Here is a 50,659-nt window from a genome sequence, read left to right on the forward strand (position 1 = left end):
CTTGCACCGTGCAGGCTTGTTTGCTATGCCTGTTTTTATTACAAACCGCTCTAATATCATAAATTTTATAGTTCTATACAACTCAATACAAATTCAAGTTTTATTTATTAGTTTCCGTGAGTACTCTAGTAAATATATTTCGACAAAATTCTTGAAAAGCACCAGATACCAGGTTACTTAACAAGTTTCCATTTTGTACGTTTTATTAATTGTTTATTAGGTTCTGAGCTGCCAGAATTTTTAATATTATTATATACTTTTGCAAACAGATAATTACTTTCGTCATTTTGAGCATTCTTTCCAACATCCTCAAAAGCTGATTTAAATAATTCATGGTTGTTTATTGCAAAATTTTCTAAATAAGCTTTATTATAAGTTATATTTTTATCTCCAGTGCCTTCAAAAGTTATATTGCCATCACATATAATTGTCCCTGTAAAATTAACTTCTCCAGCAATTATAATATTACCTTTTGCTATTATTACTCCACTAGTTGATGTATCCTTTGATATATCAACTATTTTAGAATTTTGATTTTTATCCTTTATAGTTTTAATTTCCTCCTCTGTCATTCCTTTACCTTGTATAAGATAAGTATTTACATCTTTATCTAACAAAATCAATTGACCATTGCTTGCTTTTTCTGTAGAAGTTAATTGTTCAAATTTAACATTTGTATCTATCGTTACTACTGGCTCAGTTTCTAGGTCCAAATCATAAAATTTATCGTTAACTAAAATATTCGCACCTGTAAGTTCGTCAATACTAACACTATTTAAATCTTCATAATCTATCATTCTTCCCATATAAAATAATTGATTTTTAAGCTGTATACTTTTAGCTTTTATTTCATTATCTTTTTCACCATTCCATGAACCTTCGCTTATTGGATTGTCATTATTTCCAGTTTTAAATATGCTTCCTGAGTGAATTACTTGGGCATCTTTATTTATTGTTATTCCCTCTCCCAAGTTTAATCCGCTATCCTTTGTAAATTGATTATAATACGCTTTAAAATATTCACTTTTATCAAAAGCATTTAATTCAGTGTTAGAGATTAATGGCACCTTTTCAATTGTCGCAATTTTATTAGACGGCGATGTTGAATCATATAATAAAATTGTTATATTTTCAATATACTCTTTATTATATAGCTTTAATGTATCAATTTTTTCATTATAAATACTCTGTCCTTGTTTAGCAATATTGAGTTTTTTACTTTCTTTGCCGTTGTATAATATACTAAATTTAGTAGCATTATTATAAGCCAATTGTCCTTTTGGTGTTAAATATACAGTGATATATCTTTTATTTTCTATTGTAGCTTGAACCAAATCATCATTAGCTATATTAGACTTATTATATTTAGTAACTAATGTTAGTGGGTCTAAATAATCAAATATAACATTACCTTCTTTAAACTTTGAATTTGAACTGCTTAGTGCCTCAGTATAAGCTCTATAATTACCTTTTATAGATATAGATTCTCCTGTTTGATATTTTATATTATTTGGTAAATCAATATAAGATGTACCTGCAATAAACAAGTTTTTACCTATAGTTAAAGTAGAGTTATTAATTAATTTTTTATTATTTTCATCTACTCTATTACCTATATCTTCTGTATTAATAATTATAGAGCTGGAATTATCGGGATTATTTCTTTCTCCCTCTGATCCATCTGACACCCCATAATATGAATCTTCTATTTCTACATGAGAGTTAGGAGCGTTAATTTCCAAATCATCTAATGTATATAGAGATTTTTTAATATTTAAGTTTACTCCCTTTGCTGTTTCATTAATTAAAAGATTTCTACAAAAAACATTTTGGTCTATAACCACATTTTTACTTTTATTCTCTTCGGTATAAGACAACACTAAATTCTTATTTGTTACAATATTTTTGTTAGAATATAATTTTGAATCTTTATTAGTTAAATCTATTCCTGAAGTTTCACTGTTACCATCTTTTCCTTTAACATAAATATCTCCATCTACGATATTCACCTTTCCACCATTAATTTTCATATCTCCATTAACCATTAATGCTTTAGACCATGCAGGATTTTTAGGTATTTTTACTATTTCAGTTGGCAAACTATATTGAACATTATAATGTGGTATTATCAATTGATAAGTAGCATTAATTTTCCTTTCAATGGAATTATGTTTGTATAAAGAAGTAATACTTATCTCTAATGGTTTATCATAAGTAAAATCAGCCGCTAAAGTATTCTTAATTTCAGCAGTTAAATTAATTTCATCTAGATTTTCATTAAGTTTTTTATCTAATATTTTATATTTTTTTAATTTATTTCTCAGTCTTACTATACTACCCTTACTTATATCAACATCTTCATCGTTTGTCTCTGCTATTGGTTCTATTCCATCCAAAACAAAGGCTTTATATCCTTTAACGTATTCATTTTTATCTATGATTTCAACAGTATATATGCGATTTTTCGCTTTATAACCCTCTTTAAATACTTCCTCTCTATCTGAATTTACCCTAGTATCATTTATGCTTCCATCTTTTTTAAAATAAGGACTTGAATATTTAGGATTATCTTTAGTTTCTTCACTTTTTCTTATTTTTTCAATTTCACTTTTTATTAAATCTTCAAAATTTTCGTCATATTTCTTCAATGCAAAATTTCCTTGCTCAATACCTTTTTGAGCAAATTGCCACATACTCTCATATGCCACATCAAGTCCTGCTTCTGAAGCATATAAACTCGTTTTTCTATTTTGTTCCACCGTTCTGAACTTATAACTACTAAACGCTAAGGAAATCATTGCTGTGCCTAAAATCATCAATATAGACATTACTATCAATATTAATACCATTGATGAACCTTTTTTACTACTTTTTAATTTCATAATTGTATTAGTGCAAGATTACCTACACGATTATATTATCTGTGTAGCTTCAAGCCTTCCGCCTTTCTTATTTATTAAGTTTAATCTTATTTATAAAACTTTAGAAGTTTTTACCTCTTGTAATAATACCTTTGTATTTTTTTTGCTATCATAATTCCATATTTCAATATTAATATTACATTTGCTTAGGATAGGATTTACATATTGATTACTTGTTGATAAAATTTCATTTTCTATTATAATGTCCTTTGCATCAATCCCCTCATTTTCTATAACATTATAAGTGAAATTAGAATTTGGATTTTTTGTGAGCTTAACCCTTAAACTTTCATCTTTATTTTCATTTTCAACATAAACATCTACTTTTACTTTACTACTACTTTTAAATGTTATATCTATTTTTTTTTGTATATCATGTGAATTAGCTGTATCAATAGGTTTGTTCACTATACCTTCACATATAGTTTCTTCACCTTGTTTAACATTACATTCTATCCGAGTCATATTTTCGTCAACTTTTTTATTAATTTTAATAATTGGATTAACCCCTTCTATATTAATGGTTTTACCTTCATAAAGTATTTTTTTAATATTGTCTTTAATTAAAACCTTATTATTCTCGTCTATAACTATATTTATTTCTGGTTCCGTTTTACTATCATTTATAGAATTATTATTAGTTGTAGTAATATCATATTTTATTTTTGTAACAATATTTTTATTCTGAGGTTTTTCTGATAGTGTATACAATTTAAATGGAGTTATATCCCCATTATCATTTTTCATTAGTTTTTTTAACTCATTATCATTATTTTCTACCAAACCAATTTTTAAAAAATCCAATAATTTTATATCTTCACTTTTTATATATTCCGTACACTGTTGTGCCAAACTAGTAGCAAATACTTTATCCTCACTACTTTTACTTATTTTCACCGTAGTTAAAGTCATAGATAGTATGGGAGTAATAATAATTCCTAAAATTGCTAAGCTGATTATAACTTCTATAAGAGTTATTCCTTTATTTTTTTTAAATTTCATGAATTATCACCACCTTCTTTTAGTTGATAATTGAAAGGTGAGAGTTTTCCTTCATCAAAAGATTTGTATAGTCAAATAAGCATAACACCTAAAAGGCCTATACTTATCTTTCTTGGTTAACTTCACCTTTTTCTGGTATAACGTTAACTCTTGGTCTTTCTTTATCATCACCTAATATTTTAACAAATACCTTTTTGCTTGTTCCATTAGAAATCTTTAAATTCACTCCTGACAAATCCTCTTTTGAATTTCTTTTATTTGAGTAAATAATTAAATTTATGCTATCTCCTATAGGTGAAAATTCTTCTCCAATATTATTACTTGTAGGATAAACATTGCTTGACGTATTATATTTGAAGTAGTACTTTCCTGAATTTTCTACAAGGTTAATTTTAACCTCTTCAATTCCGTCATTATCTCCATAAACATAAGTGCTTCTATTTGTATCCTTAACCTTACCAAGAATTACCGTAGGTAAATCTGAACTACTCGGTTTTGCTGTCATCTCAAAGTCAAAGGAAGATATACTTTTTCCAGCTGCCTTTATAATTGAAGCCGTTTCACTATTTACTGCTCCAATACTTACCCCAACAAAAGGATTCCCCTTCCCACTAGGTTCTTTATAATCCCACTTAAAATTATCATTACTATTAATTTTAGGAACACCATAAAACTCTAATATAAGATTTCCTGATAGACCACTGCCCTCACCTGCCGCTAGGTTTATGTTACTTACTATTATCTTTTTTTCATATTTCTCTACTTGCTCTATAAAACTTATAAGTTCATCATAGGTGCCTTTAAAATTAAGTGTAACTTGCATTTTATATACACCAATATACTTTGAATTATCAGCTTTCGCAGTAGATTTTTCTGTATTTGTGGTACTTGCTTGCACCTTACTATCCTTTGTTTTTTCACTATTATCATCTTTTTTATTAGTACCATTAAAGTCGCTTACCAACTTATCCAATTCATTAGCAGCCTTTTTGTTTTTATCTCCAGCTTTTGTACTAGAACCTTCAATTTTGCTCGTACTTTTGGCTGTGTCCTCACTATTAACTTCTGAGAAACCTAATACATCTGCTTGAAGATTACTGTCTTTAATCATTTTATCTAAAACCATTATGATTTTTTCCTGCTCTATGGATGGAAACAGCATATCTGTTTTACTGAAGATTTTAGCATTTAAAATTTTATATTCTTCATTTTTTTTATCTTTTGATGCAATTTTTGCTTTAACCTGTTCCCATTTTTGTGAATATGTATCTCTACTAATTTTCAACTCAGTTATCTTTCCATTTTGATTTGTATAAACAAATTTATAAAAACCATAACCTAACAACATTATTAATAAAACTCCTAGTAGCATTTGCTCCCTTCTAGTTACCTTCATTATTATCAACATCCTTTAAAGTACAATTTACACTAAAAGTTAATTTTTTATTTTCCTTAGATGATGCATTTATGCTAGCAATATGAACGTCTTTTACCACATCTAAATTTCTTAAAGTACGCTCAAATACTGCTATAGTTTCTCTATCTTTTCCTTCAGCTTGAAGTTGCACTCCGCTGACATCCAAAGCCATGACTTTATAATACACCCCTTCTGGAACGCAAGAATTTATTTTATTTATTAACTTACTACCTACAAAATCACTATTATTTATGCCATCACTAATATTAGATACTATGCCATAGTACTGGTTCATTATAGCTAATTTTTTTTCTTCATTTTCTATTTCTTTTAGCTTAACAAGATTATCTTTTAACCTTAAATTTTTCTGTATATCCACTATTTCTGAATTTAGCTTGCTTATCTTAAAGTAATTAAAGGCATAAGTAAAAGTAATGAATAAGACTAAACCTATAGATAAAATAGCAACATAATAATATTCTTTTTTATAATCTCTTTTATGCCCTGTATAAGGAGCAAAAAAGTTGAAATCCTTCATAAGTTTCACCTACCTCAATCTTATTATCGCTCCCATAGCGTTTAAGTATTTGCTTAACTCCCCATCTACATTAGATGAATCTACTTTAAATGGATCTGCTTTAGATTTGTCTACTATTTTAGAACAGTTTACATTGCTTAAGCTCTTTATTTTAGTAACAGGTAAGTTCAATACATCTTTTATAAATGTTTCTACACCTTTAATATTTGAACTTCCTCCATAAATATATATTTTGTCTACTTTATTTCCTTGTTCTTTAGTTTTATAATAATTAAGCATTCTTTCTATTTCTTGAATCCAATTTCTTACTTGTGCCTTTACAATATCGTTTACAGTGGAATTTTGCATATCCCCCGAAGATTCTCTTTCTAAATTACAACCTTCAATCTTTTGCAGCTCTGCCTCTTCCTCTGAAATAGATAGTTGCTTAGCAATATCTATATCTATATGAGAACCCCCATAATTAATTATTCTAGTAAACTGCACATTTCCAGCTGAAATAATATTTACATTTATAAAATCATAACCTAAATCTATAACTGCAACAGTATCTTCTAAACTGTAATTTTCATCGTTAACTTTTATATCGTAAGTAAATAATTTATTAATGCTATTTGAACTAATATCTAATGCTACTGCATTACCCTTTAATTCCTTTACTAAATTGTAATATCCCTCTGCCATGATTTTAGGATACACAACTACTGTAATTTTTGCCTGTTTTACACCCTCGTCTTCAAATTCTTCTAATATTTTATATTGCATTATATAATCATCAAACATAATTGGTAAATATCTTTCCATCTGAAACTTAATTATAGCGTCCATATCTTCCTTTTTAGCTACTGGAATATCAATGTCTCTAGTTATAACTGTGGTACTTTTTGACGTGATAATAATGTTCTTACATTTTATATTTTCTTTTTGTAAAACATCTAAAATTTCACTTTTAAATTTAGTAATATCTAAAATATTTCCATCATTATAGCATCCTGCTGGAGTGGGCATAGTGATAGCTTTTTCTATGATAACATTTTTTTTACTTTGAGATCCTAGAACTATTTTTGTGTTTTTTGAACCTATGTCTAGAGATAAAACTTTTGAGTTGAACATTGGTGGTCACCTCTTTTTTAGTTTATTTAGTCGAAATGTTTAATATAGACTTCCAGTTCTTGTTATGTGCCCTGAGGTGGTAACAAGAACTAGAAGTTGTTATTCGTTATTTTCCACGTGGTAAATTTTTGCTCTTTCTCTGAGGTGCTAGGATATGACTGGAAGTCATATCCTAGCTACTGTGTAATCACGAAATCTTCTTTATTAGTACCAGGGAGTGTAACGACAATAACATTTGCAGCATAAACGACTGTCATACTGCCAGCATATTTAACCGATGTATTGACTGCACTAAAGGTAGCAGGTAACAAAGCTGCCATCCCAGTAGCTGCTGGTTGAATAAGTGCTGTTTTTGCTTTATCATCTAAGGTAGAATTTGCTCTTGCAATAACAGTTGCAGCTGCATTTGCTACTGTTTTCGCCTTTGCTTCATCTGCTGTTTGCCTTGCATTTTCTTGAAAACCTGTCAATCTTGGAACAGCAATCGCAGCTAAAATACCAATGATTGCAATAACAACTATAAGCTCAATCAACGTAAACCCCTTTTTCTTTTTTTTCTTCATTAAATCCATTTTCATTAATAAATCCCCCTTTAACTTATTAAAATATATAATAATGATTTAACTGTAAAATAAATCAAATCATATACTAACAAAATTTCAGTGTGGGTTTAATTACCCCTTTTGAAATCCTTAACATGAAGCACCGAAGGTTATGATTTAACTATTACTGAACAGTCTTAGTCATATCAAACATCGGCAACATCATAGCAATAACTATAAATCCAATTAAAACCCCCATAATTATTATCATAAGTGGCTCTATCATTGTAGTCATTCTTTTCAGTGCTGCTTCTAATTCTTCATCATAAAAATTTGCAGTCTTGTCCAATATGTCATCTAGTGACCCTGACTCCTCGCCTATTTTTATCATGGAGTGTAACATTACAGGAAATATTGTTGTTTCTCCTAAGGCTTCACCTAAAGATACGCCTTTAAGCACTTTTTCTTTAACTTGTCCTAAGTTTTTTTCTGCTACTTTATTTCCAACTACTTTTTGTACTACATCTAGGGCTTGTACCAAAGATACGCCACTGGCAAGTACTGTAGCTAGTGTTCTGGTAAATCTAGAAACTATTACTTTTTCTGTAGTATCTTTAATTATTGGTAATTTTAATTTCAATCCATCTAGTGATAATCTACCTACTGGGGTTTTAGCATAGGTTTTCATACCATAAATTCCTCCACCTATAACTACAAGTAAAATGTACCATTTAGTTCGTATAAATTTACTTAACCCCATAACTATCCTGGTGGGTACTGGCAGTTCTACCCCTGAACCTTCAAACATTCCTACGAAGGTGGGCATTATAAATGTTAAGAGGAAAACTACTACTACCACGGATAACCCTGCAAGCACCATTGGATAAACCATAGCGCTCTTAAGCTGATTGTTTATTTTATTCTCTTTTTCAAAATGAGATGCCATTCTGCTCATTATTATATCCAGATTACCACTGACTTCGCCTGTGTTAATCATATTTACAAGTAAATCGGGAAACACATCATTATGCTTTCCAAGTGCCTCTGAAAGAGAGATACCCTTCTGGACATCATCATATGCTTCATTTAAGCATTTCTTTAATTTTTTATTTGCAGTTTGGTTTCTTAAAACATTTAATGCATTAGAAATATTAGCACCTGCATTTATCATGGTGTGAAACTGTCTACAGAAAATGTATAAGTCCTTTGTTTTGACTTTTGAAAAAGATTCAAATAAATCCTGCTGCTCACGTTCTAATACTTCTTTGATTTCTATAGGATAGTAACTATTATCCTCTATCATGGCTAACACTTCATTTTTACTATTAGCCTTAAAGGTTCCTTCTATTTTCTCACCTTTTTGATTCATAACTTTATACTTAAATGTAATCACGTGCTCACCCCCCTATTCCTTCAAAAATGCTATCTTAACCAATTCCTCTATAGTTGTCATCCCCTTTAGCACTAAATCGATGCAGGATGTTTTTAGGGTTTTCATCCCATTTTCTATGCTTATATCTTTTATTTCATCTATACTAGCGTTACGCATAATGTACTCTCTGTGTTTACGAGTTACTTCCATTATTTCGTATACACCTATTCTTCCTGAGTATCCGCTGCTATTGCAGTGTCCACAGCCTTTGCCTTTGTAAAGCAATAATTCTTCTGCTGAGTGAATACCTAAAACTTCTTTATCAAAATCAGTGGCTACGAAATTTTCACTGCACATTGGACATATTTTTTTCACAAGTCTTTGTGATATAATTCCTGCTATAGCACTAGCTACTAGGTAAGGTTGTATATCCATATCTATAAGCCTTACAATTGCTGAAGGTGCATCGCTAGTGTGTATGGTACTAAGTACTATATGCCCTGTTATAGCTGCTCTTACAGCAATTTCTGCTGTCTCATTGTCCCTTATCTCACCTATCATAACAACATCAGGGTCTTGTCTTAAAATTGACCTTAAACCTGATGCAAAAGTTAGTCCTGCTTTTGCATTTACGTTTACTTGGTTTATACCATCTACTACGTACTCTACAGGGTCTTCTACTGTTATAATATTTTTACTGTTATCATTGAGTTCACTTAATAATGTATATAGTGTAGTGGATTTTCCACTACCCGTAGGTCCTGTAACCAAAATTATTCCGTATGGGTTTTTAAGTATTCTTTCTGCTTTTTCTAAGTCGTCTTCGTTCATACCTAGTTTTTCCTTGCCTACTAGGAAGTTTTCTCTATCTAGCACCCGGATAACAATCTTTTCACCGTTAATTGTTGGCAAAGTAGATACCCGCAGATCTACCTTCTTATTATCTACAACTGTTAAAATTCTACCGTCCTGCGGAATTCTCTTCTCTGCAATATTTAATTCTGCAAGTATTTTTATACGAGTTATAAAAGCGTTATATATATCTTTATTGTATTTAGATATCTCTTTTAAAGTTCCGTCTATTCTAAATCTTATTTTTATGTTATTTTCAAAAGGTTCTATATGAATATCACTAGCTTTTAGCTTTATTGCATCACTTATTATAGAATCAACAAGTCTAACTGCTGGAGCGCTTTTTATATCATCTAATTGCGCTTTATTTTCTTCCTTACCTTCATTTGTTCCTTGAGCTTTTGATAAATCCGCGGCAGCTTTCTTGGCATTTTGACTAGCATAATATATATCAATTGTATTTTTAATATCTTTTGTTGATGCAATATATATTTTAACGTCAAAACCTGAAGATATTTTAACATCGTCTATTGCAAATATATTTAGTGGATCAGACATGGCAATCTTTAGTTTATTGTCTTCCATGCCAAAAGCAACTAAGTTGTATTTTTTTGAAATACTTTCTGGAACACATTGAGCAATTTTTTGCTCAATGTGTTCCATATCTAGATATACTCTATTTATACATAATTGTTGTTCTAGAACTTCTAATATATCCTCTTCACTTAAAATACCATCTTCAATAAGAATTTCTCCTAGCCTTTTACCTGAGCCTTGCTGCTGCATTAACACTTTTTTAAGTTGTTCTGGAGCTATCTTTCTAGATTCTACTAATAAATCTCCCAATCTTTTTTTTGCTACAATCTTCATTAGTTATGCTCCTTTATAAAAAAATACTCTTTCTATTTAGTACATTTGAAATATTTCTATATGCCAACTATATTTATAATATTTTACCTTTTTTGCTATAATTATTATTATTGTAATACGATTAACACATTATTACAACATTTTTTTAATATAATATATACTAAAATAAACATTATTTGTATTTTACCCTTAGTTCTCAAATTTCATTTATTTTCTTTAATTTTACTCATTTTCCAATTAAACTCTCCCTTCGTAATACATGTTTTTTATGCTCTTTACTAAACTAATTTTTTAATATTAGAACATAGGTTCTGTCGTTAAATAAAAAAGACTGTAATTAGATTTATAAATCAAATCTAATTACAGTCTTTTTTATTGCATGTTCATATACTTTTGTGTATTTGAGCGTTCTTGGGATTTTTACTTTCAAGAAAAAGAAATTTAAAGTATCTTGATAAAACATAAATAACAATTAAAACAGCTAGTACCTCTTGGAATTTAACCAAATATTTCAACATATATATTGGTTGTTTAATTTTAACTAGATACCCATTAAGTTGTTTCATAGCGACTGCGCTTATCACCATTGGAAAAGTGAAAGCAGAATAACTTGGGTAAAATTTAATTTTCAGCAACTTTGGTAAATAAGAAATCACCCCTAGAAACATTATAAAGGCTAACCCTCCTAAAAAACCTACTAAAAAATTATTTTTCACTGGAAAACATGCTAAATATCCAGCTAAACATAAACTAGCTGGAGCCGTAAATATCGCAATAGTTGGTAGTGCTGGCTCTTGGATCTCCTTAATAAAGAATGTCCTGTAAATCACAATAGGTAGCAAGCATAAATATAATATAAACCCAAACCAAAAAATACCTTTTCCAAGGCTAATGAGATTATAGGTAGGTGCAGTCATACTTGCTACCACAATACCAACATAAACTACAAAATAGCTAGGGAAAACTTTTTTTATGTCAAAGTTGAAAATAAACTTTATTGTAAAATAAATTATTAGGAAACAATGCATTAATAAGCCAAAAACCCAAACGCCAAAGGATATTGAAGGAGTATAGGGCTTTATATAGGTTGCCAAAATCATTAACCCCATAGTAAAAGTAGGTATTACGCTTGCAACAACCGGGTTTTTAAAAGAGTCTACTACTGCTTTTGTATCAAAAGCTATTTTAAATATAAGTAGCAATAATATTAATGCAGATAGAATCCCAAAGATGTTCCTATATATAGCACCATAAGATAATAATAGATTGCCAGTTGCAGCTATTGCTAACATAAGCCCTGCAATTGGTACTGGTGTTTTTTTAATTAAACTTTCCATTTTCCACCACCTTACTCATCAATATTTACAAGTCCCAGTTCTCTAACTATAATTTGTGCAGCTTTTTGGGCTATTTCTCCAGTAAATGAAATGCATTGTGCTTTATGTTCTCCAGACGCCATGTCCATTCCATGAGTAAGGACTTTACAACATAAGACTTTGTGATTATTTTTAAAACTTTCTTGTAATTCATTAGCAAGTTTAAGAGTATTTTGAACTTTAGAGCCTCCACCAGTTGTTCTACCAAAGAAATAACCTAAGCACATTACTCCACCTGATACAGCACCACAGACGCACTTTGATTTTCCTATTCCAATAGGAAATCCTGAAGCCATTGCAATCATCTCATCTGGCATTGGAATTTCAAAATTGCTTTTTATTGAGCTAACAATAGCCTCCGAGCAAAAATAATCACCTTTTCTGAATGACTCTTCTGCATCTCTTCTGATCTTTTTAATACTAACTTCATTTTTCATTTAATTGCCTCCTTTTTAATAAAGTAATCCATATAACACTATATATACAATATTACAGCAAGTCCAATAGATAATTGTAATGCATTAGCACTCATTTATATTCAAAACTGTTACAAACTTATACTTCTTATAAAAATAATAAAATTTCCCCATTGACAATAAACGAATGGTCGTTTATTATATAATTATTAGAGGTGATCCAATGAGAAGAAAAGATGACGGAAAAGAAAAGAGCATAAAAGAAGCAGTAATTAAGCTAATACTTCAGCAAGGTTTTCATGGTACTTCTATTTCAAAGATTGCCAAAGAAGCAGGGGTCTCCCCAGCTACCGTTTATGTTTATTATGAAAATAAAGAGGTAATGCTTCAAGATATATATATTGAGTACTCTGAAGAAATCTTTGATTATTTACTTAGCAGGCTTAGTGATGACATGGATGGACATCAACTTATTGAAATACTTACCCGAGGGTATTATACCTATATACAAGAACATGGAGAAATATTTCACTTTGTAGATCAATTTTCAAACTGCCCAGCCCTGTCTAGTCAATGCTCATCCCTAAAAGGCATAAATAATTTCAACGTACTGCTGGAAAATATGAAAGAGAAGAGAGTAATTAAAAATTTTAAAAATGATAATTTAATAGCTATAATTTTTTATCCAATAAAATCTATTGCTATTAAACAATGTATTGGAGAAGTTGAACAGGTGCAGCTCCTTGAGGAAATGATTACAATAATTCAAGATGCCCTGCTTATATAATTATAAAAGCGAGAAAATTTTGTAAAACTATTAATTGCAGAATATCTCGCTATTAATCAATAAATAATTAAACGAACATTCACTTATAAATATTATTAAAGAAAGGATGATTATAATGATGAACATAGATGCGAAAAATAAAGATGGGATGGTAATACCTGTATCGGACATAGTTTTATTACCAGGAATGGCTTATACTTTGAAGTTAAATAAGATTAGTGAAGAGGAACTTGAAAATTTAGCTAAGAAAGAACAATTTAGTATTGCATTACCTTTAAAACAAAACTTTAACCAAAGTCAGTTAACGCAAGAGGATTTTCATAAAGTTGGAGTTTCCTTTGATGTGAATGAAGTTGAAAAAACAGAAAGTGGATACCAATTAAAAATTAAAGTGTTGGATAGGGTAGAAGTTAAAGAACTTACTATAGGAACTGGGTTTACTCGTGTAGAATTTGAACTTGCACCTGATGTTATTGATCTTACAGAAACGAGTCAAGAAGAAATGCTTACTTATGTGAAAAAGGTTACTCGTGAAGTTAGTGAAAATTTCAAGGGCTCAGACCAATTCATGAAGATAGTAGATGAGCAAAAGGATTTAAATAAACTCATAGGTCATCTTACTCAATTTATGCCACTTTCCAATGAAGAAAAGTATGCGTTACTTGAAACTCAATCTTTAAAAGAGAGAAGCCTTAAATTTATGGATTATCTTTTAAAGCAGAAAGAATCTCTAAAATTGCAATTTGAGATGGCAGAAAAATTCACGCAAAAAGCCAACAAAAATTATAGAGAGTCAGTACTAAGAGAACAATTAAAAGCTATACAAAATGAATTGAATGAAGGAAAAAGTCAAGGTTCTAAAAAAGATAAAAATTATGCAAATAGGATTGAAGAGGCTCAAATGCCAGTTGAAATAAAAAATGCGGCCTTAGATGAACTTGAAAAGTTAGAAAGTCAAAGCGAAAATAGTTCTGAATATAATATTATACGTAACTATTTGGATCTATTAGTAAAACTTCCTTGGAAAAAAACTGAGCCTAAAGCTATTAATCTAGGACAAGCAAGACGTATCTTAGATGAGCAGCATTACGGACTTGAAAAGGTTAAAGATAGAATAATTCAACATTTAGCAGTTATGAAGCTTAAAAACGATAAAAAGGGTTCCATTTTATTACTAGTTGGACCTCCTGGTACTGGTAAGACAAGTTTAGGAAAAAGTATTGCAGCGGCTCTTGATAGGAAATATATAAGGCTTAGTTTAGGTGGCATACGTGATGAAGCTGAAATTCGAGGCCATAGAAGAACTTATATAGGTGCAATGCCTGGAAGAATTCTTCAAAGTATTAAAAAATCAGGAGAAATAAACCCAGTTATGGTTTTAGATGAAGTGGACAAGCTAATGTCAGGTTATAATGGAGACCCAGCCAGTGCACTACTTGAGGTACTAGATCCAGAGCAAAACAATAGTTTTACTGACCATTATTTGGATTTACCTTATGATTTGTCTGAGGTATTCTTTATAGCAACAGCTAACTCACTAGACAATATTCCTAGGCCTCTACTGGATAGAATGGAGATAATCCCAATATCTAGTTACACTATGAATGAAAAATTTCATATAGGTAAAAATCATTTAATACCTTCAGTACTTGAAGAACATGGATTAAATAATGACCAGTTAGTTATTGAAGATGAAGCACTAGAAAAAATAATTAGTGAGTACACTTTAGAAGCTGGAGTTCGCGGACTTAAAAAGCAAATAGCTACCTTAGCTAGAGTTACTTCAGAGAAAATCGTGTCAAATACGGTAGATTTACCATTTAAAGTTACAGTAGATGCACTAGATGACTTACTTGGAAGAAAAGTTTCAAGCCATGATAAAGCTCAAATGGATAATCCACCAGGAGTTGTAACAGGTCTAGCCTTTACATCTGTAGGAGGAGAAATACTTTTCATTGAAGCTACTGACATGCTAGGGACTGGACAAGTTACCTTAACTGGGCAACTAGGAGATGTTATGAAAGAATCCGCAAAGATTTCCTTAAGTCTCCTTAAATCAAGGTTACCAATTAACACTATAAACTTTAAGGAAAGAGATCTTCATATTCATGTTCCATCAGGATCTACTCCTAAAGATGGCCCCTCAGCTGGAATTACACTATTCACTGCACTTGCATCCCTTGTTACAGGCATAAAGGTGAATCCAAAGCTTGCAATGACAGGAGAAATAACTTTAAGAGGCGCAGTACTTCCAATTGGAGGACTTAAAGAAAAATTAATAGGAGCTCAAAGAGCTGGAATAACAAATATATTAATTCCAAAGGATAATTTAATTGACCTAAAGGATGTGCCCCAAGAAATTAAAAATCAATTAACTATTAAGACAGTAGAAACTGTAGAGGATGTACTTCGAGAGACTTTAGGAATATCATTACCTAGAGTAGAACATGTATTTAATCCTAAGACATCTACGGTGGGAACTTTTAACGTAAATCAAATGTAGTTAATATATATAACAATAAAAATTAAAGGAAGCCCTAAGTGGCTTCCTTTAATTTTTTAATCTAATTTGTTTAAAGTATTATTTAATTCCGTATAACTCAGCTAATTTATCAAAAGCTGGTAGTGAATTTTGTATTTTTTCATAAGATATACAGTAAGCGAGCCTTGCATGTCCTGGGCATTCAAATGCTGACCCTGGTACTATTAATAAATTAAATTGTTTTGCCTCCTCACAGAATTTTTTATCATCTGCTATTGGTGTTTTAATAAATAAATAAAAGGCCCCTTGTGGTTTTACACATTTAAAACCTATTTTTGTAAGATGATTGTATAAAACATCTCTATTGGACTTATATATATTGACATCAACTTTAGTCTCCAGGCAATTTGCAATAACCCTCTGGAATAGCGATGGTGCATTTACAAAGCCTAAAATTCTATTGGCCACATTTAAGGATGCCATTATATCTTCAAAGGAATCCATCTTAGTATTAGCAACCACATACCCTATTCTCTCCCCTGGAAGTGATAATGATTTACTATATGAATATCCAATAAATGAATTTTTATAGTATTTTAAAATATATGGAACAAAAGCATTGTCATAAACTATTTCTCTATATGGTTCATCAGATATTAGATATATGCTTGTACCTAGTTCTTCCTCCTTTTCACAAAGTAATTTTGCTAAGTCTTGTATAACTTTTTCTGAATATACAGTACCTGTGGGGTTATTTGGAGAGTTCATAATAATTGCCTTTGTTTTGTTATTTATTTTATCTTTTAATACTTTCATATCAGGTTCAAAAGTATTAATATCCGTAGAAACTACTACAAGTTTACCATCAAAATTATTTACATAGTTTCTGTATTCACCAAAAAATGGTGCAAACACAATTACTTCATCCTCAGGGTTAAGTAATGTTTTAAGCAAAATATTTAATCCTCCAGCTGCTCCACAGGTCATAACTATATTACTGGAATTAATATCTATATTATGTTCTTTATTTATAAATTGTGCTATTTTAGATCTAACATCTTCATATCCAGAATTATTCATATAGCCATGTACAAGTTTAGATGTCGTTTCATTTAATATTTTATTAATTTCATTTTTAATACTTTCAGGTGGTTCAACATTTGGATTACCCAAGCTATAGTCGAAAACGTTTTCTTCTCCATGAATCGCAGATAATCTTTTGCCTTCCTCAAACATAGCTCTTATTATAGAACTATTAGCAACTAATTTTTTCATCTTATTAGATATCATTTCAAGTCTCCTTTTATGTTTTGGTAAACATGGTTAATTTAGTATCAAATTCTATAATTAAGTATATCATAAAAAGGTTAATTTGTTTGAAGATTCTAAAAAAAACATTAATTTTAAAGAATAATTTAACCTTGTTTTCATTATTTTGTGGTATATTATTGATATAAGTAAATGATGTAAATATAAATTAAGGTGGTTGAATATATGAATGAAACTATAAATTTATTAAAAGCTCACAAATCCATAAGAAAATGAAAAAATAAAAACCATTATAGAATGTGCACAAAGTGCCTCAACTTCTAGTTTTATTCAAGCTTATACAATCATAAGTGTTGTGGATAAGTCTAAACGGAAAAATATAGCGCATCTTTCAGGAGATCAAAGTTATGTAGAAGAGTGTCCATTATTTTTAGTTTTCTGCGCTGATTTGAATCGTACCAAAACATCCTGTGAAATCAACCATAAAACTATGGCAGAGGGATACACAGAAACTTTTATTTTAGCTACTGTGGATGCTACTCTTGCTGCTCAAAATGCTTTAATTGCTGCTGAATCACTAGGACTAGGTGGAGTTTATATAGGTGGTATAAGAAATAACCCCACAGAAATATGTAAAATTTTAAATACACCTTCTGGAGTATACCCCGTATTTGGAATGTGCCTGGGTTATCCAGATGATTCACCAGATATAAAAGCAAGGTTACCACTAGACGTTATATTTAAAACGGATGAGTATAATATAGATGGTGATGCTAAAAAAGTAGAAGAATACGATGCACAGGTTAGTGCGTATTATAAAAAAAGAACTAATGGAAAAAGATCAGACACCTGGACAAACCAAGTATCTGATCTAATGGACAAACCTCAACGACCACATATGAAAGATTTTTTAAATGGACAAGGCTTTGAAATGAAATAAGTTAAAATAATTATTTTTTAAATAATTCTACAAAATTTATATTACTAGGTGGGCATTCTCTAACGGGAATGTCTATTCTACTAATTGCATCCTTAATTTTTCACTTAATCCTATTTCAACCATTCAGGTTCTTCTCTTATAATCGGTCTTATACCATACTTTTCATCAAAGTCTTTTAAAATATTTTTCCTAGTTTCTGAGGATGATTTAATATTAGAAATTAAATCCTTTGATATACCATAGGTAAATGGGCAATTAGCTATACATATCCCACAATCTGTTCCTAAACTCCTCCATCTTCTGTAACACTCCTCAGGATTTATCTTCCACCTTAATACGCCTTGCTCTTCTGCCATTTCAGTCTTAGATATCGATTTCCCTGGGCATGTCTTTGCACATCTTCCACAATCCAAGCAAAATTCTTTAACGCCAAAATCTTCTGGTGCATCTGGTACAATAGGTATATCTGTGGTTACTACTCCCAGTCTAACACAAGCTCCATCTTCTTTAGTTATAAGTAGACCATTTCTTCCAAACTCGCCGAGGCCTGCATCTCTTGCTACAAGTTGCGCTATAACTAAATAGTTCCCATCCATATGATTTCTAGCATCATACCCTAGTTCCCTAATATAATATGAAAGTATCATTCCAATAGTGGCTGATTCCACATATCCTTTTGTAACCGCTATGGATTCTGGAAGCTTTGGTGCTCTCATAATCATTTCTTTATCCATAGCTACTGCAAAAACAATTCCATACTTATGTTTTCTATTAATTTCTTCACCATAATTTTCTTCATGTCTTCCCCTGTGAGAATAGTAATGATACTCTTTCATTTCTGTTATGCCAACTAATTTTGCATTATAAAACTTAGCTAATCCTTTGATTTTTTCTGTTATAGCAACTGGGTCAATGTCAGCTTTATTTTGTGCTATTTCGCCTTCGCTAAATTTTCTTATATCGTATAAATATTTAAAGGAGGCGTCTACCATAGGCGAATTTATTCTATTAAACATCACAGAACCTTGCCCTCCCATGGATGGTAAACTTCTCAATGAATCATCCACTTCCTTTAAATCTGGTTTTTTACTATAATAATCATTATAATTTTCGCTTCCTTCAATGTAATTCATTCTTGCAAACATTGTATCTCTTTCATCGAAACTTTTCATATATTTTTCTCCTTTGATGTTTTTTATAAGTATCTTAAACTCAAACATTAATCTATTTTTCCAGCTAAGTTATCGCTTCCAATAGGAAAAAATTTGTCCTGGCTTTATAACTATACCATTTAATTTTATTATATTTATATAATTCAATAATTATCCTTCACAAATTATTCGAAAAATAAAAAACCCTGAGATATTCTCAGAGCTTCTTAACGATTCTTATTTATACTACTTTCTCTATGCTAATATACCCTCCTCAAGCATTTCTTTTACATGCGCAGCGTCCTTATCTCCTCTTCCTGAAAGATTTATTATTATAACTTTATCTTTTGTAAGTGAGGCTGCTAGATTTATACCATATGCAATTGCATGTGCACTTTCAATAGCAGGAATTATCCCTTCAACTCTTGAAAGCTCAAGTAGTGCTGTAATTGACTCTTTATCTGTTACGGATACATATTTTGCTCGTCCTGTATCTTTATAATAACAGTGCTCTGGTCCTACACCAGGATAGTCAAGACCTGCCGCTACTGAGTAAACAGGAAGTGGCTCTCCCTTTTCATCTTGAATGTTATAGCATTTGAATCCATGAATAATACCTACACTACCTTTTGTAAGTGAAGCTGCGTGCTCCTGGGTATCAAGACCCTTACCTGCTGGTTCAACGCCAATCATTTTTACATCTTTATCATTAAAGAATGGGTGGAATAACCCAATGGCATTGCTACCTCCACCTACACATGCAACTAAATAATCTGGAAGTCTACCCTCAGCTTGTATAATTTGTCTTCTTGCTTCAATGCCTATTATACTTTGAAACTCTCTAACCATAGTAGGGTATGGATGAGGACCTACTGCAGATCCTAAAAGATAGTAAGTATCCTTTTCATTTTCTACAAAATCATTTAGGGCAACATCTACGGCATCCTTTAATGTTGCAGTACCTGTTGTTACGGTTACAACCTTTGCCCCTAAAAGCTCCATTCTAAAAACATTAAGAGCTTGCCTTTTTGTATCAACCTCTCCCATATATATGGTGCAATCCATTCCAAACAATGCACAAACTGTAGCTGTTGCAACACCGTGCTGACCTGCTCCTGTCTCTGCTATTATACGGTTTTTACCCATTTTCTTTGCTAGCAGTGCTTGACCTATAGCATTATTTATTTTATGGGACCCAGTATGATTTAAATCTTCTCTTTTAAGATATATTTTTGCTCCGCCAAGTTTTTCACTTAATTTTTCCGCATAATATAATGGATTTTCTCTTCCTACATATTGTTTTTGATAATAGGCAAGTTCTTTCAAAAACTCCTCATCAAGTATACATTTGTAAAACTCCTCTTCAACAACTTTTAAAACCACTTTTAATATTTCTGGAACAAATGCTCCTCCAAATTTCCCAAAATAGCCAGTATTCTTTTCCATAATAAATCCTCCTCTTAATTTTAAATTTGCCTTGTTTTAAACGCAAAAAAGCCCCCTATGTGCTATAAACACATAGAGGGCGAACATTCTCGCGGTACCACCTCAAATTACCTTCTCAAAAACAAAGGTATCTCTCAGATACAGGAAATAAATCCGATATCATATCCATATAACGGTGGAAGCCGTGTCCCCTACTATTATTTCGGTTCCCTCTCGTAAGTCCATTCAAAGTGTTCTAAAATATCAGGCTCACACTATCCCTGTCTCGCTGTAATTCTCAAACAAATTTACTCTTCTTACTCATCGATTTATTTACTTTATACTATTTTAGTGTGAATCTTCAAAATTGTCAATAAAATTTACGGAGTTTTTCAGATTTATATCTTTTAAACCAACGCTCAATATGCTATAATAACTCAATAATAATTGTTATTTGCCAATTCCTTAAATATTTTATTATTTTATCTAAATGAAATAGAACTGTTTTCTTACAACTTTTAGTTTTTATTTAAAAGTAAAAAAGAAAGGCGATGATTTTATGAATAACAATACAAAAATATTTGTTAACTTACCAGTTAAAAATCTTACTAAATCCATGGATTTTTTTACTAAACTTGGTTTTACATTTAATCCTCAATTCACTAATAAAAATGCCACATGCATGAATGTTGGCGATAACATATTCATAATGTTATTAATTGAAAGATTTTTTAAAACATTTACAAATAAAGAAATATCTGATGCCAAAAAAAACACAGAAGTCATTGTGGCATTATCTGTTGATAGCAAGGAGAAAGTTGATAAAATTGTAAATAAAGCTCTGGCCGCTGGTGGAAAGACTTCCAATAAACCCAATGATCAAGGTTTTATGTATGGATGGAGTTTTCAGGATCTGGATGGTCATCTTTGGGAGATAATTTATATGGACAAAAATATAGACACTTAAGATAAATATCCAGTCACTAAAAAACAATAAAGCAAGAACCTGAGTATTCATTTCACTCAGGTTCTTGCTTTTTAATGTGTCGCTCAAATGAGTGCCCTGCATATCCCCATTAGATAGATAAACCATTTATTTCGCAAAGTGTATTAACAACAGAAAAAATTAATATAGCTGCTAAGTTTGCTGTAATATCATCTTGATCAAATCTTGGTGAAACTTCTGCAATGTCAAAGCTTACCACTTTATTTGATTTTAAAATGTATTTAACAAATTTTAGTACCCGTTCTGGATCTAGTCCAAGTGGCTGAGATGCACTTACCCCTGGAGCAAAAGCTGTAGAAAATACGTCTGAACATATAGTTATATATATATAATCTTTTAATTTTATGAAATCGTCAATTTTATTTATAACTTCACAATCATCTCCATCTATAATATCCTTTGCAAGCATGTATTTAGCTCCTAGTCTATCAGCCGTTTTAAAAAGATCTATAGTGTTACTGTGCTTTTGAACACCAATACACATATAAGAGTATTTAAGCTCTCTGTAGCTACAAATATCTGCTATTTGTCTAAACATTGTTCCGGAACTTCCTCCTTGTGTATAAGGTCTCAAATCAAAATGAGCATCAAAATTTACTATACCTATATTGGGCTTTTTACTTTTTTGTGATAAATAATTTAATATACCCATATAATTTCCAAAAGCAACTTCATGTCCGCCTCCCAAAACAATAGGAAACAGATTTAAGCTTAAAACCCTTTCTATTGCTTTAGATAAAATATCTTGGCTTTCCAAAAGCGTGCAATCTTCGCAAAATATATCTCCTGCATCAAAAAGTTTTACCTCTTGTAAAAAATTACATGGAAGCTTGGCTAATTCATTTCTTATACTTTGGGGACCCTTTGCTGCACCTATTCTTCCCCTGTTAAGCCTTACCCCTTCATCACAGCAAAAACCAATAAAAGCAAACCCAAGTTTTCCTGTGTATGCAACTAAATCAAGGCTTTTTAAATCTATTATATTTACACATTGATGCCATCTAAAGGCATCATAATTGGTTTCACTATCAGTTCTTCCCTGCCAAACTGCCTCATCTGTTTTTTTATAATTTTTTTCAAACATCCTATTTTTCCTCCTAAGTTTTCATATATTTATAATTAGAATACAATAGCAATCCATTTTAAAGTTCTCTATAACTTCTACCTATCATAAGGTAATAATGTTCCTTTTGCTTTTGTATATATATTTTATTCTACAAATTATATTAATAACCTTTATATAAAACTATTTTTTGAGTATCTTCCCATTGATTCAATTTAAATATTTGCAATTTGAGGAGTTTTTGTATAACATTAGTGCTATAATTAATATTTACAATGCTATTGTAATCAAAAATAAATAATCAGATATAGACAGTCTCTGTTGACTGATCAAAAAGGAGGCAAATTGTTATGAAAAATTTCGCAAGTGTTGAAAAAATCGGATTAAGAGATAAAGGAACAAAAAAACTTATCGTTGTATACCCATTCAAACCCCAGGGTACAGATGCTGAAATCGATAAAACTGTTAAAGACTGGTATTATAAACAAAGTTGCTCCGCTGAAGATGAAATTTTAACTTCCTACGTAGATTTTTTAACTGAAAATGAAATAAAAACACATAAATAATATATAAACAAAAACAGAGCCCACAAGTTGGACTCTGTTTTTTTGTGGGAATTTATCCACATAAAATAATTTTATCCTAAAATTATAGTTGCATTGGAAACTATAATGCTATATCATTAAATTAGTAGGGAATGCAACTAATTCTGGAGGTATAAATAAATGAATGAAAATAGAAACTCTGTGGCAAGATGGATTTCTCTTTTGCACAGGCATGGCCATGAATATGTGGGAAGGCAACTTAAGAAATATAATATTAATAAAGGTCAATATATTTTTTTAAATGCATTATATAAGAAAGATGGAATAAGGCAGGAAGAATTATCGGATTACCTTAAGATTGATAAAGGTACCACAGCAAAGGCTATTAAAAAGTTAGAGGATGATGAATATATCATTAGAATAGTAGATAAAAAAGATAAGAGAGCATATAATGTTTACCTTACTGATAAAGCGTTAAAAATAAAACCTACGGTAAGAAAAGCCATGATGGCTTGGACAGATATTTTATTCTTGGGATTTAGTGAAGAGGAAAAGGAAACTGCCTTAGTACTATTAGAAAGAATGGGTAAAAATGCCACCACCACAAATGATGCAGCACATTAGGAGATGATAATAATGCATATAGTCGCTTCTACTAAGAGATTTATTAACAATAACTTTCATGCTCTTACACATAAGAATTATAGATATTTTTGGCTTGGACAATGTGTTTCCTTAATAGGTACTTGGACACAAAACATAGGGCAATCTTGGCTAGTGCTTTCCATAACAGATTCTGCATTTTTGCTTGGTCTTGTTGGAACCCTGCAGTTTTTACCCGTAACTTTTTTCTCATTATTTGCTGGGGTAATAACAGATAAGTTTCCAAAGAAAAAAATACTGATTTTCACTCAGACAATATCTATGCTACTAGCTTTTATATTGTCTGGATTAGTATTTACACATACTGTGAAGTACGAATACATACTAGTTTTAGCGCTATGTCTTGGATTTTGCAATACACTAGATATGCCAACTAGGCAGGCTTTTAATATGGAAATTGTAGGAAAAGAAGATTTAATGAATGCCATTGCTTTAAATTCTGCTACTTTTAATTTAGCAAGAATTATTGGACCAGCTATTGGAGCTATGCTTATGGGATACCTTGGCGCGGGATGGTGTTTTTTGTTAAATGGTTTTAGCTTTATGGCAGTAATCTATGGGCTAGTTCACATTGAAGCAGTGGCTTATGTAAGAATGAAAAGTTCACAAGAAGGCATATTAAGGGAAATAGTGAATGGTCTTAAATATATAAAAAAGAATCCCATTTTATTAGAAACCTTGATATTAGTTAGTATTATGGGGATATTTGTTTTTAACTATAGTGTTTTAATACCTGTATTCACGAAAAATGTACTACATATGGATGCAAAAACCTATGGGATTTTATTGTCTGCCCTTGGTGCAGGTTCGCTTATTGGAGCAGTTCTTGTTTCCTTAAAAAGTAAAGGTGGTCCAAATAGAATTCTTATGATAGGTAGCTCTATTGCAATTGGCATAATGTTAATTGCCACGGGTATGAGCAATTTATATTATCTTACTGCACTAAGTTTAGCTATAACGGGCATATTTAATATGTTTTTTTCCACCACTGCCAATTCTATGCTGCAGCTAAATTCTAAAGATGAATACAGAGGAAGAGTAATGAGTGTATATTCCCTTGTGTTTGCTGGATTCACGCCTATTGGAAGTTTATTTTCAGGATTTGTAGCTGAGAAATACGGAGCTAGAGTTTGTTTCATATTATCAGGTATTTTTACAATAGTATTGATATTGTTACTTATCTCCTGGGTTAAACTTAGAAAAAAAGACACAAATATAGGAAAATAGACTGTATTTTTTTGAAAATCACTTTAAACAATTCCAATATTAATTAGATAATAAAAGCCCCTTATTTAGTCCATTAGGTCTAAATAAGGGGCTTAATAATTGATTTAAATAAACTTTTATTTACCCATTGCCTCTTCAACTGCAACCGCAACTGCAACTGAAGCTCCAACCATAGGGTTATTTCCCATACCTATAAGTCCCATCATTTCCACGTGAGCGGGTACTGATGAAGAACCTGCGAATTGTGCATCTGAATGCATTCTTCCCATAGTATCAGTCATTCCGTATGAAGCAGGACCTGCTGCCATATTGTCTGGATGAAGAGTTCTTCCAGTACCACCACCTGATGCAACTGAGAAGAATTTCTTACCTTGTTCTTGGCATTCTTTTTTATAAGTTCCAGCAACTGGGTGTTGGAATCTTGTTGGGTTTGTTGAGTTTCCTGTAATTGAAACGTCTACTCCCTCAAAATGCATTATTGAAACACCTTCACGTACATCATCTGATCCGTAGCATCTAACCTTAGATTTTTCACCTTTTGAAAAAGCTATTTCTTTAACTATATCTAATTTGCTAGTATAGTAATCAAATTTTGTTTGAACATATGTAAACCCATTAATCCTTGAAATTATATAAGCTGCATCTTTTCCAAGACCATTAAGTATTACTTTTAGTGGTTGTTTTCTTACTTTATTGGCAGCTCTTGCAAGGCCAATTGCTCCTTCAGCAGCTGCAAAGGATTCATGTCCAGCTAAAAATGCAAAGCATTTAGTTTCTTCGCGAAGAAGCATAGCTGCTAAATTACCATGTCCAATTCCAACTTTTCTATCATCAGCAACAGAACCTGGTATACAGAAACATTGAAGTCCTTCTCCTATATATACTGCCGCATCTGCCGCTTTTGTACAACCTTTTTTAATTGCTATAGCTGCCCCTACTGTATATGCCCAGCAAGCATTATCAAAAGCTATAGGCTGAATTCCTTTTACTATATCAAAAGCATCTATACCTTTTTCTTCACAAATTGTTCTTGCTTCTTCTAGCGAATTTATACCATATTTATTTAATACAGGTAATATCTGATTTATTCTTCTTTCAAAACTTTCAAATAAAGCCATTTAATTATTCCTCCTTCTTATATTATTGTTGTCTTGGGTCGATTACTTTTGCAGCTTCATCAAATCTACCATAACTTCCAGTAGCTTTTTCCATAGCCTCATTTGCATCCATACCTTTTTTAATCATGTCCATCATTTTTCCAAGTTGAACAAATTTATAACCTATTATCTCACTATTTTCATCTAATGCAATGTTAGTAACATAACCTTCAGCCATTTCTAAATATCTTGGACCCTTAGCAAGTGTTCCATACATTGTACCAACTTGACTTCTAAGACCCTTACCTAAGTCTTCAAGTCCAGCGCCTATTGGTAGTCCACCTTCAGAAAATGCAGTTTGAGTTCTTCCGTAAACAATTTGAAGGAATAACTCTCTCATAGCTGTATTTATTGCATCGCATACTAAATCTGTGTTTAATGCTTCCAAAATAGTTTTTCCTGGAAGTATTTCTGATGCCATTGCAGCTGAGTGAGTCATACCTGAACATCCTATTACCTCAACTAATGCTTCTTGTATTATGCCTTCTTTTACATTTAAAGTAAGCTTACAGGCACCTTGCTGCGGAGCACACCAGCCAATTCCGTGTGTTAAACCTGAGATATCTTTAATTTCTTTACTTTGTACCCATTTTCCTTCTTCAGGAATTGGTGCTGATCCATGATTAGGTCCTTTTGCAACACACATCATTTCTGAAACTTCTGTTGAATAAATCATAATATTATCTCCTTCCATATGTAGATGGTAATTTACTGTGCCTTAACACCCTTGGGAACTAATTCATCCCACTGGGACAGATTTTTAAAATACCTTACCAATTCTATTTTAACAAAAAAAACCTAACTTAACAATAGCATTAATACATTACAGAGTAATATCGCTGGAATAATATATATCCAGCGATATTACTTAGGAATTTAAATATAGTTATACTATTTTTATCTTTTACGAAGGTATTTTCTTATATCCACTGCAACTGCTGATACTATAATTACACCTTTTATTATCTGTTGCCAATATGGATTAATCCCTATAAACGTTAATCCGTAATTGATTACACTAAATATAAGTACACCTACTACAATTCCTGGTACAGTACCCACACCTCCAGATACCGACCACCCACCCACAACGCAGGCTGCAATCGCATCCAATTCATAACCATTACCATAATTATTTGTTGCCCCACCAGTTCTTGCTGCTTCAAGAACACCAGCTAGACCATAAAGCAGACCTGCAATTACATATATTTTTAATAGTGAATTTCGTACATTAATACCTGAAACAGTAGCAGCTTCCCTATTTCCACCTATAGCATATACATCTTTACCAAGCTTTGTCTTATTTAAAACCACATATATTATTACAGTAACCAGGGCTGCTATAATTACTATATATGGAATTCCTAAAAATGATCCTGTTCCAAGTGTAGCAAAATCACTCCTTAAACTACCTATAGGCTGTGACCTATTAGGCGCCATATCAAAATAAATTGAGTTTGCTCCATAAACAATAACCATTGTACCCAGGGTTGCTATAAATGGTGGTACATCAAACCTTGATACTATGAAACCATTTAAAAGTCCAACTATACCGCCTGCTATAACCCCTGCTAAAATAGGAATCATTATATTTAAATGACCTAAATTCGGATAAAACTTGCTTGTATACTCAGTAGCTTGAATCATTGAAGCGGATATAACTGCTGAAAGACCTACCACACGTCCTGCAGAAAGATCAGCTCCAGCAGTTAAAATCGCAAAACAAGCTCCCAGTGCTATAATTATTCTTGTTGAACTTTGAGTCAAAACATTAGCAAAACTACCCCATGAAATAAAACGTGGATCCTTTATTGCAATACCTATTATTAATACTATAAGTACCACATAAATAGCATTTTGCTTTAAAAAAGCCTGTATGTTTTTACTTTTTAACCTTTCCATTTACCTCTCCCCCTCACTATTCCATATACTTGCTAGCAAGTAGCATTACCTCTTCCTCTGTAGCTGTTTTCCCATCAATAATACCAGAAAGATGCCCCTCACACATTACCATTATTCTGTCAGACATACCCAAAAGTTCAGGCATTTCAGAAGATATCATTATAATACTTTTACCTTGATTTGCAAGTTCCGTAATAATTGTATAAATCTCGAATTTCGCACCTACGTCGATACCACGTGTTGGCTCATCAAGAATTAGTATATCTGGCTCTGTAAGAAGCCACCTAGCTAGTAATACCTTCTGCTGATTACCACCAGACAAATTTTGTATAAGTTCTTTAAATGAAGGTGTTTTTACGTTTAACTGTTTCATACTCTTAATCGAATCATTTTTTCTCATTTTATCGTCTAAAATTCCCATTTTATTCAGATATTTTGACTGGTTTGCCACCACCATATTTTCCATAACTGATAAAACTGGAAATATGCCTGTCGCCCTACGTTCCTCTGTAATTAGTGCCATATTATATTTTTTTGCATCAATTGGTGACTTAATACTAACTTGCTTATCATTTATAAAAAGCTTCCCGGATTGCAAGCTCCTAAGACCAAAAATTGCTTCCATAATCTCTGTTCTTTGAGCACCAACAAGACCTCCTACACCAAGTATTTCTCCCTTTCTTAGATTAAAAGAAACACCTTTGAAAGATCTTGGATAGGGAGATGTAAATCCTTCGATCCTAAGGATTTCGTCCCCAGGCACATTGCATCTCTCAGGAAATCTATTAGTCAAATCACGTCCTACCATTTTTTTAATTATCATATCAGTTGTAAGTTCACTAGCGTCCCAAGTGCCCATCATCTTCCCATCTCGCATTATAGATACTTCATCGGAGATTTTGAGGATTTCCTCCATCTTATGGGATATATAAATTATTGCGACTCCTTTTTTTTGTAAATCCCGAATTATTCTAAACAAATGTTCTACTTCGGTCTCAGAAAGAGATGACGTAGGCTCATCCATAATTATTACTTTTGCATCGTAGGAAACTGCCTTTGCTATTTCCATCTGTTGTACTATAGAAACAGATAAGTTCCCAACTATTGTATCTGGCTTAACATCAATTCCAAGATTTTTAAAAAGTTCCTGGGTATCCTTATACATTTTTTTCTCATCAACTAATTTAAAAGGTCCAATACCATACATTGGCAACCGTCCAAGCCACATATTTTCCATTACATTACGAAATTTAACAGGGTGAATTTCCTGATGAATCATTGCAATTCCTAGATTTAGAGCTTCTTTTGAATTGTTTGTTACTACCTTTTCACCATTTAAAAATATTTCTCCTGAATCCTGCGAGTATATACCGAAAAGGCATTTCATAAGTGTAGATTTACCCGCACCATTTTCACCCATTAGGGCATGTACCTTACCAGCACGCACTTTAAGAGTTACATCGTCTAATGCTTTTACACCAGGAAAGGTTTTGGATATATTATTTAACTCCAGCAAATAATTATCTTCCTTCATTGTAATGCCTCCTGTATACCTTAATGATGATTATTTTTTATAAATTCATTAACAAACCAAAGTACAATAGAAACCCTATTGTACTTTAGTTAATTTTAAAACATTTAATAAACTATAAAAATAGTGATTTATTTAGCATCAGCCATATTAGCTTTAGTTATTGGCTTATAATCTATCCATACATATTTACTATCTGTAAGAGTGTATCCAACATTCTCAGTAGTTGGAACCTTACCTTCTGCAAGTAATTGTGAAAGCTTGAATGTAGCAATTCCTTGATTTTTAGCATCGTTAAGTACTGTTCCAAGTAAAGTACCATCAGCAAGGGCAGCAATACCAGGAGCTGTAGCATCAACACCAACAACAGGCATAAACTTACTATCTTTAAAGTATCCAGCAGCTTTTAATGCTGATATAGCACCAAGAGCCATGTCATCATTATTAGCAAGTACTGCTTCAATTTTATCACCTTTTGCAGCTATAATTGATTGTAGTTTATCTTGAGCTTTAACACGATCCCACATACCAGTATCACTAGCAATAACATTAACTTTTATTCCTTGCTTTACTATTTCATCGATGGAAGATTTAGTTCTAGCAATAGCATCAGGATGTCCTGGTTCACCAGTTAGCATAACGTAATCCATAATTCCATCTTTGTTTTTATCTGCTTCTGGGTGAGCTTTCCAATACTCAGCTAAAATCTTGCCTTGCATTACTCCTGACTGTTCAGGTTTTGCTCCTACATAATAAAGTTTATCCCATTTACTAAGGTCAGCAGCTGAAGGCATACGATTAAAGAATACAATCGGTATATTAGCATTCTTTGCCTTAGTTATAATTGCATCTGATGCTGCTTGATCAACAGGGTTTATTTGTAGTGCATTTACTTTCTTAGTTATAAACAAATCTATTTTGTCGTTTTGCGTTGCTGATGAGTTTTGACTATCAACAATTTCTACACTTGATTTAGCATCAGTTGCGGCTGCAGATATTGCATTACGAACGCCTGTCATGAAGGTATCATCAAATTTGTAAATTGTGCATCCTATAGATACCTTTTTGGTATCAGTAGTTGGTGTTTTAGTTTTACTTGAGCAACCTGCTAATAAGCTGGTTGCCATTGCTGTTACTAAAATCATTGTAATTGCCTTTTTCATGAATTTTCCCCCTCTGAATTTTAATGTAAACGTTAACTTGTGCTAATGATAACATCAAAAAGGTTTATTATTAATACAAAATCCTACTGTTATATATTAAAATCCTATGGTATTTTAATAATTAATCCATAATTATTTGTAAGCCTGCTCCGCTACATCTATATTATCTTTTATTATAGTCACATAAGGAATACGCACATACTTATTGTTGGTTATTTTCCAAGAAGTACTATTAAGAATATTTTTACCATTTGCTGCATTTGTAACTAAATCGATTATTGCCCTGCCCTGACTACTGGCATCATTTAATATTGTACCAACCATAGTACCTTCTTTTATCTTTTTAATAGCATTTGGAATTGCATCTATTCCAACTACAGGAATAAATTTTTTTTCAGATAAGTAGCCCGCTTTTTCTAGTGAATCTAATGCCCCAAGTGCCATAACATCATTATTAGAAATTACAAATTCTATTCTATCATTGAACTTCGATATCCATCCATCCATTTTTTCCTTTGCTTTTGCGTCGTCCCACATGGCTGTAGCCTGTGCTAACTCTTCTACGGAAATACCTGCCTTCTTAATCTCATCTAGTGCATATTTGCTACGGGCCTCCGCATCAGGATGCCCTGGCTCACCCTTAAGTAATACGTATGAAAGCTTTCCATCTTGATTTTTATCCCATTTACTTTTATTTTCATTCCAAAGATCAACTATCATTTTACCTTGCAAAATTCCAGATTCCTTTGAATCTGTACCTACGAACCAGGCTTTATCATAGCTGTTTAGTACTGATGCATCTGGTTCCTTGTTAAAAAATATAACTGGCAGGTTAGCCACTCTTGCTTTGTTAATTACAGCCTTTGCCGCTTTAGGCTGGACTAAATTTATGACGAGAGCGCGCGACCCCTTTAAAATCATTTCATCAACTTGTTGTAACTGTATATTTTGATCATTTTGAGAATCATTCATATTCAATGCTATTCTTCCATATGCATCATTTTCCATTGAATTACATATATAAGACATAAATTCATCATCATATTTGTAAATAGCTGCACCTACTTTTGGTAATTTCCCCTTATATCCAGTCTTTGAATAAGTATCTCTGCTTACACACACTTTAAAAATAGCTACTATAATAAACGCCATTGCCAAAACTATTATAATTTTTTTCATATTATTCATTATAATTCTCCCTGTAAATTTTTATATATATTCATTGTTTAAAAGGAAATAATATTTTTTGATTTTCTGGTTTATACATATTATCCCTATCTATGACAACTACGCCAGTGTCGACATACTTTGGAATTTTCTTGTTTTGCAGCTTTAGAGCTGCATATTTAACTGCTAAATATCCCATACCAAAGGGACTTTGAGTAAGGGTAGCTTGTATTACCCCACTTTCTAAGAATTCTATTTGTTCTGGAGTATTGTCAAAAGTGATGACATTCACTTTGCCTGCCAGGCCTATTTCCGCAATTGCCTCTGCTACCCCTATAGAGCTTATATAGTTTAATGCTATTATTGTATTAACTTTATCATCACCTAAGACAAGTTTTTTTGTAAGCACTGAGGCGCTCTTTGAATCTGCTGCCACATACTCCTTATATACCAACTTTAATTTGGGGTATTTTGATATTATGGACCAAAAGCCTTCTTCTCTCTCTTTATTGTTCCTTGCTCCTTCAACAAAATTAATAACAGCAATTCGTGAGTTTAAATCACATAGTGAAACAAGCTTTTGACCTGCCATTTTTCCAGCTTTAACATTATCTGTAGTTATGTAACTACTAATTTTATTAGTGTTTAATTTACTGTCTATGACGAGCACTGGTATTTTCTCACCTATAGCTTTTTCAGTTACCTTTGCAAGTTTATCATAATCACATGGTGCCAATATTAGGGCATCCACTTTTCTTTCAATAGCTGCATTTACTAAGGCTATTTGCCCATCAATATCAGTTTCATAGATAGGCGAATTAAACTCTACCTTTACATTAAATTCTTTAGCAGCCACCGTAGCGCCCATTCTAACATTTTTAAAATAGTCACCATTTTGATTTTTTAATATTAATGATATTTTTTTAGACTCTTCTTCTCCCTTAGTACTTAAATTTACGATCCCGAATAAAAATGGTGATATAAGGAGAATAATAAACAAGAAAATTATTAACATATTCTTTTTAAACATATAAATCACCCCAGCTCTATTCTTTTATAAGAGGTAGCCAAATTTTAATTGTAGTCCCCTCTTCAATTTCACTTTGTATTTCAAGTCCGAATTCCGTGCCATAGCTTAGCTGAATTCTCTCATGTACATTTTTCACTCCAACTCCGGAGCTAGTATTATCTTTTTCCCTGTACTCAAGTATGTGCTTTAATACTTCTGGTTCAATTCCCAGTCCATTGTCACATATTTCATATAATAATTTACCATTAGTAACGGAAACTGATATCTTTATAAAACCTTCGTCTACCATATACTCGATACCATGGTAAATTGAATTTTCTATAAGTGGCTGCAATATTAGCTTTAAGGTTTTATATTCTAAAACTTCCTTTTGATTTATAATTTCAAATACAAACTTATTTTTGTATCTAATCTTTTGAATTATCAAATAATTTTTTGCATGCTCCATTTCTTCCCTAACTGTAATGATATTTTTACCCCTGCTTATACTTATTCTAAATAGCTTAGCAAGAGCGGTTACCATTGTTATTACACCATCATTTTTCTCATTTTCTGCCATCCAAACTATTGAGTCTAAAGTATTGTATAGAAAGTGTGGATTGATTTGCGCTTGTAGTGCATTTAATTCACTTTTTCTTTTTGCTTCTTGCTCTATCACTATTTGTGCCATAAGATACCTAACTTTAGAAATCATCAAATTAAAGGCCGTAGATAATCTCTCCACCTCATCTTCCCCTTTAACATCAATATATATATTAAAATCTCCTGCTTCTACCATCTTCATAGACTCCTCTAACTGCTTTATTGGATGTGATATCTTAGCTGATATAAATCCGAATATAAAAATAATTAATATGATACAAACAAATAAAATCCATCCTATGAAGTTAGTACTAGTTTTTTTAAAATCCAATATTTCTGACATATATGCAACTGCTACAACCTTCCAATTAGTATAATCTACTGTTTTTATTGTAATAAGCTGCTTGCCTTCATCAGAATTTTCTAAATAGCTACCTAAATAATCCTCACTGTCTTCAGATTTTAAACCTATGTTAATAAGCTGTTGTTCTGGATGATATATAATATTATTATCAGAATCAACAATATAAATATAACCTCTTTTTCCTATAGATATATTTTGGCAAATCTGACCTATAGTGCTATAATTCATATCAACTAAAAGCACTCCCCGTACCCTTTCGTTACCCTTATAAAAATATATAACTCTACTAAGCGAAACAACCCAATCATGCTTTCCATTAAAAAGATTTTGAACATGAGGTAATGAAAACCTAAGGTTATCTGATTTATTTAGTGCTGATTTAAACCAATCTTGATTAACTACATTTACATTATCCTTTAAGACTGAAGTAGAAGATTCAATTATAAGTTCTCCCTTGTCTGAAAAAACAGCTAGACTTGCAATATCCCCTCTAATATTCTGTATTATATTCATTTGATCTTTCAGCTTACTATTTGGAATTTTTTGATTTAGATAGATATTTTTTTCTAACAAATTTGATACTTCCTTGGTGCCCTTTAAATAGTACTCAATATTAGAATTCACCTGATTCACTAATTGCTTCGTACTTAGAGTAGCATTATCTTCTAATGAAATAGAAAACTTATTATAAATCACAATTCCAACAAATAACATAGCCAAAATCGAAATAAGAGTAAAGGATATAGTAATAATAAATTGTATTCCTCTTACTTTAAAGCTACTTACTGCAACGTTATATGGGTTTTTAAAAAATTTCTTAATCTTGCTTTTCAAAATTTCATCTCCTCTTAGGTATGAAGGATGTTCAATTAATTATTTCTATACTCAGATGGTGAAATTCCAAAATGTTTTTTAAAACAGTAACTAAAATAATTGGCTTCTGAATATCCAACTTTGTAAGCGATTTCAAAAGACTTCAACTTTGAGGTCTTAATTAACTCCTTTGAAGCATCCAATCTAATTTGAGTTAAATAATTTATAAAAGTCATTTTTGTTTCTTTTTTAAAAATAAAGCTAAAATAGGTTGGACTTATATATAGATAATTACAAAGACTATTAATTGTTATACTACTGTCACTATAATATTTATTAATATAAGCCTTTGTCTTTTCAACTAAAAGCGTGCAATTATCTTGCCTATCTTTTGTAATGTAGTTCCTTATTTTAATAGATATATATTGGAACCAATTATTAACTTCATTTAAATCATTAAATTCGTATAGCTCCACGAATAAATTGTAATTTTCACCGAAAATATAGGTTAAATCCACGTCTAAACTTTCCGCTGTTTTAATTATAGTTGTAAGTATTTCTAATAAATATATTTGAAAATGCTTAAAGGTGGCCTTTGCATTTATAAGCTCATAGAACAAACCATCTATTGTTTTAATAATTTCAATCTCTGTTCCTACTTTTATAGAACTTCTCAGGTCATGCTCCATAATTTCATCAAAAACTATTTTTTTACTACTGCTTGGCTCTATATCTTCTATCCAAATGGTTCGATTGTTGCCCATGATAAATCTGTAGTCTAAGGCAAGAATAGCATTCTTATAAGAATCAGATATATGTGAAACATCACATATAATTGTTCCAAGGCCAATGGTAATGGTAAACTTTAAATATTTTTCAATATTGTGTCTTATTTCCTCAAGGGTAGATTGAAGAGTATTAAAAATAAAACCTCTCTCCTCTTCCAAATGTGGACTAATTAATACAATCAATTCATTGTGTATAAATGCTATTCCTCTATTGTTTTTGGAAAGGATTTCTTCTACTATATTAAGAGTTGCAAATTTATTCAAATCTACTTCATTACCATTATCATTTTTCTTGTCTTTATATTCAACTTTATTATCAATATTCATAGCTGCCACAGCAAAGCGATTTCCATTTAAATTAATATTATAATTTTTACATTTTTCCTCAATTTCCTCTTTACTTGCCTTACTTGTAATTAGATAAATAAGAAATTTCTCTTTTAAAATAGGCAAGCTTTTCACATAATGTTCTTTTAACGCTTCCATATCCTTTTTTTTCAACATTTCCTCATCAATTTGTGATTTTACCCTTAAAAGTACCTCAATGAATTCTTTTGAACAAACAGGTTTTAGCGCATACAACGCGATATTTAAATTTACAGCCTTTTGTGCATATTCAAATTTATCAAAACCCGTTAATATTATTATTTTAATGGCAGGAAATCGTTTTCTTAATTCTTCTGAGAGTTGAAGCCCATCCATAAAGGGCATCTTAATATCAGTTACAACTACATCTGGAGTAAATTTCTCTGCCATTTCTAAGGCTTCTCTACCATTTTCAGCTTCTGCTACTAGTTCAAACCCATATTCCTGCCACTTTATTTTTTGTATTATACCTCTTCTTACTTCTTCTTCATCATCTACTAAAATTAATTTATACATATTGTCCCCCTATGCATTCATTGATAGCATTTTCTTAAATCTTAGTATTTCTTTTACTATAGCACTGGCAAATCTCCTACTTAAATAATCTTTTTAACTAAAATACAAAAACAGACCACATACTAAAATTTATAAAGTATCTGGCCTGTTATTTTACGCAAGCTGTTTTATATATAATAAAAAACTTTACAAGGAATTTCACTCTACTTATAAAGCCGTAGTTAGATAATTAAATCATACTATTACTTAATTATGATTAGTTCTATCCTTCTGTTTTTTTCTCTATTTTTTTCTGTATCATTTGATACTATAGGTCTAAATGCTCCATATCCAGCCACTTCGAAGCTTTGTTCTTTTATTCGTTTATCTGGTGGAATTTCACTAGTTAAAAACTTTACTACACTTATTGCTCTAGCTGATGAAAGTTCCCAATTGCTTTCATATTTGCCAGTTTTTATTGGTATATTATCACTATGCCCTTCTACTCTTATATTCTTATTATATTTTTTTAATACATCTGACATTTGTGTCAAAATAGCCTTAGCTCCTGGTTTTAATTCTGCACTTGCTGTGTCAAAAATCATATCATCTTTAAATCTAATTAAAACGCCTTTTGGTTGATTTTCAACTTCAATAGAAGATTGTAAATTTTTCTTGTCTACAATTTTTTTTACTTCCTTATAAATATTATCCATTTGTTGTTCTGCTGAGCCTACAATTGCAGCATTTTTATCCAATATGCCGTTACCTACGGATGGCTTAGCACCTGATTGTTGAGAAAAAGCGCCCATATTATTCAAAGAAGCTATAGCTTGCTTTGCCTTACTTTGATCAATAACAGCCATGGAATATAATAGTACAAAAAAGCACATTAAAAGTGTAACTAAATCTCCATAAGTTGCAAGCCACTCATTATTTATACCCTCATCTTCTGTGTCAAAGTTATTTTCTTCGTCCATACTGGGCCTCCTTACATACTATTCTTGACTATTAACTTTTGCATCAATTGCTTCATTTTCTTTGTCGTTATAGAATGCCATTAACTTTGTTTTTATAGTATTAGGATTTTCACCTGCTTGAATACTCATAAGTCCTTCAATTATCATTTCCTTTTGGTATATTTCGGCTGTTGTTTTAGACTTTAGCTTTTTTGACATAGGTAGAAAAACTACATTTGCTATTAAAGAACCATAGAATGTGGTAATTAAGGCAACAGACATTTGTGGTCCAATTGTGGAAGGATCTGATAAACTTTTCAACATGTTTACAAGCCCTATAAGAGTCCCTACCATACCAAATGCTGGCGCTAGTGATGCTCCCGTGTCCATTAATCCCCTGTTACTACTATGCCTTTCAACTGTTCCTTTCAGCTTTATAGAAAGAACCCTCTTTATAGTTTCAGGCTCTGAACCATCTATAATCATCATTAAACCTGTTTTAATAAACTTGTCCTCAATTTTAGGTATTTCTTCTTCTAAAGCCAAAAGACCTCCTTTTCTAGCTTTAGTAGACCATTCAACCAAACCGTTTATAATCTCAACTTCATTTTTTCCCTTTTCTTTAAATACAATTCCAAAACATTTTACAAATTGCATTGCATTTTTCTTTCTGGCACTTAATAATAATGCCCCCGCCGTACCTCCTATAACTATAAGTATAGATGGTATGTCAACAAAAGTTAAAATAGATCCACTTGTCAATATTCCAAATAAAATAAACCCCACTGCTAAAACCATACCTATAAGTGATATAATATCCAAAGCTATTCCCTCCTAATTTATGTAAATATTATTAGTTTTTACTTATATATTCTCCTAGATAAATATTCAATTAAAATTAAGAGCATTATATGTAATTGAAAAAATAATACACATTCCCTTTATTATGCAAATTTCTCTATAAAATTCTCACCAAATCTCTTAGAAAAACAAGTTTATTGTCTAAAAAAAACATTTATGCCTTTTTATTTTTAGCAATTATTATTATATCAAAATTTACATAAAAAAACAACCAATGGAAGAAAAAAAGGTGATCATTTTATTATCAGCTTTTTATGTGAATTCTGTTAAATACTATTATAATCTATTAACTAAAGTTATAAATTTCTTAAGTTTATCTTAAATAAAAATAATCCTCCCAAATGGTAGGATTATTTAATATCTACTACATTTGATATGTTTAAGAATTTGAAAATAAGATATTCAATCAAAAAAATGGTATAACTATAGTTAAATGTGAGAAAATTGAAGGAAACAGTTTTTAACATTTCATTTTTCTGTTGATTTAATAATATATACATGGTATAGTATTAAAAATGCTGGAAAAGCTATTGTTTATAGAGAATAGCCTTAAAGTTGAAAGTTAAAATCCAGTATAATTTTTTAGGATTATTCTATCAAAATTAGAGTTATAAATTTAAATAGTATCGCGGACATCTTTTCGCGTCATAGTGAAAAGACATGTCTGTTTTTTTATATTATTTTAGACTATTGTACCAAATATAAATTTGATCCCTTCAAATAGTTTTTACCGACAACTGTTTAATTAAATATAAAAAGGAGTGATATGTAATGGAGGAGAAGAATAAAAGAGAAACATTTTCAACAGGGTTTGCAGTTTTTTTTGCAACATTGGGTTCAGCAGTAGGTCTAGGTAACATATGGAAATTCCCTTATTTAATTGGGACAAATGGCGGAGGAGCGTTTCTCTTAGTGTACCTTTTATGTGTTGTGTTAGTTGGTATTCCAATTATGTCATGTGAATTTTACATTGGTAGGAAGTCTAGAAAAAATGCAGTGGGAGCTTTTAAAAAGTTAAATGCTTCTAAAGGCTGGAAAACTATTGGATTTATGGGAGTAGCTTCAGCATTTCTAATCGCATTTTTTTACAGCTCTGTTGCTGGGTGGGTTTATTCCTATGTTTTCAAAGCAATAAAGGGTGATTTTGCTGGAGTTACTTTGGTTACAGCCAACACAAAATTCATGTCCACTTTAGTTGGACCACTATCTCCAATTGTATGGCAGTTTATAGTTCTCTGCGTGGTTTCGATAATTCTAATTGCAGGAGTTAAAAATGGAATTGAAAGAATAACAAAAACGCTTATGCCGGTATTATTTATATTAATTCTTATCTGCGATGTAAGAGCATTAACACTTCCAGGCGCATCTCAAGGCTTAAAATTTTTATTCCATGTTGATTTTACGCAGTTAACTGGACCTGTAATACTCGCTGCTCTTGGTTTAGCATTTTTCAAATTATCATTAGGAATGGGAACAATGCTTACTTATGGAAGTTATTTTACACAAAGTAATAATATGATAGCAACTTCAGCAAAAGTTGCACTATCTGACTCTTTAATTTCCATACTGGCAGGGATTGCAATATTCCCCGCTGTATTCTCCTTTGGTTTGACACCCAGTGAAGGTCCTGGCCTTCTATTTAAGACCATACCACTTGTATTTTCAAAAATACCTTTTGGTAGTGTATTATTGGTAGCATTTTTCTTTTTAACTGCTATTGCAGCTACAACAGCAATGATTTCTATGATTGAAGTTCCAGTTGCGTATTTTACGGAAGAAAAGGGTATTGGTAGAAAGAACGCAGTATTACTTACAACCAGCATAATGATGGTGGTTGGAATACTTGCAACATTATCGGCTCATCCCACAAGTGTCCTTGGTAATATTCATATACTAGGGCAAAGAGGATTTTTCGATTCCTTCGATTTTATATCTTCTAATATATTACTCCCAATAGGAGGACTTTTGATAGCAATTTACGTTGGATACTTTGTTAAAAAAGAAGATTTTAAACTAGAGCTATCAAATCAAGGAACCTTAAATAATGACCTCGTTCTAAATATTATATATATATTTATTAAATTTATATCCCCATGCCTTCTTATTATTGTTTTTTTTAATTCAATTGGAATAATTAAATTATAAATAAAAGCTATGTAAGTTAAATGAGCCTCAATAATTATTGAGGCTCATTATATCTAATTAAATGTATAAATATCCAAACTTTCTTCTAGCTTGCAATGCCCATAATACCAACTATACTCATCTAATTTAATAGCTTTTGCTATACATTCCTCTTTATTTCCTTTTAGTCTAAATAGAGAAATCATATTTTCACCAGTCTTTCTAGCGAATACAATGCCTGATCCCTTAGAAATATAATTAGGCGCAAAATCAAAATTATTCCCTTTGGTTATTTTTTCTACATTTTTAGTTTTTAAATCTACAGTATATATATTATGTGGTGCCTTTAACCACTGCTCAGCATCACTACTGGCAGGAGAAGCTGAGTATATAACTTTTTTTCCATCTGGTGAGAAAGATGGGGTCATTGTAACCATACCTTTAGCCATAATATTGTATGGGTCATTAGTAGTAGATATCATTTTCTCTGGTAAAATAGGATTGAATATTCCATTTGTTACATCTACCGTTCCTATAGTTTTGTTAACATTCATATCTCTTACGCCACCATTATTAACCACAGGCCTCTTTCCATCTATAGGATTTATAGCTAAATTATCTTTATAAGCTAACGCATATACTTGTTCACTATTAAAAGGTGTAAACTTATTATTTTTCACATCATACACTCCAAAAGGAACTCCATCAGCGTTTGTTGATCCAGAGCGAACTCTGCACCATATATAAACATAAGCTCCATCCTTTGAAACTCCGGCAGCCCTAGGTGCTAAACCCATATCTCCTGTTTCATCATTCCAAGGCTTAGATTTTACTATTAAACTTTCCTTAGCTAAATCTAACTCATATCTTATAAGTCCTTTTGGTTCAATATATTGACCATCATCCTTTGTGTAATGTCTATATACTTCTGCATATATATTTCCCTTTTTATCACTTACCATATCTTCATAATATTCTTCACTTTTAATATAAATAGAAGATTTTTGGGTTTTTAAATTAAACCCACTAAGTCCACCCTTTTCTGCTGCGTATACTAAATCAGTATTCTTTCCCCAGGCATAACTTACCACCTTGTCCGCAACTTTAATAGGTTTTTTCTGTCCTTTTATTAAGTCAATTTCAGCTATATAAAGATTTTCATCTTTTGTATAAGCAACATTTACCCCATCCGGCGAAATAGTAGGATTTTTAAATACTCCATCCTTATCTACTAATACTTCCTTGTCTGATTTGGATAAATTCACTGCCCATAAACTCTTATCCTTAACCATTACTGCAAAATCATTGGAATTTTTATTTTCTTTTGTTTTACCTAGCGCAGTACCTACAAACGCTCCTGTAACTATTACAACTACTGCTGTTGTTAAAGCTATTAAATTTACCAATCTTTTAGGCTTTTTAATCATTCTCACTCTCTCCTTTCCACTTCTCGCTGATATAACCTCAGTGTAGTAATTAGTTTTGCCTCTTTTATCTATTTTTAATATTCCTTTTTTTCACAACCCTACAAGTAAGAGTTAACTCCATATTTGATTTCCATTTCAACTTCTGAAATTGTGGGGTTACTATTTTCTATAATATTACTCCATTATATACAAATTGTATTATAACCTTATACTACAATTTATATATAATAATGTCAATATATTGTTTTCATTAATAAACTTAACTAACCTTAGATATCTGCAGGCATTATTAACAAGTTATTGTAATATCTAGATCCTTATTTTTAATTTCCTTTCTCCAATTTCAGAAAAAATATTTTAGTATTTAATGTTGCATTTTGTATATTACGTATGTTAAAATAATTTTTGGAAAACATAAAAAAATTTGGATACGTTTGCATAGAATATTCATAATATTGCATTTATCAGTATATTATAATAATAATTTTTCTATGTTGAATAAGTATCCGAAAAATTAAGGGGGATTTATCATGGCTACTGCTACAAACACCCAACAGCAATCATTAAATAACAGACAAAGTTATCCTATTGGATTCTGGTTCATCTCATTGTTACAAATTTTTGAGAGATTCAGCTACTATGGTATGAGAGGACTTTTAATACTATATCTTGCGACATCAGCGGTTAAAGGCGGATTAGGCCTTGACACAGCAACTGCATCTTCACTGTATGCTAGTTTCACTATGTTTGTTTATTTTGCCCCACTGGCAGGAGGTTATGTAGCAGACAATTTTTGGGGGAAAAGAAAAACCTTCTTTATCGGATCACTATTTATAGCAGGTGGAATGTTCGCACTCTTTGCTGCACACGGAAAAACAATGGTTCTTGTGGCACTTGGACTTATGATCATTGGTAATGGATTTTGGAAACCGAATATTACATCTATAGTAGGAGACTTTTATGGAAACAACGATCCTAGAAAAGACGGAGCCTACTCGATTTTCTACACATTTATCAATATTGGTGCTTTCTTTGCGCCACTTATATGTGGTACTCTTGCAGAAAAAACTTTTGCAGTTACAAAGGGAACAGAAGTGATAAGCTATGGTTATAAATATGGTTTCCTTGCAGCAGGAATAGGGATGCTTATAGGAACACTTCTTTATATTTTATTTGCCAAAAAAGCTCTTGGTGATGTTGGAGCATTTAATAAGGAAGTTGCTGTTAAAAAAGCACAAGCTAAAAAAGCTTCCACTCAGGCTAAGAAAGGCGCTTTAACAAAAGATGAAAAGAAAAGCGTTATTGCAATTTTCATTCTTTCTTTCTTTGTAATTATTTTCTGGGCAGGATTTGAACAAGCTGGTTCAAGCTTAACAATTTACACAAATGATTTTATAAACAGAAACGTAGGTGGTTTTAAAGTACCTACAAGTTGGTTCCAATCTATAAATCCCTTCTTGTGTGTTGTTCTTGGCCCTCTTTTTGCAATGCTCTTTGTACGACTTGCAAAAAGGCCAAAAGGAGACATACCCACTGCAACTAAAATGGGGTATGGCTTAATTCTACTGGGTATTGGTTTTGCACTTATGGTTGGTGCAGCAATGGAAAGAGGTAATTCAACTAATGCAGCAATTAAAGCGAATATCCTTTGGCTTATAGGTGCATATACATTGCACACCGTTGGAGAAATGTTCTTATCTCCAGTTGGACTTTCAATGGTTAGTAAACTTGCACCAAAGCAAATTGCAGCTCTTATGATGGGAGTATGGTTATTTGCCACAGGTATGGGTAACTATATTGCAGGTATGGCTGCTGCCTTTGTTAAAACTTGGGGCGGACTTCAGGTATTTGGTTTCGTAACGGTAGTAACAATTGCTTCCGGCGTATTGCTTTGCTTCCTTAGCCCACTTTTCGACAAAGTAATGCGTGCGAACAAAGCATAATTGATAATTATATAAGCAATATATTTAAGAAGGTTTCCCTTTAGTAAAAAGGAAACCTTCTTTTTATTTTTACAAAAGTAACTATTTTAATATCTTATCAAGGAGGTTCTCAAGTTTCATTTCTTATTGATTATGGCCTATGCTCTTCATAATAATCAAAGCTGTATCCTCTATAGCTCTTTTAGTAACATCAATTGTTAGGCATCTTGTTTTTTTCATTATTTTTTCTGCATAATCTAACTCATCCAGTATTCTTGCATCATTAGCATATTGGAAGCTAGAATTAAGTCCATTAAATTTATCCATTCTATGTTTTCTTATTTCAATAAGCACAAAAGGATCTATTTTAAGCCCTATTATCTTCTTTCCAGGAATGCTGTATAACTCCTCTGGAACAGGAATTTCTGGCATTAAAGGTATGTTTATTGCTTTAATACCCTTGTTAGCTAAATACATACATAATGGGGTTTTTGAAGTTCTTGATACTCCTATAAGAATTACGTCCGCATGTTTTATTCCATTATAATCACGACTATCATCATAATGTATAGCAAACTCCATAGCTTCTATTCTTTTATAATACTCCTCATCCATGTTCCATATTGCCCCTGGAATATATTCTGGCTGCTTATTCAATAGCTTAGAAGCCAGCCCTATTCCTGGTCCTAAAACATTCGATACAAATATCCCTTTTTCTACGCATCTTTGAACTAAAAACTCTTTTACATCTACCATAATTATAGTTGAAATAACCATTGCTTTGGAATTAGCATCTATTTTACTAATAAAATTATTAACATCCTCAGCCGTTCTGATATGAGGTATCTTTTTTACTATTACACTATCTGGAAACTGACTTGCTACTGATTTAGCTACAAGTTCCGCTGTTTCTCCTATTGAATCCGATACTGCATATATTGTTAACATTTTTGCATCCCCTCTACTTTCTTTTGTATTTTTTCTTCTTATAATATACTATTAATTATAAAAATCAAATTAAATTATCCTTTTTTAATAAATTGAATAAGGTTGGATTTAGATTAAATTGATTTATTAAAGCATTAACTTCTGCTAGTGCTTTTTCTCTTTTATCCACAGATATATTAACTTTTGAAGCTCTAATTAATATGTTTTTAGGAGAATGCGATATATCTATAAATTCTAGAAGCTGAGTTTTGTATCCAACGCATTCTAAAAGATTGGCTCTTACTGAATCTGTCATAAGTGCTGAAATCCTTTCTTGAACTATTCCATACTTTGTTAATATTGATAATGACTCTGTTTTAATTTGACTATTAATTTCATGTTGACAGCAAGGAACAGAGAAAATCATCTTGCTATCCCACTTTATTGCATTATATAGTGCATAATCAGTAGCTGTATCACATGCATGCAATGTAATAACCATATCAACCTTATTATTATATTTGAACCCATTTATATCCCCTAGCTCAAAATGTAAGTTTTCATAATTATATTTTTTAGCTATATCATTACATTTTTCAATTACATCTTCCTTAAGATCAAGTCCAATCATTTTTACATTAATCTTTTTAATTTGTACAAAATAGTAATATAGTACAAAGGTTAAATAAGACTTCCCACAACCAAAATCTAATATAGTAAGTTCCTTAAAATCATTATTCTTAATCTCATCATCGATAATTTCAACAAACCTATTTATTTGCTTATACTTATCATATTTTGAATTAACAACTCTGCCTTCTTTTGTAAAAATACCTAAATCTATAAGAGGCTCTATTATCATTCCCTCTTTAAGAATATAATTTTTTTCTTTGTTATGTTCCTTATTAACCAGTTTTACATTATCACTTTTTTTCATGCCCAAATGAACTTTGCCTTTTTTAGATATTTTCAATTCAAATGTAGCTACATTTGACCAAGCATCAACTTGTTTATAATTAGATGATACATATTCTAAAAGTTTTTCTTCTAAAATATCCATATCAATATTTTCATGAAAAACTTGCTTGTCAGTGGATTTTTCTATTTGATAATATTGCTTCGCATCATTTTCCTTTAATACAAATGTTATTTTATTGTAGGTAACATCCACATTCATTTTATTGCTTATAACTAATTTTATAATCTCCTGCTGCATAATTTTATGGATTGCATTAATTAGTTCTTTCATTTCAACACACCTTTATATTTATTTTAAAACTACTTTTCTATACAATTATATCATTAAATATCAACTTAATTAATTCTAATATTTAAAAGAGCATTAGCCATTATTATGTCATTGAAATAAAGTATTATTCACCTATATATATCAAAATTGAAAGGGTAGGATTATGAGTAATATCATAGAACAGACACTGATATTTTTTTATTCGTTTTTTGTTTGTTTTTTATTATAAATTACTTTATAATGAAAATATTAAATAAAAAAGGAGTTTTTGTATATGAATATTTTTGAAGATGAGGACATACTTCTAAACATAGGTTTTTTACTACCTTCTATTAGTGCACTATTTAATAATGATTTAAGTTTATTACTTTCTGACACGGAAAAAATAATTAAAATCTCAAAAAATGAATCTGCTCCAGGTGGAAATTATGGAGAAGGAGATATATTACCAAAGGATATTCCTGCTTATGAATGTATGCAAGAAAATAAAACAATAGTGAAAATTTTGCCTAAAGAATACTTTGGTGTAGCTATAAAAGCTGTAGCAACACCTATAAAAAATAGATCTGGGAAAATAATAGGCAGTATAGCTATAGGTAAAAGAGCTTGGGGCGATGATATAAACGCTCATGCTGAAACTTTTATAAGTTCTTTTAATGAAATTTCAAATGTTATTGGCGGTGTGTCATCTGCAATACAAGATGTAGCTATATCTAGTAATAATATATTAGATGAAGTAAATGAAACCAATGAGTATATGAAAAAGACCGATGAAATTATAGGTTTTGTTCAAAACATATCAAAACAAACAAATTTATTAGGTCTAAATGCTGCAATAGAATCAGCCAGAGCTGGAGAACTAGGTAAAGGCTTTGGTGTTGTTGCTAATGAAATAAGAAATCTATCAAGTTCTAGTAGTCAGTCTATAAAAGAGATTAACACTGTTTTAAATAAGCTTAAGAGTTCAATTGAAAGTATTACAAATAACTTATATGAGAATAACAAACTTTTTGAAACACAAGCTGCAAGTATTGAAGAAATTAATAGTAGTATAGCTGAGCTCAATAATACAGCTCAAATTATAAAGCAAATTTCAGAACTAATTTAGTTAGTCTGTAGCTTAGAGACCATCTCCGCCCATTTTTAAGATTATTGAGTTGAAATTTGCCAAAATAAGGAGTATTATATATAATACTGTATAAAATAATACGCTTTAAATTTAATATGGTAAAATTTAAATATACCAGGGGGAAAAAAATGAAAAAATTAAGAATTTTTTGTAGCGCTCTTACTATTATGTTCTTTATGGGAACACTAGCAAATCCTATTGTTTCTGTAAGTGCAAAAACAACTACTACAAAAGTAGCACCAGTTAAAACTGTTGCTAAAGAACTTTTGGAAAACTATAAGGTTGGTCAAGTTTATCATGGCTTTAAGCTTATTGAAGATGGTAAGTTAAAAGACTATAATGCTGTAGGTAGAATATTTGAGCATGTAAAAAGTGGTGCTAGACTTGTTCAGTTTAAAAATGCTGACGAAAATAAATACTTCGCAGTAACTTTCAGAACACCTACTGACGATAATACTGGTAAACCACACATATTAGAACATTCACTATTAATGGGTGGCTCTAATAAATATCCTGTTAAACAACTACTTACATACTTTTTAAATGGTTCTCTTTCCAACGAAATGAATGGATATACACAAGCTGATAGAACCTTCTATCCATTTGCTACAGTAAATGAGCAAGAATTTAATAACCTAATGGATGTATATCTTGATATAGTTTATAATGCAAGAGTTCAATCCTCAGAAAATATTTTTAGAGAAGAAGCTTGGCATCATGAAATAACTGATGAGAACAATCCAATTGAAGATACAGGTGTTGTACTTAATGAAATGAAAGGTGCAATGAGTTCACCTGAGCAACAACTAATAGTTGCAATTAATAGAAGTTTACTTCCTAATACAACCTACAATTTTGTATCTGGTGGGGACCCAAAGAATATAACTAAATTATCATATAAAGAACTTGTTGATTTTTATAAAAAATATTATAATCCATCAAATAGTTTTATATTCATATATGGTGATACACCTTTAGATGATAAATTAAAACATATTGATGAGAGCTTTTTAAGCAAAATTACCAAAAGCACTGTTGACTCAAAAATAGTTAAACAAACACCATTTACTGAAAGAAAATACTATGAAGCAGAGTACGGAATTCCAAAAGAACAACCAGCAGATAATAAAGACTATCTTACGTTAAACTTTGTTACTGGTGATGCTTCTAATTTAGAACAATTAGTAGGTACTCAATTATTTACATCTTTAGTTTTAAATAATGAAAACTCAATTTTACACAAAGACTTAAGAGCTGCTGGTTTTAAAAATGTAAGTGCATTTTCAAATCCTGGACAAGCACAATGTGTCACAACAATTTTGGCATCTAACACAGATAGAAAACAAAAAGATTTATTCGAAAAAACAGTTATGAATTCATTAAAAGAAATCTCAAAACAAGGTATAGATAAAGAATTATTAGCTTCTACCTTAAGTAGCTTTGAATTATCTGATAAGCTTGGTAAATCCTATACAAAAGCAACTGGACAAACATTATACGGTCTTGCTAGCATGGGTTTTGCTTATGATACAAATATGTTATCACCTTTTAAATCTAATGATACAATCATGGAAACTTTAAAAAACGCTTCTAAAACTCGTTATTTTGAAAATATCATTGATGATAAATTTGTAAACAATAAATTTACCTCTTTAGTAACATTTAAAGCTGTACCTGGTTTAAATGATAAAGAAAAAGAAGCAGAAGTAAAAAAATTAGCAGACTATAAAACATCTTTAAGTAAAGAAAATTTAAATGCATTAATTAAATCAAACCTTGAATTAAAGCAGTGGCAATCAACGCCTGAATCACCTGAAGTATTATCAAAGCTTCCAACGATTAATGTTGATTCTCTAACTCCTAAAATCACTAAAACACCGCTTGAGCTAAAAAGTGTAGATGGAGTTAAAGTGCTTTATCATCCAATGTATACAAATGGCACAAACAATTTATCATTATACTTTGATACAACATCAGTTAAGCAAGTTCAAATTCCTTATATAAAATTATTATCTTCCATACTTGGTAATATGGATACAAAAACTCACAATCAAGATGAATTAACAAAATTAAGTGCAAAATACTCAAATGGTCTTAGTATTTCGGCACAAGCTTATTCTTCAATTAATCATAAAAACACTTATGCTCCAACCATGGAAGTAAGTGCAACTTCTTTAAACGAAAATGCACCAAATACAATAAACCTAATGTTAGATGTCATTAAGGATACTAAAATAAATGACAAAGAAAAATTAAAACAAACAATAAATAACATTAAAACAAACTTAGATTCTTCAATTGCAAATAATGCCGTAAAATTAGCACTCAATAAGAATTCAAGTAATAACAGTGCATATTCTGCATATATGAATAGTTTAGAGGGTGTGGAATACTATAATTTCATTAGTGAATTAAGTAAAAATTTCGATATAAACTATGATGGAATAGTTAAAAATCTTGAAGAGGTTTCAAAAACTATTTTCAATAAAAACAATTTAACTTTAAGTTTAACTTCTGACGATAATGAATTTAACAAGTTCCATAATAACTTAGCAAACATTATTGCTAATCTTCCTTCTGATAAATTAACTACTCAGAATTATAAATTTAAATTTAATAGCAAAAAAGAAGCATATACAATTGAATCTCCTATTAACTATAACATTCAATCTTTTAACTACAAAGATTTAGGATACAATGCTAAAGGAAGCCTTCAAGTATTGACTCCTCTTGTAAACTCATTCTTATGGGATACTTTGAGAGTTAAAGGTGGTGCATATGGTGCTTATCTATCAGCTGATGAGACTGGAGAAATGTCTATATTTACTTATAGAGACCCGAGAGTTAAAGAATCTTTCCAAGATATAAAAATGATATCTGAATTTTTGAGAAATGCTGATAAGATATCACCAATGCAATTAAATCAATATAAATTAGATGCTTTAAAAGGTTACTACACACCAAAATCAATATATGAAAAAGCTTCTCAGTCTGATGATTTATACTTTAGTGGAGTAAACGATGATTACCGTCAAAATTGTATAAATAAAATTCTAAATACAACTACTGACGATCTAAAATCCTATGCTCAAATGTTTGAAGATGGATTAAAGGAAAATAAAATTACAACTTTTGGTAATACAAAAGCAATAGAAGCTAGTAAAGATTTATTCGATAGTATTCAACCATTAATAAAATAATCAAATAATTAAATCACGAAAAGTGGTTATGAAATTTCATAGCCACTTTTTGTGATTTAATTATAAAATAAGAACTAAAATAAGAAGAAATGATATACCAAGAGCCCATGAGCTGAGTAGCGGTATGAGACAACGTATAATGATAGCTATGCCTTATCTTGTAACCCTAGTGTGTTCAGTTACAAGATAACCCACCACTGCTTTAGATGTTACAATCCAAGCTGAAATAGCCTATAAGTGGCTGTAGGTTTTGTACAAGATATTCCTATGCTAAGCCTATACCGTGAATAAGTTCCAGAATATAAAAAAATATGTACAAACCACTTTGTAGCTTGCCATTTAAACTAATTGTATTTACGCAAAATAAAAACCACTAAGTTAGACTTAGTGGTTTTTTGTTTACCTGGCGACGACCTACTCTCCCACAAAGTTACCCCTGCAGTACCATTGGCGCATTGAAGCTTAACCGACCTGTTCGGTATGGGAAGGGGTGTTACCTTCATGCCATAATCACCAGATTGAGAAA

General features: G+C 31.1%; 39 protein-coding genes, 1 rRNA gene and 1 other annotated feature. Of the genes, 11 read left to right on the forward strand and 29 right to left on the reverse strand.

Annotated features, from left to right (window positions below; all coding sequences use genetic code 11):
* Window positions 1-173: 173 nt before the first annotated feature.
* From Ctaglu_RS19480 to Ctaglu_RS19525, 10 genes are all read right to left on the reverse strand, one after another.
* Window positions 174-2,849 (reverse strand): hypothetical protein, encoded by a 2,676-nt coding sequence (locus tag Ctaglu_RS19480; protein ID WP_207669504.1) that lies wholly within the window; start codon window positions 2,847-2,849, stop codon window positions 174-176.
* A 123-nt stretch (window positions 2,850-2,972) separates the two neighbouring features.
* A complete protein-coding gene (locus Ctaglu_RS19485; protein ID WP_125004837.1) occupies window positions 2,973-3,923 on the reverse strand; it encodes a type IV pilus modification PilV family protein in 951 nt (316 codons plus the stop codon).
* A gap of 103 nt (window positions 3,924-4,026) precedes the next feature.
* Window positions 4,027-5,319 (reverse strand): hypothetical protein, encoded by a 1,293-nt coding sequence (locus tag Ctaglu_RS19490; RefSeq protein ID WP_125004839.1) that lies wholly within the window; start codon window positions 5,317-5,319, stop codon window positions 4,027-4,029.
* Window positions 5,306-5,878 (reverse strand): PilN domain-containing protein, encoded by a 573-nt coding sequence (locus Ctaglu_RS19495; RefSeq protein WP_125004841.1) that lies wholly within the window; start codon window positions 5,876-5,878, stop codon window positions 5,306-5,308. The genes Ctaglu_RS19490 and Ctaglu_RS19495 overlap by 14 nt, the downstream gene beginning before the upstream one ends.
* A gap of 9 nt (window positions 5,879-5,887) precedes the next feature.
* Window positions 5,888-6,991, reverse strand: a complete 1,104-nt coding sequence (gene pilM / locus Ctaglu_RS19500) for a type IV pilus assembly protein PilM (RefSeq protein WP_125004843.1) — start codon at window positions 6,989-6,991, stop codon at window positions 5,888-5,890.
* A 176-nt stretch (window positions 6,992-7,167) separates the two neighbouring features.
* The gene (locus Ctaglu_RS26405; protein ID WP_125004845.1) at window positions 7,168-7,569 is read right to left on the reverse strand and encodes a prepilin-type N-terminal cleavage/methylation domain-containing protein; all 402 of its coding nucleotides are present in this window, start codon (window positions 7,567-7,569) and stop codon (window positions 7,168-7,170) included.
* 148 nt (window positions 7,570-7,717) lie between these two features.
* Window positions 7,718-8,926 carry a type II secretion system F family protein gene (locus tag Ctaglu_RS19510; protein WP_125004847.1) on the reverse strand — a complete coding sequence of 403 codons (1,209 nt, stop codon included), beginning with the start codon at window positions 8,924-8,926 and terminating at the stop codon, window positions 7,718-7,720.
* Between the two features lie 12 nt (window positions 8,927-8,938).
* The gene (locus tag Ctaglu_RS19515; protein WP_125004849.1) at window positions 8,939-10,627 is read right to left on the reverse strand and encodes a GspE/PulE family protein; all 1,689 of its coding nucleotides are present in this window, start codon (window positions 10,625-10,627) and stop codon (window positions 8,939-8,941) included.
* Between the two features lie 383 nt (window positions 10,628-11,010).
* Window positions 11,011-11,964, reverse strand: a complete 954-nt coding sequence (locus Ctaglu_RS19520) for a TDT family transporter (protein WP_125004851.1) — start codon at window positions 11,962-11,964, stop codon at window positions 11,011-11,013.
* An 11-nt stretch (window positions 11,965-11,975) separates the two neighbouring features.
* Window positions 11,976-12,440 (reverse strand): C-GCAxxG-C-C family (seleno)protein, encoded by a 465-nt coding sequence (locus tag Ctaglu_RS19525; RefSeq protein ID WP_125004853.1) that lies wholly within the window; start codon window positions 12,438-12,440, stop codon window positions 11,976-11,978.
* A 202-nt stretch (window positions 12,441-12,642) separates the two neighbouring features.
* On the opposite strand from Ctaglu_RS19525, the gene Ctaglu_RS19530 reads away from it, so the two are divergent.
* Both Ctaglu_RS19530 and lon read left to right on the forward strand, forming a co-directional pair.
* Window positions 12,643-13,206: a TetR/AcrR family transcriptional regulator gene (locus tag Ctaglu_RS19530; protein WP_125004855.1), complete on the forward strand. Its 564-nt coding sequence runs from the start codon at window positions 12,643-12,645 to the stop codon at window positions 13,204-13,206.
* A 115-nt stretch (window positions 13,207-13,321) separates the two neighbouring features.
* Window positions 13,322-15,709: an endopeptidase La gene (gene lon / locus Ctaglu_RS19535; protein WP_125004857.1), complete on the forward strand. Its 2,388-nt coding sequence runs from the start codon at window positions 13,322-13,324 to the stop codon at window positions 15,707-15,709.
* Between the two features lie 78 nt (window positions 15,710-15,787).
* On the opposite strand, the gene Ctaglu_RS19540 is transcribed toward lon, so the two are convergent.
* Entirely contained in the window at window positions 15,788-16,978 is a 1,191-nt protein-coding gene (locus Ctaglu_RS19540; RefSeq protein ID WP_125004859.1) for a pyridoxal phosphate-dependent aminotransferase, read from the reverse strand.
* Window positions 16,979-17,237: 259 nt separating this feature from the next.
* Between Ctaglu_RS19540 and nfsA the strand changes: the two genes are divergently transcribed.
* Window positions 17,238-17,897 (forward strand): oxygen-insensitive NADPH nitroreductase, encoded by a 660-nt coding sequence (nfsA, locus tag Ctaglu_RS19545; protein ID WP_207669505.1) that lies wholly within the window; start codon window positions 17,238-17,240, stop codon window positions 17,895-17,897.
* Between the two features lie 110 nt (window positions 17,898-18,007).
* Here the strand turns inward: nfsA and Ctaglu_RS19550 are convergent, their stop codons facing one another.
* Both Ctaglu_RS19550 and trpB read right to left on the reverse strand, forming a co-directional pair.
* Entirely contained in the window at window positions 18,008-19,069 is a 1,062-nt protein-coding gene (locus Ctaglu_RS19550) for a 4Fe-4S dicluster domain-containing protein (RefSeq protein WP_185732837.1), read from the reverse strand.
* 234 nt (window positions 19,070-19,303) lie between these two features.
* Entirely contained in the window at window positions 19,304-20,494 is a 1,191-nt protein-coding gene (trpB, locus tag Ctaglu_RS19555) for a tryptophan synthase subunit beta (protein WP_125004863.1), read from the reverse strand.
* A 72-nt stretch (window positions 20,495-20,566) separates the two neighbouring features.
* Window positions 20,567-20,807 (reverse strand) — a binding site (T-box leader).
* Between the two features lie 225 nt (window positions 20,808-21,032).
* On the opposite strand from trpB, the gene Ctaglu_RS19560 reads away from it, so the two are divergent.
* Window positions 21,033-21,440 (forward strand): VOC family protein, encoded by a 408-nt coding sequence (locus Ctaglu_RS19560; protein ID WP_125004865.1) that lies wholly within the window; start codon window positions 21,033-21,035, stop codon window positions 21,438-21,440.
* Window positions 21,441-21,549: 109 nt separating this feature from the next.
* Here Ctaglu_RS19560 and hutG read toward each other — a convergent pair whose 3' ends face one another.
* Window positions 21,550-22,563: a formimidoylglutamase gene (gene hutG / locus Ctaglu_RS19565; protein WP_125004867.1), complete on the reverse strand. Its 1,014-nt coding sequence runs from the start codon at window positions 22,561-22,563 to the stop codon at window positions 21,550-21,552.
* A 329-nt stretch (window positions 22,564-22,892) separates the two neighbouring features.
* On the opposite strand from hutG, the gene Ctaglu_RS19570 reads away from it, so the two are divergent.
* The 3 genes from Ctaglu_RS19570 to Ctaglu_RS19580 all read left to right on the forward strand — a co-directional run bounded on the left by Ctaglu_RS19570 (window position 22,893) and on the right by Ctaglu_RS19580 (window position 24,977).
* Window positions 22,893-23,108: a hypothetical protein gene (locus Ctaglu_RS19570; RefSeq protein ID WP_125004869.1), complete on the forward strand. Its 216-nt coding sequence runs from the start codon at window positions 22,893-22,895 to the stop codon at window positions 23,106-23,108.
* Between the two features lie 159 nt (window positions 23,109-23,267).
* Entirely contained in the window at window positions 23,268-23,711 is a 444-nt protein-coding gene (locus tag Ctaglu_RS19575; protein WP_125004871.1) for a MarR family winged helix-turn-helix transcriptional regulator, read from the forward strand.
* A gap of 12 nt (window positions 23,712-23,723) precedes the next feature.
* Entirely contained in the window at window positions 23,724-24,977 is a 1,254-nt protein-coding gene (locus Ctaglu_RS19580) for an MFS transporter (RefSeq protein ID WP_125004873.1), read from the forward strand.
* A gap of 116 nt (window positions 24,978-25,093) precedes the next feature.
* Here the strand turns inward: Ctaglu_RS19580 and Ctaglu_RS19585 are convergent, their stop codons facing one another.
* The 11 genes from Ctaglu_RS19585 to Ctaglu_RS19635 form a co-directional block, all read right to left on the reverse strand.
* Window positions 25,094-26,095, reverse strand: coding sequence for a GGGtGRT protein (locus tag Ctaglu_RS19585; RefSeq protein WP_125004875.1), 1,002 nt, complete (start codon window positions 26,093-26,095; stop codon window positions 25,094-25,096).
* Between the two features lie 22 nt (window positions 26,096-26,117).
* Entirely contained in the window at window positions 26,118-26,810 is a 693-nt protein-coding gene (locus Ctaglu_RS19590; protein ID WP_125004877.1) for an iron-sulfur cluster assembly scaffold protein, read from the reverse strand.
* A gap of 221 nt (window positions 26,811-27,031) precedes the next feature.
* The gene (gene mglC / locus Ctaglu_RS19595) at window positions 27,032-28,036 is read right to left on the reverse strand and encodes a galactose/methyl galactoside ABC transporter permease MglC (RefSeq protein ID WP_125004879.1); all 1,005 of its coding nucleotides are present in this window, start codon (window positions 28,034-28,036) and stop codon (window positions 27,032-27,034) included.
* Window positions 28,037-28,052: 16 nt separating this feature from the next.
* The gene (locus tag Ctaglu_RS19600) at window positions 28,053-29,570 is read right to left on the reverse strand and encodes a sugar ABC transporter ATP-binding protein (protein WP_125004881.1); all 1,518 of its coding nucleotides are present in this window, start codon (window positions 29,568-29,570) and stop codon (window positions 28,053-28,055) included.
* 128 nt (window positions 29,571-29,698) lie between these two features.
* Window positions 29,699-30,730 (reverse strand): galactose ABC transporter substrate-binding protein, encoded by a 1,032-nt coding sequence (locus Ctaglu_RS19605; RefSeq protein ID WP_125004883.1) that lies wholly within the window; start codon window positions 30,728-30,730, stop codon window positions 29,699-29,701.
* Between the two features lie 132 nt (window positions 30,731-30,862).
* The gene (locus Ctaglu_RS19610; protein ID WP_125004885.1) at window positions 30,863-31,918 is read right to left on the reverse strand and encodes a galactose ABC transporter substrate-binding protein; all 1,056 of its coding nucleotides are present in this window, start codon (window positions 31,916-31,918) and stop codon (window positions 30,863-30,865) included.
* Between the two features lie 31 nt (window positions 31,919-31,949).
* Complete coding sequence (locus Ctaglu_RS19615; RefSeq protein ID WP_125004887.1) at window positions 31,950-32,927, reverse strand: substrate-binding domain-containing protein; 978 nt, start codon at window positions 32,925-32,927, stop codon at window positions 31,950-31,952.
* 16 nt (window positions 32,928-32,943) lie between these two features.
* A complete protein-coding gene (locus Ctaglu_RS19620) occupies window positions 32,944-34,707 on the reverse strand; it encodes a sensor histidine kinase (RefSeq protein WP_233439876.1) in 1,764 nt (587 codons plus the stop codon).
* A gap of 35 nt (window positions 34,708-34,742) precedes the next feature.
* Window positions 34,743-36,356 (reverse strand): response regulator, encoded by a 1,614-nt coding sequence (locus tag Ctaglu_RS19625; protein ID WP_125004890.1) that lies wholly within the window; start codon window positions 36,354-36,356, stop codon window positions 34,743-34,745.
* A 242-nt stretch (window positions 36,357-36,598) separates the two neighbouring features.
* Window positions 36,599-37,315 (reverse strand): OmpA/MotB family protein, encoded by a 717-nt coding sequence (locus Ctaglu_RS19630; protein WP_125004891.1) that lies wholly within the window; start codon window positions 37,313-37,315, stop codon window positions 36,599-36,601.
* A gap of 18 nt (window positions 37,316-37,333) precedes the next feature.
* Window positions 37,334-38,116 carry a motility protein A gene (locus Ctaglu_RS19635; RefSeq protein WP_125004893.1) on the reverse strand — a complete coding sequence of 261 codons (783 nt, stop codon included), beginning with the start codon at window positions 38,114-38,116 and terminating at the stop codon, window positions 37,334-37,336.
* Between the two features lie 810 nt (window positions 38,117-38,926).
* On the opposite strand from Ctaglu_RS19635, the gene Ctaglu_RS19640 reads away from it, so the two are divergent.
* Complete coding sequence (locus Ctaglu_RS19640; RefSeq protein ID WP_125004895.1) at window positions 38,927-40,300, forward strand: sodium-dependent transporter; 1,374 nt, start codon at window positions 38,927-38,929, stop codon at window positions 40,298-40,300.
* 53 nt (window positions 40,301-40,353) lie between these two features.
* Here Ctaglu_RS19640 and Ctaglu_RS19645 read toward each other — a convergent pair whose 3' ends face one another.
* Window positions 40,354-41,706 carry a TolB-like translocation protein gene (locus Ctaglu_RS19645; RefSeq protein ID WP_125004896.1) on the reverse strand — a complete coding sequence of 451 codons (1,353 nt, stop codon included), beginning with the start codon at window positions 41,704-41,706 and terminating at the stop codon, window positions 40,354-40,356.
* A gap of 530 nt (window positions 41,707-42,236) precedes the next feature.
* Between Ctaglu_RS19645 and Ctaglu_RS19650 the strand changes: the two genes are divergently transcribed.
* Window positions 42,237-43,649: a peptide MFS transporter gene (locus Ctaglu_RS19650; protein WP_125004898.1), complete on the forward strand. Its 1,413-nt coding sequence runs from the start codon at window positions 42,237-42,239 to the stop codon at window positions 43,647-43,649.
* A gap of 123 nt (window positions 43,650-43,772) precedes the next feature.
* On the opposite strand, the gene Ctaglu_RS19655 is transcribed toward Ctaglu_RS19650, so the two are convergent.
* Window positions 43,773-44,576 carry a pyruvate, water dikinase regulatory protein gene (locus tag Ctaglu_RS19655; RefSeq protein WP_125004900.1) on the reverse strand — a complete coding sequence of 268 codons (804 nt, stop codon included), beginning with the start codon at window positions 44,574-44,576 and terminating at the stop codon, window positions 43,773-43,775.
* Between the two features lie 64 nt (window positions 44,577-44,640).
* Window positions 44,641-45,804, reverse strand: coding sequence for a class I SAM-dependent methyltransferase (locus Ctaglu_RS19660; protein WP_125004902.1), 1,164 nt, complete (start codon window positions 45,802-45,804; stop codon window positions 44,641-44,643).
* Window positions 45,805-46,078: 274 nt separating this feature from the next.
* Between Ctaglu_RS19660 and Ctaglu_RS19665 the strand changes: the two genes are divergently transcribed.
* Together Ctaglu_RS19665 and Ctaglu_RS19670 are read left to right on the forward strand one after the other, a co-directional pair.
* Window positions 46,079-46,912: a methyl-accepting chemotaxis protein gene (locus Ctaglu_RS19665; RefSeq protein ID WP_125004904.1), complete on the forward strand. Its 834-nt coding sequence runs from the start codon at window positions 46,079-46,081 to the stop codon at window positions 46,910-46,912.
* A 149-nt stretch (window positions 46,913-47,061) separates the two neighbouring features.
* Window positions 47,062-50,133: an insulinase family protein gene (locus Ctaglu_RS19670; protein ID WP_185732839.1), complete on the forward strand. Its 3,072-nt coding sequence runs from the start codon at window positions 47,062-47,064 to the stop codon at window positions 50,131-50,133.
* A gap of 401 nt (window positions 50,134-50,534) precedes the next feature.
* On the opposite strand, the gene rrf is transcribed toward Ctaglu_RS19670, so the two are convergent.
* A 5S ribosomal RNA gene (gene rrf, locus Ctaglu_RS19675) occupies window positions 50,535-50,651 on the reverse strand.
* Between the last annotated feature and the right edge of the window lie 8 nt (window positions 50,652-50,659).

Origin of the sequence: Clostridium tagluense (genome assembly GCF_003865095.1) — a bacterium.
GTDB lineage: Bacteria > Bacillota > Clostridia > Clostridiales > Clostridiaceae > Clostridium_AD > Clostridium_AD tagluense.

Coding starts and splice junctions, on each gene's coding strand:
- Ctaglu_RS19615 (WP_125004887.1), bottom strand. CDS start 32,927: ATGTTTAAAAAGAATATGTTAATAATTTTCTTGTTTATTATTCTCCTT.
- Ctaglu_RS19580 (WP_125004873.1), top strand. CDS start 23,724: ATGCATATAGTCGCTTCTACTAAGAGATTTATTAACAATAACTTTCAT.
- Ctaglu_RS19520 (WP_125004851.1), bottom strand. CDS start 11,964: ATGGAAAGTTTAATTAAAAAAACACCAGTACCAATTGCAGGGCTTATG.
- Ctaglu_RS19625 (WP_125004890.1), bottom strand. CDS start 36,356: ATGTATAAATTAATTTTAGTAGATGATGAAGAAGAAGTAAGAAGAGGT.
- Ctaglu_RS19650 (WP_125004898.1), top strand. CDS start 42,237: ATGGCTACTGCTACAAACACCCAACAGCAATCATTAAATAACAGACAA.
- Ctaglu_RS19480 (WP_207669504.1), bottom strand. CDS start 2,849: ATGGTATTAATATTGATAGTAATGTCTATATTGATGATTTTAGGCACA.
- hutG (WP_125004867.1), bottom strand. CDS start 22,563: ATGTTTGAAAAAAATTATAAAAAAACAGATGAGGCAGTTTGGCAGGGA.
- Ctaglu_RS19485 (WP_125004837.1), bottom strand. CDS start 3,923: ATGAAATTTAAAAAAAATAAAGGAATAACTCTTATAGAAGTTATAATC.
- Ctaglu_RS19670 (WP_185732839.1), top strand. CDS start 47,062: ATGAAAAAATTAAGAATTTTTTGTAGCGCTCTTACTATTATGTTCTTT.
- Ctaglu_RS19665 (WP_125004904.1), top strand. CDS start 46,079: ATGAATATTTTTGAAGATGAGGACATACTTCTAAACATAGGTTTTTTA.
- mglC (WP_125004879.1), bottom strand. CDS start 28,036: ATGGAAAGGTTAAAAAGTAAAAACATACAGGCTTTTTTAAAGCAAAAT.
- Ctaglu_RS19515 (WP_125004849.1), bottom strand. CDS start 10,627: ATGAAGATTGTAGCAAAAAAAAGATTGGGAGATTTATTAGTAGAATCT.
- Ctaglu_RS19560 (WP_125004865.1), top strand. CDS start 21,033: ATGAATAACAATACAAAAATATTTGTTAACTTACCAGTTAAAAATCTT.
- Ctaglu_RS19490 (WP_125004839.1), bottom strand. CDS start 5,319: ATGAAGGTAACTAGAAGGGAGCAAATGCTACTAGGAGTTTTATTAATA.
- pilM (WP_125004843.1), bottom strand. CDS start 6,991: ATGTTCAACTCAAAAGTTTTATCTCTAGACATAGGTTCAAAAAACACA.
- trpB (WP_125004863.1), bottom strand. CDS start 20,494: ATGGAAAAGAATACTGGCTATTTTGGGAAATTTGGAGGAGCATTTGTT.
- Ctaglu_RS19550 (WP_185732837.1), bottom strand. CDS start 19,069: ATGAAAAGTTTCGATGAAAGAGATACAATGTTTGCAAGAATGAATTAC.
- Ctaglu_RS19630 (WP_125004891.1), bottom strand. CDS start 37,315: ATGGACGAAGAAAATAACTTTGACACAGAAGATGAGGGTATAAATAAT.
- Ctaglu_RS19660 (WP_125004902.1), bottom strand. CDS start 45,804: ATGAAAGAACTAATTAATGCAATCCATAAAATTATGCAGCAGGAGATT.
- Ctaglu_RS19575 (WP_125004871.1), top strand. CDS start 23,268: ATGAATGAAAATAGAAACTCTGTGGCAAGATGGATTTCTCTTTTGCAC.
- Ctaglu_RS19525 (WP_125004853.1), bottom strand. CDS start 12,440: ATGAAAAATGAAGTTAGTATTAAAAAGATCAGAAGAGATGCAGAAGAG.
- Ctaglu_RS19645 (WP_125004896.1), bottom strand. CDS start 41,706: ATGATTAAAAAGCCTAAAAGATTGGTAAATTTAATAGCTTTAACAACA.
- Ctaglu_RS19605 (WP_125004883.1), bottom strand. CDS start 30,730: ATGAAAAAGGCAATTACAATGATTTTAGTAACAGCAATGGCAACCAGC.
- Ctaglu_RS19570 (WP_125004869.1), top strand. CDS start 22,893: ATGAAAAATTTCGCAAGTGTTGAAAAAATCGGATTAAGAGATAAAGGA.
- Ctaglu_RS19600 (WP_125004881.1), bottom strand. CDS start 29,570: ATGAAGGAAGATAATTATTTGCTGGAGTTAAATAATATATCCAAAACC.
- Ctaglu_RS19585 (WP_125004875.1), bottom strand. CDS start 26,095: ATGGCTTTATTTGAAAGTTTTGAAAGAAGAATAAATCAGATATTACCT.
- Ctaglu_RS19610 (WP_125004885.1), bottom strand. CDS start 31,918: ATGAATAATATGAAAAAAATTATAATAGTTTTGGCAATGGCGTTTATT.
- Ctaglu_RS19655 (WP_125004900.1), bottom strand. CDS start 44,576: ATGTTAACAATATATGCAGTATCGGATTCAATAGGAGAAACAGCGGAA.
- Ctaglu_RS19495 (WP_125004841.1), bottom strand. CDS start 5,878: ATGAAGGATTTCAACTTTTTTGCTCCTTATACAGGGCATAAAAGAGAT.
- lon (WP_125004857.1), top strand. CDS start 13,322: ATGATGAACATAGATGCGAAAAATAAAGATGGGATGGTAATACCTGTA.
- Ctaglu_RS19530 (WP_125004855.1), top strand. CDS start 12,643: ATGAGAAGAAAAGATGACGGAAAAGAAAAGAGCATAAAAGAAGCAGTA.
- Ctaglu_RS19590 (WP_125004877.1), bottom strand. CDS start 26,810: ATGATTTATTCAACAGAAGTTTCAGAAATGATGTGTGTTGCAAAAGGA.
- Ctaglu_RS19540 (WP_125004859.1), bottom strand. CDS start 16,978: ATGATATCTAATAAGATGAAAAAATTAGTTGCTAATAGTTCTATAATA.
- Ctaglu_RS26405 (WP_125004845.1), bottom strand. CDS start 7,569: ATGAAAATGGATTTAATGAAGAAAAAAAAGAAAAAGGGGTTTACGTTG.
- Ctaglu_RS19640 (WP_125004895.1), top strand. CDS start 38,927: ATGGAGGAGAAGAATAAAAGAGAAACATTTTCAACAGGGTTTGCAGTT.